Source organism: Mariniluteicoccus flavus (genome assembly GCF_054776655.1).
The window spans coordinates 1-54,393 of the sequence record NZ_BAAHBN010000006.1 but is presented as its reverse complement, the minus strand read 5'-3'; the positions used below and the strand labels follow the sequence as shown (position 1 = coordinate 54,393).

Genomic DNA, 54,393 nt, shown 5'->3' with positions numbered 1-54,393 from the left:
TTCGCGACGCTGCCGACACTGGGCTGGAGGCGTACGCGGGCGCGCGCGGCGCAGTGCGAGCCGCGGACGACGTAGGGCGACTCAGTCCGTCGGCCGGAAGTCCGGCGTACCGTCCTCCATCTTCAGCGGCACCGACGTGTGTTCCTGCGCGATCAGCCAGCCGTCGCCCTCGCGGCGCAACACCCACGTGAGCCGGTTCCAGAGGCTCTCGTCCTTGCCCTCGGTGCTGACGCCCGTGAACAGGACGTCCATCGAGAGGCCGGCGACGTCGCTGCCCTCGGTCACCATGACGTTCTCGGTCCGGGTGCCCTTCGACGCGGTCATGGTGCCGAACCACTGACGGACGTGGTCGGCCCACGCGTCGCGGCCGTCGACCTGCCAGAAGAACGAGTCGAGCAGGCGGAGGTCGTCCGCATACAGCGCGACCAGCGCGTCGGCGTCCAGGGCGTCGATCGCGGCTGCGTACGCGGTCACGACGTCGTGCGGGGTGCTGGGCGTGTGTGGTGTCTGTGTCATGACTCCACCCTGCGCCCAGGACGCGTACGCCGGCTTCTCCGATCGTGCGCTACATCTCCTCGGAGCGGAGATCCTCGCCGTTGCCCTTGATGTGGAGGAACTCGAGGTAGGCCTCGCACACCTCGTCGGGGTGGCCGCGCATCATCAGCTTCCCGTGGTCGAGCCAGATGCAGTCGTTGCAGAGCTCCTTCACCGACGACAGCCCGTGGGAGACGAAGAACATCGCGCGCGACTTCTCCCGCAGCTCCTCGAGCTTCGCCGCCGCCCGCTCGCGGAATCCCGCGTCGCCGGTGGACAGGGCCTCGTCGACCATCAGGATGTCGGGGTCCATGTGGACGCCCACCGAGAACCCGACGCGGGCGTTCTGGCCCGACGAATACGTACGCATGGGCCGGTCGATGAACGAGTCGGTGTCGCCCTCGGCCCAGCGGCCGATCTGCTCGGTGCGGTCGCGTACCTGCTGTTTGGTGAAGCCCGCCGCCAGCCCGCCCAGCATGATGTTCTCGCGGCCCGTCAGCGCGCTGTTGAACCCGACGCCGAGCGCGAGCATCGTCGAGGCCTTTCCCCAGGTCTCCACGTGTCCGGAGGTGGGCGGCAGGATGCCGGCCAGCGCGCGCAGCAGCGTCGACTTGCCGGCCCCGTTGGCGCCGATGACGCCCATGGTGGTGCCGAGCTTCACGTCGAACGACACGTCCTTGAGCGCCTCGACGGTGTGGACCTGGCGCGTGCCGCGGCCGAACCGGATCACCGTCTGCTTCAGCGTCGGCTTCTTCTCGAACGTCGTCTTGTAGGTGATCGACAGGTTCTGCACCCGCACCGCCAGGTCGGTGTGGTCGGGCTCGAGGGTGAAGCCGTCGCGCGTGGTGCGGGTGCGGCCCGCGTACGGCTCGGGGGTGAGCGGGTTCATCGGCTCAGAAGATGCGGACAGCGAACTCACGCTCCCTCGACATGAAGAACAGCGACCCGAGCACGAACGTGCCGACGGCCCAGGCGGTCGCGATCCCGAACGTGGCCAGCGACGGGAAGACGCCCTCGATGAGCAGCGACGAATAGCCGCCCAACAGCGAGTACGCGGGGTTCACCTGCGCCGCCGTGTGCAGCCAGCCCGTGTCCTTGACCTGCGGGACGGTCCAGAGGATCGGCGACAGGTAGGTCCAGATGCGCACGAAGAACGGCAGGAAGTTGTTGGTGTCGCGGAAATAGACCTGCATCGTCGCGAAGAACGCCGCCAGCCCGGCGCCGAACAGGACCATCAACACCAAGAAGTACGCGGCCGCCAGCATCTTGGGCGACCAGGCGAGGGTCGGGGTGAAGATCAGGATCACCAGGGTGACGAGCACGGTCGGCAGGAACCGCATGAAGGCCGTGTGGACCGCCCCGAGCGGGATGAGCAGGCGGGGGAACGCGGTGTTGAGGATCAGCTTGCCGGCCGTCGTCACCGAGGTGGCTCCCGCGTTGGCGCAGGTCGTGATGAGGGTGAAGGCGAACAGGTTCGTGGTGAGGTGGGCGAAATATTTCGGGTTCTCCACCGTGCGACCCGACAGGATCGCCACGAGGAGGAAATAGACGCCGGCCATCAGCAGTGGGTTGAGCACCAGCCACAGCTGGCCGAAGAACGTGTCCGAGCTCGTCGCCCGCATGTTCGACTTCGACAGCTCGACCGCGAACTCGCGGCGCTGCCACAGCTCGGTGAAGTATTTCCGCAGCGGCGGCAGCCCGTTGTGATGGGGCCCGAAGTGGTAGTAGACGGCGGGCCGGTCGGCCGCATCGTCGGCCTCGGGGGCCTGCGTCGGGGTCGAGCTCACGTCACCGTCCTGGGCCGCGGGTGGTCGGGCGGCGGGCCGGGCGGCCCGCAGATCGCCTGCCAGTCTGCCACGGTGTCGGGCGCGAGCCCTGCAGAAAGCCCGGCGGGTGGCGGTTTGTCAGTCGCCGTCGGCGGCGGAGAAGGGGCGGAGGCGGGGGGTGGGGCGTCCGACACCGTAGGCCTCCGGTGCCGGACGCAGTCCCCCCAGGGTGCAGGGCGCCCCCGCCCTGCACCGTGGAATCGCCTGAGCGATGGGTTCGACACTAGGGCAGTTCGTTGACCGATCAAGACTTCTGGGGACCGGAAGGATCCGGTGAATGGCGGTCAGGATTGATCGGAGACGCGAACTGACCGGGCGGGTGGCGGAGTTGAACCGTGTAGTCACGGCTCAACTCCGCCACCCACCCGGTCAGTGGGCCCTTCGCTGTGTCAGCTGCGGCGGCGGAACAGCAGGGCGCTGCCCAGGGCGAGTCCGGCGAGGCCGCCAAGCGCGGGGAAGGTCAGGTCGTCGTCCGCCCCGGTGTTCGCCAGACCCCCCTCGGTCGCGGGGTCTGCCGCGTGGGGATCGGCGGCGTGGTCATGCTCGTCGTGGCCCGGGGTGGTGTCGCCGGCGGGACCGGCCGGGACCTCGGGAGCGGGATCGACGGGAGGATCGACCGGCGCGGGTGCCTCGGTCGTCGGCGCCGGGTCGACGGGCGCGGGGTCGGCGGGCACCTCGGTGGTGGGCGCCGGGTCGACGGGCACGGGGGCCTCCGTGGTGGGGGCCGGGATCGTGGGCTGCGTGGTCTCGACCGGCGTGCCGGGGGGACGCGTGGGCTCGGGGGTGACCGTCGGCTTTGGCGGCTCGACCGTGGACGGCTTCGTCGGCGCCGGCTTGGTGGTCGCGGGCTTGGTGGTGGCCGGCTTGGTGGTCGCGGGCTTGGTGGTGGCCGGCTTGGTGGTCGCGGGCTTGGTGGTGGCCGGCTTGGTGGTCGCGGGCTTGGTGGTGGCCGGCTTGGTGGTCGCGGGCTTCGTGGTCGCCGGCTTGGTGGTGGCCGGCTTCGTGGTCGCCGGCTTCGTCGTCGCGGGCTTGGTGGTGGCCGGCTTCGGGGTCGCGGGCTTGGTGGTCGCCGGCTTCGTCGTCGTCGGCGGCTTAGTCGGCTCAGGCTTGCCGATCTTCTTCGCCGAGGCGACGTAGGTGTCGATCTTGCCGCGCGGCGCGACATATTCGAAGTGCATGGTGTCGGGCCGCGACTTGTAGTGACCGCCCCAATAGAAACCGTGCTCCATCCACAGCTTCACCACCGCCGGGGGGATGTCGCTCTTGAACGATGACGACATCGGGTTGTCGTTCCAGTTCATGTCGACCGCACGGCCGTACGAGTGGTTCGAGATCGACGTCGTGGACCCCCGCACGAACCGGCAGTTGTAGCCGCCCGTCGACTCCTTCTTCAGCTGATAGCCGTACTTCTCCTCGGTGATCCGGAAGAGCTCCTTGACCAGCGGGGCCAGGTCCTCGCGTACGGTCGCCTTCACGCCGTCATGGTTCACCGTGGCGAGCTTCACGTTGCACTTCACCTGGCCGCCGACGATCCGCACCTCGGCGGCGTCGTTGAACCCCTGCGGGTGGGTCACGTACTGGTGGACCGGCTTCGGGTACGCCGACTTCGGCGCGGCGACGGCCGACCCGGCGGCGCCGCCCACGACGCCGATCGCGGTGGCGCCGGCGAGGACGATGAACTTCGAGCGGAGCTTCATGGCGGGACCTTCCGAGTGGCTGATGCCACGACGCTAGGTCGATCCGGGAGCGCGAGGCCACTCGTCAGGGGCGGAGACTTCCACCTAGCGCCGGTGCTCCTCCATGAACTGCGCCAACTGGGTTCGGAGCTCGCGTACCTCGTCGTGCAGCGCCGTGACCTTCTGGCGCGTCACGCGCTCGCGTTCCTCGTCGTCCTCGTCGTCGGTCTCGTCGACGAGCCACGACGCGAGGGACGCGGTGATCGCGCCGAACAGCGCCATACCGGTGATCATGAGGAAGACGGCGACGAGGCGGCCGGGCCAGGTGACCGTACGCAGTTCCCCGACCCCGATCAGCGTCGTGAGAGCCCACCACAGCGACTCGGGGAACGTGGTGATCGTGGCGTCAGGAGCGCCGCGCTCGAGGTCGAGCGCCGCCAGCGCGCCGATGTAGCAGATGATCGCGGCCGTCGCGATCGCCGTGATCAGGAACCGCCCGCGCAGCGCTCGTCCCGCGGCTCGCTGAAAGACCGTCACGAGGCTGATCAGCCGCAGCAGCTGCAGCGGCCGCAGCGCCGGGAGCAGCACGAACGCCAGCTCGTGGAGGTGGCGCAGGAACCAGCGCAGGCGGTGGGGGGCCAGCTTCAGGTTCACGACGTAGTCGACGGCGAACACCAGCCACGTCAGGCCCAGCACCGCCATCGTCGCCGTCCGCGCCGGGCCGGTCAGGTGGGCGACGACCTGGAGGGTGTACGCCACCACGAACGCCACGGCCGCCCCGAGGAGCGGCCACTGCGTACGCTCCCGCCACTGCTGCTGGGTCATGCGCGGCCGAGCACCGTGACCAGGAAGTCGGAGTCGGCGTCGAACGGGCGGAGGTCCCACGTGCTGAGGCCGAGCTGCACCTCGAGGCCCGCGTGGGCGCAGTCGTCGAGGTAGTCCTGGAACTCATAGCCGCGGCCGCGGCCGAAGCCGACGACCAGACGGCCAGCCGCGCGGTCCCCCTCGGCCGCCCTGAGGTGGAGCCCCAGGCGGCGCAGCACCTCGCGCCGCGTGTCGGGGTGGAGGAACGTCATCACGTTGCCGGCGCAGACGATCGCGTCGAACCCCTCGGTGATGCCCTGGGCGGGGAGGTCGAGGGCCGACAGGTCGCCGGCGAACCAGCGCGCGGTGGGGTGGCCGGCGCGCGCGACCTCGATGAGCTTGGGGTCGAGGTCGACGCCGACGACGCGGTGGCCCTGGGCGGCGAGGTGGCCGCCGAGGCGGCCCGACCCGCACCCGGCGTCGAGCACGTGGGCACCGCGGCCGACCATGGCGTCGACGAAACGGGCCTCGCCGACGATGTCCTCACCGGCGGCCGCCAGGTCGCGCCAGCGCTGGGCATACCGCTCCGAATGGTCGGGGTCGCGCTCGATCATGTCCTGCCACTGGCTGCGGTTGCTCACCGGAGGATTCTACGGCCAGATCTCGGATGCGGGGTGGTGCGGTGACCCGCGCGGACTGAGCGCCCCTTCCCCACGTTGACTGAGCGACGAAGGAGTCGAAGTCACCCACGTTGAGTGAGCGACGAAGGAGTCGAAGTCACCCACGTTGACTGAGCGACGAAGGAGTCGAAGTCACCCACGTTGACTGAGCGACGAAGGAGTCGAAGTCACCCACGTTGACTGAGCGACGAAGGAGTCGAAGTCACTCAGCCAGCGTGGCGCCTCGCTCACGCCACTTCCAGCAGTTCCAGCCGGTGGGCCGCGAGCCGGCGTACGGACACCGAGCAGCGCTTGCGGATCGCCTGGGCCGACGTGCGGTGCCGCTCGGCGGCAGCGATCCCGCTGAGCCCTTCGGCATAGACGCTCGCCAACACCGCGTGGGTGTCGGCGTCGATCAGGCCCAACTCCTCGGCCGCCCGGAGCACCCGCCGGGCGCGCAGGTCGTCGTGGTCGGCCGGCTCGACCGCGGGGGCGTCGTCGACCGCCTCGACCGCGACGGTGCGCGGGTCGCGCTCGGCCTTCACGGCCTTCAGGGTGTCCAGAGCCAGGTTGGCGGCGATGCGCTCGGGGCGCCGCTCCAGCGGATAGGCCCGGATCACGAGCCAGAGCTGGGCCGCGTACTCCTCCGCCGTCGCCCCCGCGTCGCGCGACGCCATCGCGACGACCTTGCCGAGCATGGCCTGCAGCACGACGCGGCCCGCGTACGCGCCCCCCTGCCGGTCCTCGGCCAGCAGCGCCCCGAGGGCGGCGTCGGGATCGCGGCGGATGGCCTCGAGCACGTCGTCGAGGCTGCGGCAGCCCGCGAGGGCACGGTGGGCGAGTGCCCAGCGGGCGACGGTGGCGTGGGCCGCGAGGTCGAGCTGGGACCACTCGCGGTTCAGGGCGGTGACGGACATGGGTTCCTCCGGGTTGGGCTGACGTGCGCGGGGCCGTTTGATTCGGTGTGTTCAGCCAACCCCGCGCCCGTTGCGCCAGGTGTTGTCCGAGCCGCGCGCGGTGTTGTCCGGAGACGGGGAGGTGGTGGCCCGCGAACGCCGCCGGCGGACCGACCTGACCAGAATCTGAAATGACCCCTTGTCAGGACCCCGGGCACGCGTTTAGCGTTAAACCCACGCCGGCGGACTCACCCCGGGACCCCGGTTCCCCGATGCAAGGAGGCATCATGACCACGCTGCCCACGAAGAAGGCGCTGTCGAAGACCCTCGGCGCGGCCGCCGCGACCCTGGCCCTGGGCGCGACGCTGCTCGCCCCGACCGCCCCCGCGAACGCGGCCAAGCCCCACGATCCCGGCGCCGACCCCGGCCCGAAGTCCGCCGCCAAGCGGAACAACTGGGGCACCCCGCTGCCCGAGTCCGACGAGTTCAACTACGTGGGCACGCCCGACCGCACCAAGTGGATGGTCTACGGGCAGAACGGTTCCGAGGGGGGCGCCGGCTCCGAGTGTTGGCCCGGCCACAACAAGAACGGCCGACGCTGCGTCAAGAACAACCACGTCAACGGCGAATACCTGCGCCAGACCGGCGAGGAGAGCGGCGACTCGGCCGGCGTACGGTCGAAGCTGGCCCAGAAGTACGGTCGCTGGGAGGTCCGCGCCCGCGTCAACGCCGCGAAGGGCGCGACCGGCCACGCCTACCACCCCGTCCTCATCACCTGGCCCCACAACGACAAGTTGCCGTCGGGCGCCGAATATGACCTCTTCGAGGTCAACGTCGGCAACACCTGCGCGAGCGCGTTCCTGCACTACCCGAACCACCAGCCGAAGCGCCAGGAGGAGGCGCGCCTCTGCCCGATGGACCTGTCGAAGTGGCACAACTACGGCTTCGAGTGGAGCCCCGAGGGCCTGACCGGCTACATCGACGGCGTCGAGTGGTTCCACTACGACCAGGACGGCGTGCAGAACGCGCCCACCCCAATGGCCCAGACCATCCAGCTGGACAACTTCTTCGGCAAGGGCGGCATGCAGGAGGCGTACTTCGACGTCGACTGGTCCCGCGTGTACGCCATCCCGGGCGTCTCGCAGCCGAAGGTCTGACACCTGGAACGACTGCAGGGAACTGAAGCAGGGAGGGGATCGCGGGGCGCTCAGCGTCCCGCGATCCCCGTCTCATACGCGAACAGCACCAGGCTGACCCGGTCGCGGGCCTGCAGCTTCGACAGCAGGCGCCCGATGTGGGTCTTCACCGTCCCCTCGGCCATATAGAGGCGCTGGCCGATCTCGGTGTTCGTCGCGCCGACGGCGATCTCCTTCAACACCTCGAGTTCGCGCTCGGTGAGCACCTCCAGCCGCGGGTCGGGGCCCTCGTCGGCCGGGTTGGTCGGCAGCGTCGGCACGACGTGGTCCAGCAGTCGTCGCGTCGCCGACGGGGCGACCACCGCGTCGCCGCGGGCCACGTCGCGGATCGCGGTCAGCAGCTCCTCGGGCTTCGCGTCCTTCAGCATGAACCCTGACGCGCCGGCCTTCAGCGCGGCGAACACATATTCGTCGAGGTCGAACGTCGTCAGCACCAGCACGCGCGTGCCGAGCCCGGCCTCGACCAGGCGGCGGGTCGCCTCGACGCCGTCCATCACCGGCATGCGGATGTCCATCAGCACCACGTCGACGGGCTTCGCCAGCAGCGCCTTGACGCCCGCGGCGCCGTCGGAGGCCTCGCCCACGACCTCCATGTCGTCCTCTGACTCGATGAGCATGCGGAAGCCGCTGCGTACGAGCGACTGGTCGTCCACGAGGAACACCCTGATCATGGAAAGGTCCTTTCGGGGGTGGTGCCGGGTTTCGGCAGCCGCGGGTGGCTGCCGGTCGGGTGGAGTGGGAGGGTCGCGCGTACGCCGAAGCCGCCGCCGCGTCGGGGGCCGGTCTCGAGCACGCCGCCCATGGCGGCGACCCGTTCGGCCATGCCCTTGAGGCCGTTGCCGCGGCCGTCGAACGTGTCGGGTACGCTGACGCCGTCGTCGGTCACGGCCACGCGTACCTCGTCGTGGTCATAGTCGAGCGTCACGTCCGCGGTCGCCAGCGGACCCGCGTGCTTGAGCACGTTGGTGATGGCCTCCTGGACGATGCGATAGACCGTAAGCTGCACGGCCTGGCTGCCGGAGGTGGGGGAGCCGTGCACGGTCAGGCGTACGCGGTCGCCCGTCCGCGCGACCATCTCGGGGATGTCGGCGAACGAGGGCGTGGGGGCGTACGCGGTGTCGTCGCGGTCGGAGCGCAGGACGCCGACGATGCGGCGCATCTCCTCGAGCGACTCGCGGCCGGTCTCGGCGATCGTCGCGAGGGCCTCCTGGGCGCGCTCGGGCTTCTTGACCGCCAGCGCGCGGGCACCCTCGGCCTGCACGACCATGACCGACAGGGAGTGGGCGACGATGTCGTGGAGCTCGCGGGCGATCTCCTGGCGCACGTTGACCTCGACCATGCGGGCGGCCTGCTCGCGTTCGGCGAGCTCGATGCGGTGGCGCTCGGCCTCGGCGCGGCGCTCCTTGATCTTGGTGATCTCGGCCTCGCGAAGGCGGCGGCCGACGACGTAGGGGGTCACGACCATGCCGAGGCAGACGAGCATGGCGAGGACGATCGAGTTGAACTCCCAGCCCAGGCCGCCGCGGGCCCAGCTGAGGGGTCCGGCGACCGAGGCGACGATGCCGACGACGACCGCGGCGCGGGACGGGCGCGCGTCGACGAAGCGGGCGACCGAGAAGACGACCAACGGGACGACGCCCAGGCACGGCTGGGGCGAGTCGGACCACGCGACGTGGAGCATGCCGCCGAAGGTGACGATGGCGAGCATCGCCATGGGATAGCGCCGGCGCAGCGCCAGCGGCACGACCATGAAGACCGTCACGATGACGCGGAGCAGGTTGTTCTGCTGGTAGACGAGGTTGGTCATCGCGAGCGTCGTCACGAGTGCCAGGGCGGCGAGGATCAGGTCGCCGCGCCAGCCGATGCCCTCGCTGGTCACGTCGGGGCGGCCGGGGCGCGGCGGCGCGGCCCGGCGTACGGCGGTGGCATGGGGGTCGGACATCACGACCACCCTAGGGCGCGGACGTGCCGAGGCCCATAGGCCGAGGGTCTGCAGCGCGGGGACCGGAGTCTGACGTTCGCTGAGCGAGCGCGCGTTTCATGTTGGCTGAGCGAGTGCCAGCGAGTCGAAGCCACTCACGCGCGTTGGCTGAGCGAGCGCGCGTTTCACGTTGGCTGAGCGAGCGCCAGCGAGTCGAAGCCCCCATCCCATCCCCCGGACCCCAATTTGGGTGCCATTGCATACCCCTATAACCTCATTGAGGAAACGTATTTACCACCCGCTCAGTCGCTAGGAGTCCCCATGACCTCGCTGTTCCTCGTCGAGATCGTCCCCGCCGAGACCACCCCCGAGGGCGTCCGCGCCACCATCGACGCCGTCGCCGCCCAGGCCCCCGCCACCGGTGCCGAGCTCATCGAGTCTCAGGTCACTGCCGACCACGGCCGCGTCTTCGCCATCGTCGAGGCCGCCGACGCCGCCGCGCTCGCCGACCTCGACCCCGCCGGCACCGTGGCCTCCGAGCCCGCACAGGTCCGCCTCGTCGGCGCCGACCTCGCCGACATCAAGGCCAAGCGCCCCGAGGCGACCCACCTCGTCGAGTGGGACATCCCGGCCCACATCGACATGGACACCTACCTGGCGCGCAAGAAGGAGAAGTCGCCGCTGTATGCGAACGTCCCGGAGGTCGACTTCCTGCGCACCTACGTCCGCGAGGACATGCAGAAGTGCCTCTGCTTCTATGACGGCCCCGACACCGACGCCGTCGTCCGCGCCCGCGACGCCGTGAGCACGCCGATCGACCGCCTCCACGTGCTCGGCTCCATCGACGACCTCGTCGCGCGATGACCACGACGGCCACCGCCCTGCCGCTGGAGGCCGCGCACGTCCTGCGTACGGTCGCGGCGGCCGCCGACGACGTCGACGCGAACCGTACGCCGGCCTCGTCCCACCTCGCGTCGCTCGCCGAGGCCGGCCTGCTCGACGTCGGCATCGACGAGTTGCTCGATGGCGACGCCTCCGACGTGCGTCCGGCCGCCGAGGTCATCGCCGCCCTGGCGGAGGAGTGCATGCCGACCGCGTTTGGCCTCTGGGCCCACCGCATGGCGACCGACTATGTCGCCCGCGGCACCCGCTCCGAGCGCGGCGAGCAGCTCCTCGCCGACCTCCGCGCGGGCCGCGCCGTCGGCGTGACGGCGATGGCCTCGGGCCTGAAGGCGCTGGCCGGCGTCGGCGAGCTCGGCACGACCGCGCGCCGGGTCGACGGCGGCTGGGAGATCGACGGCTTCATCCCGTGGGCGTCGAACCTCGTGGACGACGCGGTGCTGGTCGTCCCGGCGCGCGCGGAGACCGGCGAGACGATCGTCGCGTGGGTCCCGCTGGCGTCGCCGGGTCTCGAGCACCGCCACCTCACCGGGCTGCTCGCGCTCGACGCCACGGCGTCGGGCACGCTGAAGTTCGCCGGGGTACGCGTGGCCGACGACCAGATCCTGTCCACCGACCTGACGGGGTTCGCGCGGGCCTTCCGCCCGACGTTCCTCGTGCTGCAGACCGCGTTCTGCGCCGGCCTGATCCGGCGCTCGCTCGCCGAGGCCGAGGCGGCGCTCGACCGCGGCGACAACGCCGTGTTCGGCGGCGAGGTCGCGGCCCTGCGTACCGAGGTCGACGCCTTCCTCGCCACCTGGCAGCGGCTGGCGGCCGACACCGCGAGCGCGGGCGTACGCGAGCTCCTGCAGCTCCGCCTCGACGCCAGCGGCCTGGCGGGACGGGCGACGCGACTGGAGGCGACGCTGGCGGGTGGCCGCGGCTACCAGGTGCGCAACGGCGCGTCGCGCCGCTTCCGCGAGGCGGCGTTCCTGCCGGTGCAGTCCCCGTCGGAGGGGCAGCTGCGCTGGGAGTTGGCACAGCTGTCATGACGGCTCAGGTCTCCCGTTCGACGGTGGGGCGACATCGCGGTGGCGAGCGCCGGCCGGTTGACGCGACGCAGCCCGTCGTCCGCCTCGACGGCGTCAGCGTCGCCCTGGGCGGTCGGCGGGTGCTCAACCGCATCGACCTCGAGGTCGCCCGCGGGTCGGTCGTCGCCGTTCTCGGGCCCTCGGGCGTCGGCAAGTCGACGCTGCTGAAGTTGCTCACCCGCGAGCTGGCCGCGTCGGAGGGCGCGGTCGAGCTCGCCGGCGGCACGAGCGCGCGCGAGGGCGTCGTCCACCAGGACGCCCACCTGTTCGGCTGGCTGACGATCGGCGAGAACATCGCGTTGGGCCAGAAGCTGCGCGCGAACGGGCACGACCCCGAGCGCGTACGCGAGCTCGTCGACCTGCTCGGCCTCGGCGAGGTCGTCGACCGGTGGCCCGACCAGGTCTCCGGCGGTCAGGCCCAGCGCGCGTCGCTGGCCCGGGCGCTGGCGATCTCGCCCGACCTGCTGCTGCTCGACGAGCCGTTTTCGGCGCTCGACCCGGCGTCGCGGGCCGAGCTGCAGGCGTGGCTGCGGACGGCCGTGGAGCGCGACGGCCTCACCGCCGTCATCGTCACCCACGACATCGACGAGGCGCTGATCCTCGCCGACGAGATCGTGCTGTTCGGCGCGGGCGGCACCATCGTGCGGCGGTGGGCGTCGGAGCCCGCGGTTGACCACGCGGCCGCCTCGGTGCACCCGCTGCGCGGGGCGATCCGGGCCGGGTACGCCGACCTCGGCGCCCCCGCGCGCGAGCACGACGACGAGGAGTGGTCGGGGTTCGCGGACGCGGCGCCGAACGTCACGCGAGGAGCGAGCCGTGTCTGATCGGATCTCCCGCCGCCAGGCCCTCCGCCTGGGCGGCCGCGTCACCGCCGCCGTCGGCCTCGGCGGGCTCGCCGCCCGCGGCGGCTGGCTCGCGCTCGGTGGCGACTCCGCGCTCGCGACCGACGCCCCGCCGGTGCTCGACCGCGAGGTCCGCATCGGCTATCTCCCCATCACCGACGCGTCGGCCCTGCTGACCGCCCACGAGCAGGGATTCCTTGCCGCGCAGGGATTGCGCTCGGCCAAGCCCGTGCTGTTCCGCTCGTGGGAGTCGCTCGCGCAGGCCTTCGCCGTCGGCGAGGTCGACGTCGTCCACCTGCTGATGCCGTTCGCGCTGCAGATGCGGCTGGCCGCGCGCACGCCGCTGAAGGTCGTCGCCTGGGGCCACACCAACGGATCGGCGCTCACAGTCGCCCCCGCGATCACCGACCTCGCCCAGCTCGCCGGCAAGCGGGTCGCCGTGCCGTCGTGGTGGTCGGTGCATTCCCTGCTGACGCAGCGATTGCTGGCGTCGGCCGGGCTCACCCCTGTCGTCCGCCGCACCGCCTCGACCGCCGACCGCACCGTCGAGCTCGCCGTCATGGCGCCCGCCGACATGGTGTCGGCCCTCGCATCGGGGGCCATCTCCGCGTACGCCGTCGCCGACCCGTTCAACGCGGTCGCCGAGGTGCGCGGCATCGGCCGCGTGCATCGCTTCCTCGGCGACGTCTGGCGCGATCATCCGTGCTGCGCCGTCGTCGTCCGCGAGGACCTCGTCGGCGGCCAGCCCCGCGCCGTCCAGGCGATCGTCGACGGTGTCGTCGCCGCGCAACGCTGGCTGGGCGAGCATCGCGCCGAGGCCGCCCCCGTGCTGACCTCGCGTACGCAGTTCCTGCCCCAGCCCGAGCCCGCCGTCGCGAAGGTGTTCACCCGCGACCCCGCGGCGTACGCGGGGATCACCCGCAACGCCGACTGGCACGGCGAGCGCCTCGGCTTCTCGGCCTTCCCGCAGGCGAGCGCGACCGCCCAGCTCGTCGGGCTGCTGCAGAACAACCTCGTCGACGGCGACACGCGCTTCCTCGCCGGGCTCGACCCGGCCGCGGCCCATCGCGAGCTCGTCGATGACCGCTTCGTCCGCGCGTCCCTGGAGCGCGCCGGCCTCCCCATTCCCCAACCCCGACAGGAAGTGGTGGTCCCGTGACCTCCCTGACCCTGCCCCGCAACCTCGGCGCGGCGCGCGGCCCGGCCGAGCCAGGCGTACGCCGCCGCCCGGCCCCCGCGTGGCTGCCCGCCGCCGGCATTCTGGCCGCCGTCGGCATCTGGTGGCTGCTCACGCGCGTGCTGTTCGTGCACCGCCCGCTCGTCGCGCAGTTCGCCCCCGACCGCGCCGTCACCGGAATGGTGGAACTGTGGCGCTCCGGGCTGCTCGTCGACGGGGCCGCGACCAGCGTGTTCCGCCTGCTGGCGGGGCTCGCGATCGCCTTCGTGCTCGGGGCCGTCGGCGGCGTGCTGGTCGGCCAACTCGCCTGGCTCGACGCCGCCACCCGGCCGGTCCAGCTGTTCCTCCGGATGGTCTCGCCCCTGTCGTGGGCGCCCGTCGCCATCATCGCGGTCGGCGTGGGCGACGCGCCGGTGGTCGCGCTGGTCGCGGCGGCGGCGGTCTGGCCGATCCTCGTCGCGACCGCCGACGGCGTACGCGCCGTCGATCCGGCCCACCGCGAGACCCTGCGTACGCTCGGGGCGACGCGCTGGGAGGTGCTCCGATTCGTCGTGCTGCCGAGCATCCAGCCGCGCGTGCTCGCCGGCGTGCGGCAGGCGATCGGACTCGCGTGGGTGGTGATCGTGCCGGCCGAGATGTTGGGCGTGACCTCCGGGCTGGGCTATCAGATCCTCAACGCCAAGGACCAGCTGGCCTATCATCACATCACCGCGCTGATCCTCGTCATCGGAACCGTCGGCTTCGCGATCGACGCGCTGGCGCGCTGGGTGCTGGCGACGCGGCGCGAGCGACTGGAGGAGGCGCGATGACGTTCGCTTCGGAGTCCTTCTCTGCTTCGGTTCCCTTGTCCAGCGCGGAACCCGGTCCCACGGTCGCCGTCGTCACGGCCGGCCACGGCCCCGCGTCCAGCACGGCGCGGCTCGGCATCGCGCTCGGCGATGCCACCGCGCGGGCCATGGGCGCGGGGACCCGCGTACGCCACCTCGAGCTGCGGACGTTCGCGGGCGACGTCACCGAGGCCGTCGTGACCGGCGTGGCCGGGCCGTCGGTGGCCGACGCGATCGCTGTCCTGCAAGGGGCTGACGCGCTCGTCGTCGTGACGCCGACGATCAACGCGTCGTTCTCGGGGCTCCTGAAATCGTTCCTGGACACGCTTCCGCTGGACACGCTGCGCGGGTTGCCGACGGCGATCGCGGCGACGGGAGGTACGCAGCGGCACACGCTGGTGCTCGACCAGTCGGTGAGGCCGATGCTGGCGTTCCTGCGCGCGGTGGTGCTGCCGACGTGCCTCTATGCGACGGCCGACGAGTGGGACGGACCCCACCCCGGCGACGAGCTCGCCTCACGCATCGGCCAGGTCGGCGACGAACTGGCGGTGTTCACGGGGCTGGCGCTGACGCGGGCGCGCTCGGCGTAGGGCGCGCCCCGGAACGTTCTCCGAGCGAGCGCCAGCGAGTCGAGGAGCGCTCGCCCCATCACGTTCTCCGAGCGAGCGCCAGCGAGTCGAGGAGCGCTCGCCCCAACGTTCTCCGAGCGAGCGCCAGCGAGACGAGGAGCGCTCGCCCTACCGCCCCCTGTGGTCGCTCGAGATCACGGTGATGCCGGGCTCGCCCTCGTGGACAACCTTGCCGGGGTTGAGGTTCCCGCCGCGGTCGACGCCCTCGAACAGCGTGCGGATCATGCCCTCGCCCGCGGGCGACACGTCCTGCGCCATCCACGGCGCGTGCTCGAGGCCGACGCCGTGGTGGTGCGACAGCGTGCCGTGGTTGTCGATGAACGACTGCTGGATCGCGCGCTTCACGTGGTCATACTTGTCGAGCACCTCGTCGGTCATGTCGGCGATCGCGAAGGTGAAATAGAGGCAGGCGCCCGAGTGATAGTTGTGCGACAGGTGGCACATGATGTAGCCCTTGACGCCCAGCTCCGCCATCGCGTTCTCGGCGGCCTCGATCGTGTTGTTGTACAGGGGAACCAGGCGCGAATAGGGCACCGCGGTCTCCGACACGTCGGCCGCCGCGCCCCGGTCGAGCAGGAAGTCGCGCAGGTAGGGCGTGTCGAACTTCTTCTGGTCATAGAGCGCGCCGGGGCCCTTGCCGACGACCATGCCGCCGTGGTGGGTGACGATCTCCTTGACCGTGGCCTTCTGGCGCGCGACGTGGGCCTTCGTGCCCTCGAAGCCGATGAACGACATGCAGAGCTTGTCGAGGTCCCAGCCGCGGCGCTCGAGCAGCTTGAAGATGCCGTCGGTCGCGATCTTCTTGAACCCCTTCTGCTCCTTCTGGGTCGCGAACGAGAACGCGGTCTCGCGGTGGTCGGAGATGCGGGCGACGAGCACCTGCGCGTCCGACTGCGAGATGTCGCGCATCGCGCGGACGCCGGATTCCCAATCAGGGAAGAAGTACGCGAGGACGACGCGCTCGTCGGCGAGGCGGTGGACGTTGACGGTGACTTCGGTGATGACGCCGAGGCGGCCCTCCGAACCGAGCACCATCTCGCGCACCGACGGGCCGGTCGAGGTCGACGGGAGCGGGTTGAGCACCAGCGTCTCGCCCGGCATCACCATGCGCAGCCCGCGGGTGATGTCGGCGATGTCACCGTACTTGTCCGACTGCATGCCGGAACTGCGCGTCGCCACCCAGCCGCCGAGCGTCGAGTGGGTGAACGAGTCGGGGAAGTGGCCGATGGTCCAGCCGCGGCGGTTGAGCTGCTCCTCGAGCGCGGGGCCGAGGGCGCCGGCCTCGACGCGGGCCAGCTGGGCCTCGTCGTCGATCTCGATGACGCGGTTCATGCGGCCCAGGTCGAGCGACACGATCTGGCGGGTCTCGCCCGCCAGGGGCTCGAGTGAGCCGACGATGTTCGACCCGCCGCCGAAGGGGATCAGCACGGCGTCGGCGGCGACGACGAGGTCGACGACCTTGCGTACCTCTTCTTCGTCGGCCGGATAGACCACCACGTCGGGGATGCGTTTGAGCGCGCCGCGACGCATGCGGATGAGGTCGCGTACAGACTTGCCGAACGTGTGGACCACGCGGTCGAGGTCGTCGGTCACGACGTGCTTGTCACCGAGGGCGGCGGCCAACTCGGACGCGAGGGTGTCCGTCAACTGCGACGCCGGCACCGGGATCTCGTCGAAGTGGGGCGGCTTGCCGGCCGGCGCCCACAGGTCGAGGCCGACCTTGTCGAGCACGAACGGGGCGAAGCCGGGCTTGTCTTCGTGATGGAAGCCGATGCCCTCGACTCCCCAGCCCCACCACTTCATGTGCTTGACGCCGTTCATCGGTCACCTTCCTGGTCGCTGGCCGTCTGCGAGTCTGCCGTACGCGTGGTCCCCGCGTCACCCGTGGGGGCACCGGGGTCCGGCTCGGCCGAAGCTGTGGGCCCCTCCCGCGTCTCGCGCTCGAGCGCCTTCTGGGCGTGCTCGCTCATCAGCGGCAGCGACTTCTGAGCCGCCGTCTCGTCGTGGAGCTCGGCGATGCGGGCCGCGATGCGGTCGGAGAACTGGTGGGCCGTCTCGCCCTGGCGCGCCCACATGGGCTCGCCCAACACGACGTGGATCTTCGGCCGGCCGTTCTTCGGCCAGTTCGTGCCGCGCGGCATGGCGTCGCCCGCACCCACGAGGGCGATGGGCAGGCACGGCACGTTGCGGCTGATGCACAGCGAGGCGGCGCCCGGCTTGAACCGGCCCATGGCCTTGGTCCTCGAGCGGGTGCCCTCGGGATAGATGAGCAGCGGTACGCCGTCGCTGAGCAGGTGGCCGGCCAGGCCGCGCGTCTTGGCGCCGCGCCCGCGCAGGCCCTTCCCACGCTCGATGGGGAAGGCGTTGAGGAACAGCGCGGTGGGAACCGCGCGCCACCAGGTGTCGAAGAAATAGTCCGCGGCGGCACCCACCGCGAGGTTGCGCGACAGGCGCTGGGGGAGGCTGCCGATGATCAGCGGGGTGTCGAGGTGGCTCGAGTGGTTCGACACGACGATGAAGGGCCCGTCGAAGCCGGCGAGCCGCTCCTTGCCGTGGACCTTCACGTTGCACACCGACCAGACCAGCGGCTTCAACATGAGCTGCTGGGCCACGAAGCGCGCACTCGCGTGGGTGCGCGAGGTGTAGCGCTTCCGTTCATTCACCGGCCCAGACTATGGCCCCGGCGGTCGATCGGCCCACCCCGGCGTGGCGGCTGTGGGAACCCCATCACGGGGTGGGGGTGGGGTTGTGGGAACCGGCCAAGCACAACGTTGGCTGAGCGACTGCCGGGATCGTACGTTGGCTGAGCGAGCGCCAGCGAGTCGAAGCCACCGCCCGCACCGGCGTGCGAGGCGATCCCTCAGGGCATCGCGCCCAGATCGGCCCGCTCGCCGAGGTTGGCCGCCACGACCGCAAGCAGGCGCCGCAGTTCGGCCTCGTCGGCCGGCGTCAGGCCCGCGCGTACGCGGTCGTCGAAGGCGAGCGACGTCGCCACCAGCCCACGGAAGGCCGCCCGGCCCTCGTCGGTGGCCTCGATGAACCGCGCGCGCCGGTCGTCGGGCCGGATGGAGCGCGTGACCCAGCCCCGCTCCACGAGTTGGTCGATCAGGGCCACGAGGCGACTGCCGGGGATCGACAGGGACGACGACAGCTCCGTCTGCGCGAGCGGTCCGACCCCGACCACGCGGCTCAGGACGGCGACCTCCCGGGGCGCGACATCGTCCGGGAGAGCGGCGCTGTAGCCGCGCATGGCGAGCTGACCGGTTGCCGCCAGCACGAGGCCGAGCGGGTCCGGGGTGTTGGTGAAGTCCCCCATGGCGCAACCATAACGCATGAGATACATTCCAAATGGAATAATTCCATCCGTAAACAACTCGAACGGATCTTCATGGACCCCCTGACCGTCGCCCGCCTCTGCTTCGCCCTCACCGCCGGCATCCATTTCCTGTTCGTCGTCACCACCCTCGGCCTAGCGCCGGTGATCGCCGTCCTGAACACCGCGTACGCGGGGTCCCGCGACCCCGCTCGCCGGTCCCGTCTCCGGCGCGCGATGAACCACGTGGCACTGCTCTATCTCCTGAACTACGGGATCGGGATCGTCAGCGGTCTGGTCATGGAGCTGCAGATGGGCCTCAACTGGTCGGGCGCGCCGGCGGGGGCGTACGACGCGGTGGTGGGCGGGCTGGCGCTCGAGACCGTGGCGGCGTTCCTCGTCGAGTCGACGCTGCTGGGGCTCTGGATCGTGAGCGAGGGGCGGCTGCGCGAGGGCGTACGCGTGGTCCTGGCGTGGGGTGTGGCGGCGACGGCCTGGCTGTCGGCGGTGCTCGTGCTGGCCGTGAACGCGTACCTCCACCGCCCGGTGGGCACGGTGACGGTGGTCGGGGGCGTACGCCTGGTCGACCCCGTGGCACTCGTGACGTCACCGGGAGCGCTCGCGGTCGACGTGCACGTGGCCGGGGCAGCTGGGATCGTCGGGGGCTTCTGGCTGGCGGCGGCCGGGGCGCACCTGGCGCGGCGACGGTTGGACGGTGCGGTGGCGCTGCTGCTGATCCGCTGCGGCATCGTGCTCGTCGCCGTCGCCGCGCCGGTCTCTGTGGTCTCGGGGGTCGTGCAGTTCGCGGTCGTGCGACCGGGGCTCCGGAGCGTCGGGGTGGGCGCCGTCGGGGTCGCGCTGCCCTGGATGATGCTGGTCGGCCTGCTCATCTGGGGGTTCACGTGGGTGGTCGTGCTGCCGCTGGGGCTGCGTAGCCGGGTCCTGGAGCGGGGATGGCTGCTGCGGATGCTCGGGGGTGGGGTCTGGATCCCCCTGGCGACCACCGTCGCCGGGTGGGTCTATCGCGAGGTGTCGCGCCAGCCCTGGTTCATCGTGGGTCAGGTGACGGTCGATGAGGCGTTGTCCGCGCCGTCGGTGACCGGCCTCGTGGCGACGACGTTCGTGTTCGTGGCGATCGGGCTGACGGCCGCCCTGACGTGCTGGGTGCTGATGGGACGGGCGATGCGCCGGGCGCCGCGGGATGCGCTGTGGGAGTCGGAGGCCGGGCCGGAGCCGGCCGCCGCGGTGGTGTTCGCGTGATGACCGTGGGCGCATGGGGCATGGTGCTGGCCGTCACCGCGCTGGCGTACGCAGTGGTCGCTCTCGTTCTGGAGGGCCGCACGATCGGGACCTGCGTCGCGGCGGGTCTCGCGGGGAGTGGGCGCCGGCTCACCCGGTTGGGTGGGGGCTTCCTGTTCTCGGAGGCCTGGGTGGTGGCGCTGCTCGGGCTGGTGCACGCGGCGATGCCGCGGGCGAGTCATGCGGTGTTCGCCGTGGTCTGGGCGCCGCTGATGGCCTACGTCGCGGGGTGGATGGCGCGCGACGCAGCCCTGTGGCTGGGGCCGCGGGTGGGTCGGGGGCGGGCTCTGGTGGCGGTCGCCGCGACGGCGCAGGTGGCCGCGGCGGCGTGGGCGATGGGTCTCGTCGTCGTGGCGTGGGCGGGCGGGGGAGGGTTCCGCGGGGTGGCGGGAGTCGAACCCGCCACGGCGGCGACGCTGCCGGTCGCCGTGGTCGCCCCGGTCCTGCTGGTGGTCGTGGGGGCGGTGCAACTGGTGGCGTGGCGCCGGGTCGGCGTACGCCACGGGTGGTTCGAGTGGGGGTGAGTGCTGTTCCCGAGGGGCTCAGTGCCGCTTCGACGTCAGCTTGCGCGACACCCACCGGATGATCGGCCGCGGCGCGACCCGCGCCAGCCCGATCGCGGTGCTCCACTGCGGCGTCGGCACCGATACGACCTTGCCGCGTGCCACGTCCTGCAGGCACTCGCGGACCAGCGCGTCCGGGTCGATCCAGGCCGCGTCGGGGATCGAGCTCGCGTTGATGCCGGCGCGGTCGTGGAACTCGGTGCGCACCCAGCCCGGGCACAGCGCCGTCGTCGTCACGCCGGTGCCGGCGAGCTGCACCGCCATCGACTCCGTGTAGGCCGTCACCCACGCCTTCACCGCCGAATAGTGGCCCATCGCGACGAAGCCCGCGGCCGAGGCGGTGTTGATGATCTGGCCGTGGCCGCGCGCGGTCATCGCGCGCGCCGCCGCGTTGGCGAGCACGAGCACGCCGCGGCACATCACGTCGAGCGCCCGCTCGTCCTCGCTGGTGTCCTCGCCCAGCATCGTGGTCCGCAGCCCGAAGCCCGCGTTGTTCACCAGCAGGTCGATGGGGTCGTCGTCCGACAGCAGGCGGTCGGCGACGCGCTGGGTGTCCCCGCGGTCCGCCAGGTCGGCGCGCAGGGTCTGGACGTCGACGCCGTAGGTGCGCGACAGCTCCGCCGCCGCCTCCGCCAGCCGGGTCTCGTCGCGGGCGACGAGCACGAGGTCGTCGCCGCGGGAGGCGAGGTGGCGGGCGAACGTGGCTCCGATGCCGGCGGTGCCGCCGGTGATGAGTGCGCGCATGGCGAGAAGTCTAGGGGTGTACGCGGGGGCGCGCGGCGGCGTACTTCCGTCCGTTCAGCCAGGCGCCCAGCCACGTCGGGCGCACGAGCAGGTGATAGCTGGCGAGGAGCACCGCGACCGGGACGCCGATGATCAGCGCGGCCTTGAGGGGCCACCACCAGGCCAGGTCGGCCAGCAGCACCTGCATGACAAGGACCAGGGGGAGGTGGATCAGGTACATCCAATAGGACGCGTCGGCCAGATAGCGGATCGCGGCGTTCTCGCGGGTGAACACCGCGACGCACAGGCCCAGCAACCCGTAGCACCACAGCCAGACGCCCGCCGCGCCCACCAGGCGCAGCCACACCGGAGCGATGTGGGCCTCCATGTCGGTGGTCGTTCCCAGAGCGGCGACCATGATCACCAACGTGACCGCGGCGCCGGCGAGGTGGTGCGGCCACTGCCGGGCCAGGCGCGGCATCGCCTCTGGCCTGCCCCAGCAGAACCAGCCGGCCAGGAACGCGCCGAGGAAGGCGAGGCTGGGACCGGGTTCCGGCAGGAGCGTGACCGGACCGCCGATGATCTTGCCGGTCACCTCCATGGCGAGCCAGTAGGGGATCGCCGCCAACAGCACCCCACCCGGGCGGGTGAGGGCGTCGCCTAGGCGTACGCCCAGATTCCGCGCCCACGCGCGGTCGCCCACCGCGGCGCGCGCGAGCAGGGCCACGGCGTACAGCTGCAGCAGGGTCCACAGGAACCAGAGGTGGCCGGGATTGAGGATGACGAGGACCAGGGGTACGCCGGGCGGCGGCGCGGGGGGCTCGGTGATGCCCTGCCGGGCCATCGCCCACGTGCCGACGGCGGCGACGGTCACCAGCATGAGCGGGGCGAACACGAGGAACGGCAGGCCGATGCGCTTCAGCCGGTCGCGGGCGAAGTCGGCGGCGCCGCGACGACCGACCGACATGCGGGCGAAGAAGCCCGCGAGGAACATGAACAGCGGCATGCGGAACAGGTGGATCCACATGCTCACCACGCCCGCGACGGGCGATTTCTGGGAATCGCTAACGATCCAGGGGAAGCCGGGGACGAAGCCCAGCAGGCCGTGGAGCACGATGCCGAGCAGCAGCGCACCGCCGCGCAGGGCGTCGAGGCCGTGGAGGCGCTGACGTGCGGTGGCTTTTTCGGCGGTGGGTGGTGCCGCTGGGGTGGTCATCGCGGGCCGGGGTCCTCGTCGTCGGCCGACGGTACGCCGGGGATGACGTTGTTGATGAAGTGCTCGAACTGGGCGGGGTTGACGATCGCGATGCCCTGCTGCTGGTCGGCGAGCACGAGCAGGGTGTCGCCCGGCTTGATGCCGTAGAGGTCGCGGGCGGCCTTGGGGATGACGATCTGGCCCTTCTCGCCGACGGTGACGGTGGCCGCGTACTTGCCGGGTGGGTTGACCACGGTTTCTCCCTTGGTTATACAAGTAGGAAAAGTATAACTCGGGGAACCTGGGGTCCGGGGTCTGGGGCCTACGATGAGCCGGTGTCCGACGAACTGACCCTGGTGTTCCGCGCCCTCGACCTGCTCGGCGTCGTGCTGAACGGGATCATCGGCGGAACGCTCGCGCGGCAGCGGCGCTTCGACGCGGTCGGCTTCGCGGTGCTGGCGATCGTGTCGGCGCTCGGCGGCGGCATGTTGCGCGACACCCTGTTGCAGGCCGGCCGCCCGGTCGCTCTGGTCGACCCCTGGTATCTCATCTGCGCCCTCGCCGGTGCTGCGATCGCCTTCGTCATGAACGTCCGCCGCCGCCCGTGGGAGGTCGCGTACCCCATCGCGGACGCGGTCGTCCTGGGTGCGTGGGCCGCGGCGGGCACGACCAAGTCACTGGCGGCGGGGCTGGACTGGCTGCCGGCGATGTTGCTCGGCATCATCACGGCCGTCGGCGGCGGCATGATCCGCGACATCGCGGTGGGCGAGGTGCCGGAGGTGTTCGGCGGCAACACCCTGTACGCAGTCCCGGCCCTCATCGCGGCCGGCGTCATCGTGGTGGGCGACGCGGTCGGCGGGAACCCGGGTGCGGTGATGTTGGGGGCGACGGTCGCGGGCGCGAGCCTGGCGCTCATCGCGCGGCGCCGGGGATGGCAGCTCCCGGTGCACGGGGACGGCACGGTCACGATGACGCGCGACCAGCTGGCGCGGTTGATCCGGCGGGTGGAGCGGCGTACGCAGCGGAGCCGCGACCGGGGCGGGGACGCGGGTCAGGCGGGCTGAGCGCGCCGCGCTCAGCCGTCGTGAGGGGTTCGGGGCGTCAGACCCGGCTCGTCAGCCACTCCATGTCGGCGCGGTGGCCGTCGGCCCCGCCCGGGGTCTCGAGGACGACAGGCGTGTGGGCGTTGCGGACGACGTCCACGATGCCCTCCGGGTCGCACTGGCCCTGGCCGAGGCTCGTGTGGCGGTCGGCGCCGGAGTCGAACGCGTCGCGCGAGTCGTTGACGTGGAGGAGGTCGATGCGTCCGGTGAGGGCGCGTACGCGGTCCACCAGGCCGGTGAGGTCCTCGCCGCCGGCATGGGCGTGGCACGTGTCGAGGCAGAAGCCGACGGTGTCGCCGCCCTCGGCGGAGGTGACGGCCTCCCACAGGCGAGCGATGCGGTCGAGGCGGCGGGCCATGGCGTTGGCGCCGCCGGCGGTGTTCTCGATCAGCACCGGCACCGGCATGTCGAGGCCGTCGATGCACTTGCGCCAGTTGTCGAAGCCCTTCTCGGGGTCGTCGTCGGCGGTGACGTGGCCGCCGTGCACGATGACGCCCGCCGCGCCGATCTCGGCGGCGGCGTTGACGGTCTGCTGGAGGAGCTTGCGGCTCGGGATGCGGATGCGGTTGTTCAGCGTCGCCACGTTCAGCACGTAGGGGGCGTGGACATAGAGCGCGACTCCGGCCTGCTCGGCGGCCTCCTTCAACGCTGTTGCTCCACCCTCGTACGCGACCTTCGGCCCCTTCCATCCCTGGGGGTCGCCCAGGAAGAACTGGGAGAGGTTCGCGCCGCGGGCGATCGCCTCGGCAACGGGGTCGGTCTGGTCGACGTGGGCACCGATCTGCATGGAGCGAGCCTATCCGCCGGGACCGACGTTCTCCGAGCGGCGAGAGCCTCAGGACCCGTTCTCGGAGCGAGCACTTCGTCTTGACCGCGGGCGGCCTCGCTCAGCACAGGCTTCCGCGAGTCGAGGAGCCTGGGACCACGTTCTCCGAGCGAGCGCCAGCGAGTCGAGGAGCCTGGGACCCACGATTCCTGAGCGAGCGCTTCGGCTTGGCCGCGGGCGGCCTCGCTCAGCACAGGCTTCCGCGGGACGAGGAGTCCAGGACCACGTTCTCCGAGCGAGCGCCAGCGAGTCGAGGAGCCTGGGACCCACGTTTCCTGAGCGAGCGCCAGCGAGTCGAAGGGATCCTGGCTCGGTGGTTATCCAGGGGGGTCTCCGTCCTGGTCCCCGCGGTGTTGTCGGATGCGGTGGCGGATGTGGCGTCGTGGCCGTCGGTGTGCGTCGAGGGTGATCGGGGGCAGGAATTCGGGGAGTCCGTCGGTCGGGTTGATGCGGACTTCCCACCGGTGCGGATCAGGTCCCTTCCTTGAAGGTTCGCAGAGGGCGTGGTGGTGGCAGCAGAGCAGGACGCCGTTGGTGATCGCGGTCCACGGTCTCAGGTGCCAGGGGATGATGTGGTGGCATTCGCACTGTCGGGGTGGTCGGTCGCAGCCGGGGAAGATGCAGCCGCCGTCTCGGGCGATGAGGGCGGCGCGTTGTCCGGGGGTGAAGAACCGCTTCGCCGCACCGACGTCGAGGGGGACGCCGAGGCTGTTGAGGACCATGGGGATGATCTCGGAGTCACAGGCGAGTCGGCGGAGTTCTTGGGCGGACAGGCGCTGCCCGGCGACATCGACGGTGCCGAGTCCGGTGGTGAGTTGGTCGAGGGTGACGGTGAGGTTTAGTCGGGGGCGGTCTGCTCCGAGGGCGGGGGCGTGGTCGGCGTCGGCGAAGGCGTGGGCCAACTCCATCAGGGCGTCAGCCCGTGCCATGGCTCTGGAGGGTCGTCCGCCGCAGAGTCCGCAGTCGGGTCCGGGACAGGCGGGCCCGCAGACCGGGTCGGTCAGGTCGTCGAGGGAGGTGTCGGTGAGGTCGGGCAGACCGGTCGTCGACGCCGCGTCTGTGTCCTTGCGGGGAAGGCGGCCCCGGACCGGTCCGGTCGCGCCGTCACCCTCGTTGTGGTGGTGGGCGCAGTCGGCGGTGTGGTCGCGGGTCGCTTCGACTCCTTCGTCGCTCAGCGAGCGTGGGGTGCGCTCCTCGTCTCGCTGGCGCTCGCTCGGAGAACGTTCCGACTCAGCCGCGAAGCCAGCCGGCTGCTCGTCTCGCGGAGCCTGTGCTGAGCGAGGCCGCTCTGGGGCTGGGTCGAAGTGCTCGCTCGGAGAACGGTCCGGGGTCGCTTCGACTCCTGCGTCGCTCAGCGAGCGTGCGTTCCGCTCCTCCTTGCTCGTGTGGGTGGGGCGGTCGACGGTGGGGAGGCCTCGGGCCCGGCGGCGCGCGCGATCCGCAATCGCGTCGATCAAGGCCGCCAGTTGTTCGCCTTCGGCCAGCGGGAGTTTCCCGCGGAGGTTCATCGAGCCGTGGCCGTCGGGCCAGAAGTGCAGTTCGCGGGTCTGCCAGGCGCGGGCTTCCTGCCGCTCCAACTGCGCGGCCAGGAGCTCGTCGGCGTGGTCGGGGTCGACGACCTCGACCAGCCGGTGCGCGAGCTGCCGCAGCTCTTTGGGGTCGAACTCGGACGCATAGGTGACCATCACCTTCTGTGCCTCGACCTGTTTGTCGGCTGCGAGGTCCTCGGGCAAGAGTGCGAGGGCGTCGCAGATCGCGTCGGCCTGCCGCGGCAACACCACACCGTCGGCCATGCCGTCCCAGACATGCTCCTGTTCGATGACCCGGCCGGCGCGGCGGACCAGGCCGTGGGCTTCCCTGCTGCCGTAGCCGTGGGTTTCCCGCAGCCACGCCCCGGTGGAGATTCCGAGCTCGTGCTGCGCGGCGTCGCGGCGTTCGACCTCGGCGACGAGCAGCAGGTGCGCGGCCTCGACCCGGGCCGCGAGCTGCTGTGCCCGCCCCGCCAACGCCAACAGATCACCATCGGCCATGAGTCGCAGGTCTGCCGATTCCATGGCCCCGTCCAGCGCAGCACCCAGTGCACGGTCGGCGGTGCCGATCGCGTCGGGGAGCGTGGACGGGGACATCTCCTGCATACGAACAAGTGTTCCCGCAGGGTCCGACAAGAATCCAGTTATCCACAGACCGACCCCTCCCTGCTTCGGGGTCACTCAGAACTGTGGATAAGTCGCGCGCGCACTCCTCGTCTCGCTGGCGCTCGCTCGGAGAACGTGGGGCGTCGCTTCCACTCGTTCGTCGCTCAGCGAGCGTGGAACCTGCTCCCTCCTCGTCTCGCTGGCGCTCGCTCGGAGAACGTGGGGCGTCGCTTCGACTCCTTCGTCGCAGCGAGCGCCGGCTCCTCGTCTCGCTGGCGCTCGCTCGGAGAACGTGGCGGGGTTGCTTCGACTCCTTCGTCGCTCAGCGAGCGTGGGACCTGCTCCTCGTCTCCCCAGCGCTCGCACGCGGAACCAGGGGCGTCCTACCCTTCTTCCACGACCGACATCGCCGTCACCGGAATCGCCCACACCCGCTTCGGCAAGCTGTCCGACGACACCGTCGAGACCCTCGTCGTCCAGGTCGTCCGCGACGCCCTCGCCGACGCCGGCCTCGAACCCGGCCGGGTCGACGAGGTCGATCTCAGCCAGTTCAACGCCGGCCTCACGCCCCTCGCCTTTCCTTCCTCACTGGCGATGCAGGCCGACGACGCCCTCTTCGGTGCCCCCATGACCCGCGTCGAGAACGCCTGCGCATCCGGCTCCGCGGCCGTCCACCAAGGCATCCGCGCGATGCGCTCCGGCTGCGCCAAGACCGTCCTCGTGATCGGCGTCGAGAAGATGACCCACGCGGGTGCCGATGTCGTCGGCGCCGCCCTGCTCGGCGCCGACTTCGAGCTCGCCGGCACCGAGTCCACCACCGGGTTCGCCGGCCTGTTCGCCCGCGTCGCCGAGGCGTACGCCGACCGCCACGGCGACGTCACCGAAGCCCTCGCCATGATCGCCGCCAAGAACCACGCGAACGGCATGAAGAACCCGAACGCCCAACTCCACAAGGAATTCTCCGTCGAGTTCTGCCGCACCGAGTCCGACAAGAACCCGCGCGTCGCCGGTCCCCTGAAGCGTACGGACTGTTCGCCCGTCTCCGACGGCGCCGCCGCCCTGATCCTCCAGGACACAACGGAAGGACTCGCCCGCATCACCGGCTTCGGCCACGCCAACGACTTCCTTCCCGCAGCCAAGAAGGACCCCAGCGCCTTCGCCGGCACCCGCATCGCCATCGAGCGCGCCCTCGCCATGGCGAACACCGACCTCGATGCGCTCTCTCTCGCAGAGGTCCATGACTGCTTCACCATCGCCGAGCTCGTCGTCTATGAGGCCATGGGCCTCACCGAGCCCGGTCAGGGTCGCCGCGCCCTCGACGAGGGTTGGGTCTTCCCCGACGGCAAGCTGCCCGTCAACGTCTCCGGCGGCCTCAAGTCGAAGGGTCACCCCGTCGGCGCCACCGGCGTCTCGCAACACGTCCTCGCCGCGCTCCAGCTCTCCGGCCGCGCCGACGCCATGCAGGTCGCGGGTGCCAGCAAAGCCCTTGTGCACAACATGGGCGGCCTTGCCGTGGCGAACTAGGCGACCGTGCTGGAGGCCTGACCCGCGTACGCCCGGCCTAGCCCGTACGCCCCCGTCCGCGCCGAACCACGACCGCGCCCGCCGCCAGTCCCGCGAGGACGGCCAAGCCCGACAGCGTGATCGCCCACCCCAGCGCGCGGCCGGGGGAGTGGTCGACCGACCACTCCACCTCGCGGTACGCGTCGTCGCGCGCCGCCGGCCCGAACGCGAAGTCCTGCGTGATCGCCCGGGGTGACAACTGACCCACGTACGCCGTCAGGAAGGCCTCGGTCGTTCCCGGCACCAGGCCTGCCGGCTGGCCCACGCGTACGCCCGGCACCCGTCCCGCGAACTCGAGCCTCATGGGATCGCCCGGCGCCGCCTCCGCGGTGATGTCCATGCGCCGTGGCGCGACCACATACAGGGCGACGTCCTGGCTCTGGGCGGCATGTTTCGACAGCCTGATGGGATAGATCACCCGATCGGTCGGGAACCGCAGCCGCAGCGGGTCGAGGTCTCCCTGCAGCGCCGAGCCCGCGGCGGCCGGCGTCAGGCGCACGGCCTGGATGCGCCAGCCCTGGTCGAGATAGCCCTGAAAGGTCGGCAGCAGCTCGTCCTTCGCCGGGAATCCGTTCTCCCGCAGCCAATCGTTCACGGCCGCGGCCGAGTCACCTGCGAGCGTGGTCACCCGGAACGGACCGATCTCCGCGACCCCCTCGACCCGCACTCCCGAACCCGGGGCAGACCCGCCCACCCCGCGATCGTCGTCCAGAAAGGGAAACCGCGGCGTCCAGTCCTTGCGCGTGCGCTGCTCGGCCCGAGTGAGGTCGCGCAGGTCGTCCCAGACTTCCTTGTCCCCCAGCGAAAGCTCGGTCCCCGCCGGCGTCGGCATGATCCACGCCGCCTCGGCCGCCCGCCCGTTCAGCCGCATGATCATGTCGATCGTCTCGGTGCGCCCGCCCCACGTGATCATGGCCATCTCGCCGCGTACGCGGGCTCCCTCGCGGGTCGGCATCGCCCCGCACGCGCAGGCAGCAGCGCCGGGCGCGGCAACGACGGAGAACCCGACCAGGAACAGCAGGGCCAGCAGGACGCGAACGGCACGGAAAGTACGCATGACTCACGGTAGGCAGCCGCAGTGGCATGTTCGCCACGTCCACGGTCACGATCTGGGCATCACTCGGTTCCGCGCACCGTCGCGGCCACCGCCGCGCCTCCCAGTGCGACGGCCGCGAGCGCGCACACGGCCCGCACGGTGTTCGCGCCCGTCCACTCCCGCAGATAGACCGGCCAGTACGCCCCCGCCTCCGCCGAGCCGGGAGACAGCCGGGCCAGATGTTCGTTGCGCGGCACGTTGTAGGCGAGCGTCAGCCGGAACGCCGCCAGGTGGGCCAACCCGGCGCCGGCCGCCAGGGTGTCGACCAGTCCACGCTCACCCCGCACGAACCGCGCGACCTGGAAGGCCCCGAGCGCGGCACCGCCGAAGAACGCGATCATGAACGGCGCCTGCACGGCGGTCCGGTTGAACCCCTGCATGGTCGCCACTCCCTCGGTGGTGGCGAGCGTGGCCAGCCTCGGCATGACCCGCGCCGAGAAGTTGGCATAGACCCCCGCGACCACGGCGGACGCCGCCAGGGCGAAGAGATTGGTGAGCATGGTTCCTCTTGTGGCTGGATGATCCGTCGGGTGTGACGATGCCTCCAGTCAACGACCGATGCCGCCGCGCGACCATGCTGTCGCGGACGGCGCCCATACGACTTCGGCCGGATCGTGGTTAGGGTGCACCCATGGACCCGGTCGCGCTCCTGCTCGACGCACCCCGCTCGCGACGCACCGCCGCGTTGCGCGTCCTGATGTCGGGGGACTGGGCCATCTCCGTCGAGGACGACGCCCCCCTCACCGTCTGCGCGCTGCTGCGCGGCGACTGCCACCTCGTACGCGGCCCCGCGACGCACGCCCTCACCGCCGGCGACGTCCTGATCGTGAGCGGCACCGAGCCCTACGTCCTCGCCGTAGACCCCGCTCGCGCGCCCACGGTCACCATCGGCCCCGGTGGCGCCTGCCGCGGCGGCGACGGGCGCGATCTCGCCGAACCCATGGCGCTCGGCGTCCGCGCCTGGGGCAACGATCCCGAAGGCCACCACGACCTGCTGATCGCCACCTACGCCTCCGAGTCGGAGGTGGGGCGCCAACTCCTGGCGTCGCTGCCCCGAGAGATCATCGAGCGCCCGGAGGTCGGCGCGCTGGCTGAGCTCATCGTCGATCAGCTCGCGGTGACGGCGCCGGGCCAGGCGACTGTGGTGAACCGTCTGCTCGACGTGTTGCTGATCGCGACCGTGCGCCAGTGGACGGCCCGCGACGACACCGGGCCGTCGTGGTGGTCGGTGGGCCGCGATCCCGAGATCGCGGCGGCGCTGGGCCGCATGGACGCCGATGACACCGGGGCGCTGACGCCTGAGCGGCTGGCGGCCGACGTGGGCCTGTCGCGGGCCACCTTCACCAAGCGATTCCGTGAGGTGGTGGGGGTCCCGCCGGGGGAGTACGCGCGGCGTACGCGGCTGGCCAGGGCCGCCGACGCGCTCCGTGACGAGCACCTGACCGTGGAGGCGGTGGGCCGCCGGTTCGGCTATGCGACCCCCTTCAGCTTCAGCGCGGCGTTCAAGGCCCACTTCGGGACGAGCCCGAGCGCTCACCGGCGCGGCATCACCGACGCACCTGCCACACCGGAAGGACAGGGCGCCGACTCAGAGGGCCACTAGGCCGTCGATGTCGACGTGCTCCTCCAGCGCGTCCGCCACGCGGTCGATCATCGCCTCGCGTCGCTCCGCGAACCCGGGCGCACCACTCACCGGCCGCCACGCCAGGCCCTGGGCCTCCGCCACGGCCGTCAGCCAGGCCCGGCGGAACCCGTCCACCTCGAACGCCCCGTGCCACAACGTGCCCCACGTCGAGCCCACGCGACACCCGTCGAGGAAGGGTTCGAACGGAGCATCCCCCGACTCGCCCAGGTCCTCAGGCCCACGCGCCTCCACCGTCACCCGCCCGTGGTGGATCGCATAGCCCATCACCGACTCGCCCCGCCACGAGCCCGACGGCAGCGCCAGCACCTTCTCGCCGTCGAAGTCGACCCGCGCCGGCAGGATTCCCAACCCCGCAACCGATCCCGCGCCCGACTCCACATCGTCGTCGATCGTCCGCGCCAACATCTGATAGCCCCCGCAGATGCCCAGCGTCGCCCGCCCCGTGTGCGCCCGATGCTCCACCACGCGGTCGATCCCCCGCGCCCGCAGCCAGGCCAGATCGCTCACCGTCGCCCGCGACCCCGGAAACACCAGCACGTCGGCGGTCGCACATGTCGTCGGGTCGGCCGTGACCACGACCTCCACCCCCGGCTCCGCCGCGAGCGCGTCGACGTCGGTCGCGTTCGAGACCCGCGGGAACCGCACGACCGCCACGGTCAGCGTCGCCGCCCCGGGGTCGTTCGGTCGGTGGTGCCAGCCGCCGATCGCCAGCGCGTCCTCGCCGTCGAGCCACACGTCGTCGAGCCAGGGAACCACGCCCAGGCAGGGAACCCCGGTGCGGCGCGTGATCTCGTCGAGCCCCGGCGCCAGCACGGCGGCGTCGCCGCGGAACTTGTTGATGACGTACGCCCGGAACAGCCGCCGGTCGTCCTCGTCGAGCAGCGCCCACGTGCCATAGAGCGACGCCAGCGTCCCGCCGCGGTCGATGTCGCCGACCACCACGACCGGCAGCTCGAACCGGCGCGCCAGCCCCATGTTCACATAGTCGCCCGCGCGCAGGTTGACCTCCGCCGGTGACCCCGCCCCCTCGCTCACCACGACGTCGAAACGCGAGGAAAGGTCTGCGTACGCGGAGAAAGCCGCCTCCGCGAGCGCGCGGCGACCCGTGGCGTACTGCCCCGACTCCAGCGTGCCGAACGGCCGCCCCCGCAGCACGATGTGGGAGCGCCGATCGGTGCCAGGCTTGAGGAGCACGGGGTTCATCGCCGACTCCGGCTCGGCGCGGGCGGCGACCGCCTGCAGCCACTGGGCCCGCCCGATCTCCGACCCGTCGGCGCACACCATCGAGTTGTTCGACATGTTCTGGGCCTTGAACGGTGCGACCCGCATTCCCTTGCGGGACAGCGATCGACACAACCCGGCGACGATCAGGGACTTGCCGGCATCGGACGACGTGCCGGCCACCAGCAGGCCGCGGTTCGGGGTCACCGGGTCATCCTGCCACGGGACGCCTACGCTGGCCGCATGACCCAGTCAGCCCCCCAGCGCGTCTCGCAGCAGCGCGTCATCAACGCCCCGGCCGATCGCATCTTCGCCATCCTCGCCGACATCCGGAACCACGCCGCCCTCGACGGTTCCGGCACCATCACCGGCACCCCCGACGGCCCCATCCCGCTCGTCCTGGGCGCCCACTTCTCCATGGGCATGAAGCGCAGCGGGTTCGGCTATCGCTCCGGCAGCGAGGTCGTCGAGTTCGTCCCCGACCGCGTCCTCGCCTGGCGGACGGCGACGGTGAAGGGCTCGCGTACCCTCTTCGGTGGCCACGTCTGGCGCTGGGAACTCGAGCCGCGCGACGACGGCACCACGCTGGTCCGCGCCACCTTCGACTGGTCGCCCGCGGTCGCCAAGCCCGTCCTCATCGGCCTGATGCGTGCCGACCGCGATGCCCTCGCGAGCCTCGGGCGCAGCCTGCAGTGCCTGGCCTCCCTCGTCGAGGCCTGATCGCACTGAGCCCACTGGGCGCCAGATAAGGCAACCCTTTCCCGGCGTGGCAGGATGGAACGACACACACGACGGGAGGGCGATGAGCCTCGATGCGCTGCGGGAGCTGCCCATCGGCTGGGCCGTCCTCGCGCTCTTCTGCATCGTGATGGTGCGCGCCAACCTCACCTACTGGGTCGGCCGCGGAGCGGCCGCCGGCGGCCGCGCGACCCGGCTCAAACGGTTCATGCAGGGCCCCACCATGGCCCGCGCCGAGGCCTTCTCCGCGCGGTGGGGCGCGTACGCCGTCCCGCTCAGCTTCCTGACGATCGGCATCCAGACCGCCATCAACCTCAGTGCCGGCGCCACCCGCATGCCCCTGAAGCGCTATCTGCCCGCCGTCACCCTCGGCTGCGTGATGTGGGCCGTCATCTACGCCACCATCGGCCTCGCCGCGTTCGAGGCCGCCATGCTCGCGGCCGCGCGATCGCCGTGGGCCCTGCTGGCGTTGGGGATCGCCGCGCTCGCCGTGGTCGTGCTCGTCGTCGCACGGCGGCGTACGCGGGCCCGCGAAGCGGGATCAGATCAGCCCGCGCCTCCGCGCCAATCAGATCAGCCCGCGCCTCCGCGCGATGGTCGCGGCCTGGGTGCGTGACGACGCCCCCAGCTTCGCGAGGATGTTCGACACGTGCACGCTGGCGGTCTTGGTCGAGATCACCAGCCTCCCGGCGATCTCACCGTTCGACAGCCCCTCGGTCACCAGCCCGATCACCTCACGCTCGCGCGGCGTGAGCACCGTCGCCGCCGATGTCGGGGCGATGCCGGCGCGGGTCGCCACCGCGTCGTACGCGCCCACCAGCGGGCGGTGCGCGATCCGCACCGCCTCGGCGCGGCCCGCCGTCCAGACCGACCGCGCCTCCGCCCGGTCGCCCGCCGCCAGCGTCCGCGCCAGCTGCAGGCGCGCGTACGCCGACACCGACGCCCCCAGCGACTCCGCCATCGGGTGGTCGACCACCGCACGCCAGCCGGCGGCGGTGTCGTCGGCCTCGGCGTCGAACAGGGCGTGCCAGACGGGCGCGGCCCGCATCACGTCGAGCCGGCCTGGGTCCTTCATCCCGGCCCGCACGTCAAGCCCCCGCTCGCGCAGGGAGCGGGCCCCGGCGGCGTGGACCAGCCAGGCCGCGGTGCCGCGGCCGGCGCCCCCGAGCCGGGCGACCAGGTCGACCTGCCGGTCCACGGTGTCGTGGTCGCCCCGCTCGATCGCCAGAAGGGCTTCGGCCTGGGCGTGGTCGACCGCATACTGCGGATAGAACAACACCTGGTCGCGCCGGCGCTCGCGGAAGGCCAGCAGCGCCCGCTCCGCCCCGTCGAGGTCGCCGTCGGCCAGCCGCAGGGACGAGTCAAGCGTGTCGAGCTGGAGCAGATATTTCTCCGGCGGCCTGAGGGCGAGGGCACGGGTGACGAGGGCGTGCGCCGCCGCCGTGTCGCCCAGCGTGAGCAGGGGCAGGGCCGCGTTGCCGGCGAGCATGGCGCCGACCGACCGCTCGAGCCCGAGGTCGGCGGCCTTCTGCATGCCGGTCAGCGCGACGTCGGCCGCGCGGCGGAAGTGGCCGGCGACATAGAGCCCGTCCGACATGTTCACGTCATACCAGCGCCAGCTGCTCGGCCGTTCGAACTCGAGGGAGCGGGCCAGGTCGGCCTCGAAGGCTTCCTCCTCGCCCAGGTGGTTGGCGACACAGCCGCGCACGTTGAGCAGGCGTGCCATCGCCGCGTTGCGCTCGAGCGAGGGGCCGACGTCGTCGGCCAGCGCGAGGGCGTCGTCGATCTGGGCACGCGCGGCGTCCAGGTCACAGCGCAGCATGAGATAGCCGGCGAGCTCGGCGGACGCGGTCAGCCGCAGCTGGGGCGTGCCGTCGGCGGCGGCCAGCACCTCCGTGTAGGCCTCGGCCGCGCGCGCATCCATCAGGTTCGCCAGCCCGCGGCCCCGGATCAGCGTTGTCGCGGCCCGCTCGCCGGGGTCGACGTCGGCGGGCATGGCGGCCAGCGCCGCGTCGGCATATTTCAGCGAGCGCGGGGCAAGCCCGGCGGTGATGGCGGCGCGGGCCGTCTCGTCGAGCACGCGGTGGCGCGGGCCCGCGTACGCCGCGGCGTCTGGCACGCGGTCCCAGATGTCGAGCACGCGCTCGAACAGGGCCAGGGATTCCAGCACAGGAAGGGATTCGTCGCGGGCGAGGTCGATGGCGGCGCGCAGCGCCCGGTCCAGCCTGCCGCCCGCGAACAGGTGGTGGACGAGTTCGCCGCGGCTGCCCAACGAGGGGTCGGCCTCCAGCGCGTCGGCGAACCGGTCGTGCAGACGCGTGTGCTCGCCGGGCAGCACGTCGTCGTGGATGGCCTCGCGCAGAAGCGCGTGGTGGAAGCAATAGCCGGTCTCGTCCGGGTTGAGGATGTGGGCGTCGAGCGCTGCCCGCAGGTCGGCGTCCAGGGTCGTGTCCGGGAGGCCGGCCACAGTGGCGAGCAGCGCGTGCGAGACGCGGTTTCCGGCCGCCGATGCCAACCGGAGCAGCGATTGCGTCGACTCCGGGAGCGTGGTGACGCGCACCAGCAGCGCTTCGCGGAGCGACCAGGTCATGTCGCACCCCTCGCTCGCACAGCGGGAGAGTTCCTCCAGGAAATAAGGGATTCCCTCGCCGCGCTCGATGATGGTGTCGACGCGCGCGGGGTCGGGATCGCCGCCCAGCAGAGCATCGATCAGGTCCCGCGAGTCGGCGTCGTCAAGGGGTTCAAGCTCGACGCGCTCGGTGTGGGGCGTCCGAAGGATGTCGGACAGCCACGGGCGCAGCGGATGGCGGCGGGTCACCTCGTCGGTTCGGAACGTGGCGACGACCATGATCGGCACCCCGGTCACGGCGACGCGGAGGAACCTGAGCAGCTCGCGCGTGGTCGCGTCCGACCAGTGCAGGTCCTCGATCACGACGAGCAGGGGACGCCGCCGCGCTGCGCCCTCGAGCACGCGCGCGAACGCCTCGAACATCCGCAGGCGCTCCTGCCCGTCACGGGTGGGCTCGCCGAGCTCGGGGACGAGCCCGCCGAGCGCCGCGCGGCCGGCGCCGGCCCACTCGAGCACGGCCTCGCGTCCGCAGGCGTCGATCAGGTGGCGCAGCACCTGCGTGGCCGGCACCAGGGGGAGCCCCTCGTCGGCCATCGGCACGCACTGCCCGATGACGACCAGCCCGTCGTCGCCGACGGCCGCGACGAGGGCGTTCACCAGCGTCGTCTTGCCCATGCCGGCGTCGCCGCCGATGAACCACCACGGCGTGGTCGCCGCGTCACCCCACGCGGTGCGGAGCCGCTCGAGCTCGGGCGCGCGCCCGATCATCGGCGGACGGGATCTGCTCACGCTGGATATCGTGCCACGCGCGCGCGGCGGTGCCTCGGGCGCACAGGACGCGTACGCCGCGGCGTGGCCGGTGCCCGCAGGCCCAGCAGGCGGCGCCACCAGGAGCGCGGCCCCAGCACGGAGTCGGCGAGGCGTTCGTTGGCGGCCTCGGCGTGGAGGTGCGCTATGCGGTCACGGGCCACCAGGAGGAGTGTTGTCATGTCGCTCATGGATCCCACGGTGCGCGTAAGGCGCGGGGCCCACCATGGGCCGTTCGCCGTATCTCCGCGGGAGGGCCGCCGTCTGAGGTACCTCAGGGCTCCCGCCGGGAACCGGTTCCGGACATGAGGGGAGCCGGGCACCGCCACTCGGGGGATATGGCGTGCCCGGCTCCGCGAAACAGTCTAGAGCAAAGGTCGACGCCATGAAAACCGTTCGGTCAGACGAGTTTTGCCGCAGATTTCACCACGGAGGGCAATCCGAGGCCGTCGAATGCGCAGCCGACGAGGTCGACGGGCAGGTCGGCGAGGCGCGCGCGTACCTTCTCCAGGCGCTCGGCGTGCCCCACTTCGAGTTGGGGGTACGCGTTGTCCCACCGCGTCACGAGCGCGTCTGCGGGGCGTGTGTCGAGGCCGACGAGGTCGGCATACTCGCGGTGGATGCGGCGGATGACCTCGGCGTCCTCGAGCAGCGCGAGCGCGCCGGAGCCGACGCGACCCGCAGACGCGCGGACGAGGTAGAAGTCGTCGTGCTGCAGGTGGGTCCACTTGCGCGACAGGTGGGTCGCGGCCTTCAGCAGGCGGCCCGACCCGCTCGGGAGCAGGACGCCGTTGGCCTCGGCCAACGCGGGCACCTTGGCGGCGGCAGCCCTCGGATAGGCCAGCACCACCGTCGCGACGTCGGCCACGCGCCCCGCAGCGAGCTCGTCGGCGACGCCGGGCGCGTGGGCGTCCAAGAGCAGTCCCGCGACCGAGGCAGGCACGGCGAGCACGACGCGGTCGGCCGCGTACGCGGTGTCGCCCGCGACGACCCGCCAGCCCGCGCCCTCGCGCTCGAGCGCGGTCACGGGGGAGTCGGTGTGGACGGTCAGGCCCGCGGCCGCGGCGTCGGTGAGCGTACGCAGCCCCGTGGCGAACGACGCGAACATCGGCATCGCGGGACCGGGGGGAGCGGGCGGGCGCTTCCGCAGCACGATCGACTCGCCGCCCTCGGCGGCCGGCAGCAGCTGGGCCGCGGTCGAGCGCAGGGACAGGCGGTCGACGTCGCCGGCGTGGAGGTTGCCGAGCAGGGGGTCGACGAAGATCTCGGTGACGGCGCGGCCGAAGCGGCGCGTGGTGAAGTCGCCGACGGACATGTCGCCGGACATCTTGCGGCGGGCCATCACGGGCTCCAGGCCGGCGCGGGCGAGCTGGGCGACGGTGAGGATGCCGGACCTGAGCACGGGTGCGATCTGGGTCGGCCCGGTGGGGCCGACGCCGGCGGGCAGGGGGGTCAGTCCCCTGCGCGTGAGGAGCCAGGAGCTGCCGGCGTTGGCGCCCATGACGTCGTCGAGCAGGCCGAGGTCGTCGACGAGTGCCTTGAGCGGGGGCGCCCCGAGGTGCATGGCCTCGGCGCCCACGTCGACGGGAAGCCCGTGCCAGTCGACGGTGCGGACCTGGCCGCCGACGAGGCCGGACGCCTCGAGCACGGTGACGTCGTGCCCTGCCGCGGCGAGGCGGCGGGCCGCGGCGAGCCCGGCGAGGCCGGCGCCCACGACCACGACGCGCAGCGGTGCGGTTCCCGCGGGAACTGGACTGGTCGTCTCGACCGGCTGGGAGGTCACAGGGTGACGATACTCCTGGGTCACGGGATCAACGGGCCGGTCCAGGCCCCCGCAGAGTAGGCTCGATGCGTCGTACGCCGTGCCCGACGCAGGAGGTTGTCATGAACGCCACCCGGTTCACCGCAGGCGCCGCCGTTTTCGCGGCCGCGAGCCTCGCGCTGGCGGGGTTCTTGACCGGATTCGGCGCCGAGCAGCCGACCGGGGACCGCCTCGCCCGGGCCGGCTCGCCGGTGAGCCCGGCGATGATCGCGCTGGTCGTGGCCCTGGTGCTCGGCGGCATCGTGTTCCTCATCGTGGGCGCGAAGCGCCGCAAGGGCCAGTAGCTCACGCCTTCTTTCGCCCAACTTGTGCACACCGCTGCACGAGTTGGGTCGACACGCCGGGCGAATTACGCAACTCACGCACACGCGACAGGTCGCTGGGTGAGCCCGCGGGGCGACCACCCCCCCGACTCCGGGGCGACCTGTCCGCGTCACGCCACCTTCAGCGTCGTCACGCAGGTCGCGCCGCCCTCCAAGCTGTCGAACGACGTCTCGCCCGTCATCCCCTCCGCGGTCACCTTCACCGTGCCCCGCGTGTGCTTCGGGATCCAGAATCCGACGAACCCGTTCGCGTACGTCGTCGCGTCCGTGTCGACCAGCGTCTTCCCGTCGCTCGAGGTGACGGTCACGTGGACCTGCTTGCGCGCGAGTTCGCCCCGGCACGTGCCGACGTTGTGGAAGTGGCACTCGTGGGTGAACGTCTTCCAGGGCGCGATCGACAGATAGAACTTGTCGGTCGTCAGCGGCAGGCGGGCCTCGCCGGCCCCGTCGTTGAGGATCACCTCGGCCGAGCGCACCGACGCCTTCATCGGCAGCGGCCTCGGCCGCGGGTCCTGGTCGAGCGCCTCGACGACCTGCTCGGGCGTCTTGCCGGCCAGGTTGTGCTTGGCGAGCATCGCCGCCGCGTCGACGGCGGCCGGCTTGGAGGCGGCGGCCGGGGGAGCGGCCGGCGCCGCGGAGGGGGCCGACGAGCAGCCGGCCAGCAGGGTCGGGAGCACCACGGCCGCGAGGGTGAGGCTCAGGATTCGCTGGGTCATGGGACAACTCTGCTCTTGCGAGACCGGCGTACGCAACCTCCAGGAGCCGGAAGTGACCAAGAACACGGAGTTTCGGGACATAATGACCACCTACCCGTGGTCACATCCTGTTCATCGACTGTTCACGCCCGACACGCCGATGGTGGGCTTGCTGCGCCCCTAGGTTGTCCAACGCGGGTGATTCACACGGCCCGCAGGTCCGGCGCACCCCCGTGCCGCGGCCTCGCCCCCGCTGACCCCCCGGCTCGAGGACGACAATGACGACCGTCGATTCGGCGCGCTCCGAGCACGCCCAGGACGCCACCACCGGCTTCACCGCCGTGCGTCCCACCGCGCGACCGCGCCGGCAACCCCGCTGGATCGCCGCCGGCGTCCTCGCGGTCTGCCTCGGCGGCCTCGGATCCGCGCTGTTGTACGCAGAAGCCAGCGGCACCCGCGAGGTCCTGCAGGTCACGCGACCGCTCCATCGCGGCGAGGTCGTCACGGCCGGCCACCTGCGCCCCGTCCGCGTCGGCAGCCTCCCCGGCATCTCGACCGTCGACGTCGACCGCACCGCCGAACTCGTCGGACGCCGCGCCCTCATCGATCTGGGCGGGGGCGCCCTCCTGCCCGACAACTCCATCGGCGACAGCGCGCTCGAGAAGGGGTTCACCCAGGTCGGCCTCAAACTCGCCCCCGGTCGGCTCCCCGTGGGCGACCTGCCGCCGGGGGCGGCGGTGCAACTGATCCCCGTGGACGACCCGCGTACGCCCGCCAACCAGGGGGGCCAGACCCCGCCGAGCCAGACCTCCCAGAACAACCAGGCCCAGCTCATCTCCGCCGTGGTCCTCACCGCCCCCCGAGTCGGCCCCGACGGCGTCGCCACCCTGCTCGACGTCCGCGTGCCCCAAGACCGCGCCCGCGCCGTCGCCGAGCTCGCCGCCGTCGATCGGCTCGTGCTGGTCAAGGAGGCGCAGGGCTGATGATGCTGGTGCTGACGTCCGCGGCGGGCTCGCCCGGCGTCACGACCGCCGCGCTCGCCCTCACGCTGGCGTGGGGCCGCGACGTGCTCCTCGTCGACGCCGACCGCCAGCCCGCCCAGGCCATCCAGGCCGGCTGGCTCGGCGGTGCCGACCTCGCCGGGCGCGGACTGTCCGGCCTCGCCCGCGTCCATCGCGAGCGCCGCTTCATGGGCGACGAACTCACCCTCCATTGCGTGGCCCTCACCGAGTCCGGCCCGGGCCGCCTGTTCCTGCCGGGCTTCAACCACCCCGGCGCGCCCGCCCTGTTCCAGCCGCTGTGGCCCGACCTCGTCGAGGCGCTCGGTCGTGTCGAGGGCGCCGGTCTCGACGTGATCGTCGATGCCGGGCGCGTGTCCGAGGGTCTCCCGTCACCGCTCGTCGCGGCGGCCCACACCACCCTGCTGGTCACCCGCACCGACCTCCGCGCCCTCGCTGCCGCGCGCCTCCACCTCGGTCAGCTGGTCCAGCGCCGCACCCAGCTCCACCCCTCCGGCCGCGTGGGGCTGCTCCTGATCGGCGAGGGCCAGCCCTACACCGGCAAGGAGATCGAGGCCCAGTTCGGCGTACCCGTCCTCGGCGTCATCGCCGACGACCCCGCCGCCGCGCGCGTCCATTCCCACGGGGCGACGCGGCCGTCGCGGTTCGACCACCGCGCGTACGCCCGGTCCTTCCGTGCCCTCGCGTCCACCCTGGCCGTCGCCGAGGCCGCGCGATGACCGCCGAACGCGCCGGACTGCGGTCCGTCGCGCTGTTCCAGACGCCCGTCGCCAGCGACCCGGTCGGTCCCATGTTGGTCACCGGCGTGCCGACCACCTTCACCCGGGAGGAGATGCGCCAGCGCGACGAGCGCCCTTCCCGTCCCCGCCCGACCGCCATCGACTGGGCCACGGTCACCGTCCTGCGCCGCGAGGCCGGCACGCGCATCGCCGAGCGCACGTCGGCCGACCTGCCCGTCGCCGATCGCCGCATGCTCGCCGGATCGGTGATCCGCCAGGTCGTCCGCGCCCACGCCGAGCGCCTCAGCGACGAGGGTCGCGAGCTGTGGCCGATCGACCTCGAGGAGGCGTACGCCCAGTCGGTCGAGAGCGCGATCTTCGGCTACGGCCGACTCCAACCGCTGTTCGAGCTCGCCGACGCCGAGAACATCGAGATCCACGGCCACGATTCCGTGATGGTGCAGCGATCGGACGGCACGCGCTACGCCCACCCGCCCGTCGCCGACAGCGACGACGAGCTCGTCGAAGCCATCCGCTTCCTCGGCGAGAGCGCGAACCCGCCGCGTCCGTTCGACGACGCCCACCCGTCGATGACGCTCGCGCTCGGTGACCGCTTTCGCCTGCATGCCATCGGGTTCGGGCTGTCGTGGCGGCCGTCGGTCACCATCCGCCAGCACACGCTGGTCGACGTCACGCTGCCCGATCTCGTCGCCGGCGGCATGTTGCCCGAGGCCCTCGCGCGTTTCCTCCACGCCGCCGTGCAGGCGCGGCGCTCCATCGTCATCTCGGGCGACCAGGGTGCCGGCAAGACGACGCTGCTGCGGGCGCTGATCGCGGCGATCCCTGCCACGGAACGGTTCGGGACGATCGAGACCGACTACGAGCTGCTCACCCACCTGCAGCCCCATCGCCGCAACATCCTTGCCCTGCAGGCGCGGATCGGCCTCGGCGAGCGCCAGGACGGCCGCGCCCTCGGCGAGCACACGGTCGCCGACCTCATCCCCGAGGCCCTGCGCCAGAACCTTGCCCGGATCATCGTCGGCGAGGTCCGCGGCAACGAGGCTGCGGCCATGTTCGAGGCCATGGCCGCCGGCGCAGGAACCCTCAGCACCACCCACTCCCACTCGGCGTCCGCCACCATGGACCGCCTCGCCGCCCGCGTCGCGCGCGGCGGCGGCATGGGCATGGACGAGGCCTACCGCCAGATCGCCCACAACGTGTCGCTCCTGGTCCACTGCCAGTTGGTCGACGACACCTGGCGGGGCGGCGTACGCCGGCGCCACGTCGCGGAGGTGCGCGAGCTCACCGGCGCGATCGAGGGCGGCCGACCGACCACCCACCTCACCTACCGCGCCGAGCCCAGCGCGTCCGAGCCGGCCGGGTTCTTCCCCGCGGCCGCGGCGATCCACGAGCTGCGCCAGTACGCCGACTCCTGGCGGACGCCGTGACCACCGTGTGGGCGGCGGCCTGCGGAATCCTCGTGTGCGCAGGGATCGTGGCCTGCGTACGCGGGTTCCTGGGTGCTGTCGAAGAGCCGCGCCGTCCCGGGCGGGGGTGGGCCGGCCTCACCCGCCGACCGGCGGGCGTGGCCGGGCGTCGGAGGGACCGGCGCCTGGCGCTCGGCCTCGCCGTCGGGGTCCTGCTGTGGGCTCTGTCAGGCTGGGCCGTGGCGGCGATCATCGTCCCCCTGCTCGTCGTGGGGATCCCTTATCTGCTGGGCAATCCCGAGAACCGCGAGGTCGAACTGCTCGCGGCGCTGGACCGGTGGGTGCGGTCGCTCGCGGCCATGCTGCCGACCGGCCGCTCCGTGGCCGACGCGGTGCGGGCGTCGGTACGCACGGCCCCGCCCCTGCTCGCCGCGCCGCTCTCGCTCGCCGTCTCGCGCCTCGACGACCGCTGGTCGACGCGGGACGCTCTGTCGGCGATGGCCGACGAACTCGACAGCGCGGACGCCGACGCGGTCCTCGCGGCCCTGATGCTGGCCGCCCACCGCGGTGGCACCGGCGCGACCGCCTCGCTGGACGCCCTGTCCGCCTCGATCGCCGACCGGCTGCGGGCCCTGCGTGACATCGAGGCGGAGCGCGCCAAGCCCCGCGTCGTCGTCCGCCAGGTCACCCTCGTCAGCGGGGTGATGCTCGCCGCCTGCCTGCTGATGGGCCGCGACTTCTTCGCTCCGTACGCAACCCCGCTCGGCCAGGTCGTCCTCGCCGGGCTCGCGGTCGCGTACGTCGGCGCGCTCGCGATGATGCGCCACATCACCGCGCCGCCGAAGCGCGAGCGGATCCTGCAGGGTGTGGTCGACGAACGACCCGCGGGGGAGGTGGTGGCCCGTGCCTGACCTCACCTGGCTGATCCCCGACTGGCTCGTCGGCGGGCTGCCGGGGCGTACGCTGACCGGGCTCGCCATGGCGATCGGCATGCTCGCCGGCTTCGGCCTCGTGGCGATCGCGCTCGGCCTCCGTCGCACCCACCCCCGCCTCGCCGATGCCCTCGCCGCCCTCGACCCCGATCCGCTGCCGGCCGGTGGTCTCGACCTCACCGCCCGCACCACCAGCGAGCGCCTCGGCCTGTGGGCGTATCGCCACTCGCCGGTGCCGCTCCTGCCGGGTCAGGTGCAACTGCTCGAACTGCAGCGCAAGCCGATCGCCGAGTTCTATGCGGACAAGCTCGTCCTGACGCTGCTCGGAGCCGCCCTCCCGGCCGTCGCCGGCGCCCTTTTCGCCTCGCTCCTGCCCGGCCCGGTGCCGTTCGTCGCGGCGCTCGCCGGTGCCGTCGGTGGCTGGTTCCTGCCCGACCTCCTGCTGCGGCGCGAGGCCGGGCGCGTCCGCAGCGACGCCCACGAGGCCCTGTTCACGTTCTTCGACCTCATCATCCTCGAGCGACTCGCCAACCGCTCGGCCACCCAGTCGCTCGAGGCCGCGTCGCGGGTCTCCGCAAGCCCCTTGTTCTGCAGCATTCGCGGCGCCCTCGACCGCGCGCGCCTGGAGCAGCGACCCCCGTACGCCGAGCTCCGCCGCCTCGCCGACCGCCTGCGGCTCCCGGAGCTCGCCGACATCGCCGACGTGATGCAGCTCGACGAGTCGGGCGCGGCGGTGTCGGACACCCTGCGCGCCCGCGTACGCGAGCTCCGCGACGCCCACCTCACCGACCAGCGCACGCGCGCCCACGAGGTGTCGGAGCGCATGACGCTCTGGATGGCCCTGCCCGCGATGGTGTTCGGCCTGGTGTTCCTGATTCCGCCGCTGATGCGGCTGCTGGCCTGAGAGCGAGGACACCAGCCATGCGGAATTGCCCTGTGGATAACCAGTTCAGCCCCTCCCAGAACCGCAAGGATTGATCGTGAAGCACCACCCCGATGTATGCACCCCGAAGGAGAACCTCATGACCGCTCGACTCCACTCCCTGGTCGGCCTCGTCCTGGCCGTCGTGATGCCGCGCCGCGACGAGCGCGGACTCAGCCAGAGCACCGAGAACGCCATCTTGCTGGCCGGCGCAGTCGCGATCGCGATGGCCGTGATCGCCGCCATCAAGATCTACGTCGAGGGCAAGCTGCCGCGATGACCCGGTCGCGCAACGAGCGGGGCGCCAGCGAATCGGTCCAGTGGGCGCTGCTCGCCCCGGTGATGCTCGCGGTCCTGTTCGGTGCGATCCAGGTCGGGCTGATGTGGCACGGGCGCAACGTGGCCGTGAACGCCGCGGCGGCCGCCGTCGAGGCCGAGTCGGCGTACGGGTCGCGGCCCGGCGACGCCCAGCGGGCCGCGGCGACCATCGCCCACGCGGGCGGGCTCCTCGACCACCGTGTCGAGGTGTCCGGTGACGCGACCGCGGTGCGCGCCCGGGTGGTCGGACGCATCCCCGTGCTCGTCGACCTCGGCCTGGGCCAGGTCGACGAGATCGCTTCGGCGCCGAGGGAGAGACTGCGATGAGGCGTGACGAACGCGGCGCGGCCAGCGTCGAGGCGCTGGTGCTCGTGCCGGTGCTGCTGCTGGTCGTCGCCTGCCTGGTGGCGGGGGCGCGCGTGTGGTTCGCGCGCTCGGTCGTCGCCGACGCCGCCCACGCGGGTGCGCGGGCGGCGACGCTGGAGCGATCGGCTCCGGCCGCTGGTGTCCGCGCGCGGGCGGTGGTCGCGGAATCCCTGCGTACGCAGGGGATGCGCTGCGCCGACCAGCACGTGCAGGTCGATGTCGGCGGGTTCGCGGCCGCCGTGGGCCAGCCGGCGCGCGTCCGCGTCGACGTCTCCTGCCGCGTGCCGCTCGGTGACCTCGTCGGCCTCGCGGTGCCCGGCAAGATCGACGCCCGCGGCAGCGGCGTGTCGGCGCTCGACAGCTTCCGGGAGCGCCGGTGAGGTTCGCGCGCGGGTTCGCCGCGCTCGTCTTCCTCGTCGGCGTCGTCGGTGGAACGCCGTTCGCGCTCTTCCATGTCGGGCGTCTCCCCGACCTGTCCGGCGGCCTCGCCGAAGCCCTGCTGCGGCCCGACAACGGGTCGCTGCTCCTCGGCCTGATGACCCTCGTCGGCTGGGCCGCGTGGGCCGCGTTCGCCCTGTCGGTCGCGGTGGAGGCGTACGCGGCGGTCCGCGGGCGACGGGGCCGCGTACGCCTGCCGGGGCTCGGATTGCCGCAGTCTCTGGCATCGGGGCTCGTGCTGACCGTGGTGGCGATGGTGGCGGCGCCCACCGTCAGTCCGGCGCCCGCGCGGGCCCAGGAACTGACGCTGACCCAGACCGAGACGACCGACGAGTCCGCCCGGCCCGCCGCGCCGATCCGGTCCCGACCGGCCGACGTCACCCACGTGGTGCGGACCGGCGACGACCTGTGGTCGATCGCGGAGCGCCACTACGGCGATGGTTCCCAGTGGTCGCGCATTCACGCGGCCAACGCCGACCTCATCGACAATCCCCACCAGATCGAGGCGGGCTGGCGGCTGCGCATCCCCGGCGCGGCCCCCACCCCCCAGTCCGTGCCCCAATCCCAGCCCCAGTCCGAGCCGGCGTCCGCCCGTCCCGCCCACCTGTCCATCGCCGCTGGGGAGGCCGACGCGGTCGACCCGGCCCGCGAGGCGGATCGACCGGTCGACCCCGCCGAGACCGCCGCGGAGCCGACCGCTCGGCCCGTCCAGCCGGAGGCGTCCGCGCCTGCCCCCGCTGCTGTCGCGTCCGACGCCACCCTCGGCTCCCTCGGCCTGCTCGCCGGAGGACTCCTCTCTGCCACCATCGCCGCCTCGCTCAGCCACCGCCGCGCCGCCCAACAGGCGTCGCGTCCGCTCGGGCGTCGCTTTCCGACCCCGGAGCCGGCCGCCTCCGAGCTCGCGGCTGCGGCCGCGTACGCCGCCGACGGTGCCGGGGCCCGGGCCCTCGGCCCCGCGCTCCGTGCGATCGCGGGGGCCGTCAACGGCCCACTGCCGGCCCTCGTCGCCGCGAGCCTCGGCCCCGACCATCTGTCCCTCGAGTTCGACCGTCCCCTCCCCACACCCCCCGGATTCACCGCCCGCGGCCACGCCCTCGAACTCGCCGGTCCCACCCTCCACTCGCTTCTCGCCGCCCCGCCCGCGCCCCTCGCGAACCCCTGGGGCGCCGTCGTCACTGCCGGCGTCGACGCCGACGGAACCATGGCCCTGCTCGACCTCGAGCGCACCCCGCTGCTCTCGCTCCAGGGCGACCGCGAGACCATCGCCGGCCTCCTCAACGCGCTGGTCGTCGAGCTCACCTCCGGCGCGTGGGCCGACGGCGTACGCGTCACCCTCGTCGGCGGCGACGGCGAGTTCGCCGAGGCGCTCGACGCGCCGTCGCTCGTGCACTGCCTCGACGCCGAGGCCGGCCTGCGCATGGTCGAGGGCGCGTACGCCGACCGTCCCGCCCGCCTCACCGGCCACGAGCGCGACCATCGCCGCGACCCCGCCCAGGTGGAGGCGTGGGGGCCGCAGGTGCTGGTCCTCGACGCCCCCGTGAACACCGCCGAGGCCCAGCGCGTGCTGGCGCTGGTCGAGCGCGGCCTCACTGTCGTCACGACCAATGCGGTCGGCGAGGTCTGGCAGGTCCGCCCCGGACCCGAGGCGTCGATCCTCCCCGACGGACGCAGCGTCGTTGCCCAGAGCGTCCCCGCCCCCACCCGCGACGCCCTCGTCGCGGCCCTGCGCGCCACGCGCGCCACCCACACCGAGCCGGCCCCCTGGTGGACCGGCAATCCCCGCATCACGCCGCTCGCCCGCGCGGCCGACCGCAAGGAGTCCGCGACCGTGGACGATCTCCATCCCACCGTCCTCCTGCTGGGCCCGACCGACCTCGTCGGTGCCCGCGGCGAGCGGCCCAGCCGGGCGGTGCGCCAGTGCATCGAATATGCCGCCTGGCTGCTCGAACACCCCGGCGCGACCTCGCCCCAGATGGCCGCCGCGCTGTTCGTCGCCGAGGGCACCCGCCGCTCCAACATGTCGCGCCTCCGTACGTGGCTCGGTGTCGACGATGACGGCCAGCCCTACCTCCCCGACGCCTATTCCGGCCGCATCTCCCTCCACCCCGCCGTCACCTCCGACTGGGACCGCCTGCGGGTCAGCGTCATCGGCGGGGTGGGGCGTACACCGGAGGCCGGCCTCGTCGCCGCCCTCGACCTCGTACGCGGCGCCCCGCTCGCCGACGCCGCGCCCGGCCAGTGGCACTGGGCCGAGGAGCTGCGGCTCGACATCGCCGGCTGCGTGCGCGACATCGGCGTACGCCTGGCCGGCCTCGCCCTCGACCGCGGCGACCTCGACCTGGCCCGGTGGGCCACCGCCCGGGCGCTGACCGCGGCGCCGGAGGACGAGTTGCTGCTCTGCGCGCGCGTCCGCACCGAGGCGCTGGCCGGCAACCCCAGCGAGGTACGCCGGCTCGCGATGCGCCTCGCGGCCCACGCCCGGCGGCTCGACGTGGAGCTCTCCGACGAGACCGTGGTCCTGCTCCAGGAGGCGCTCGAGGGCCGCGTACGCGCCCGCAGCGTGGTGGGTGCCTGATCAGTTGACCATGCGCGACCTATGGTGATGAGAGTTCTCTCATCTCCAAGGAGTGCCTTATGACAGAAACCACCACCACGGACACCCGAGACAAGGAACTGCGGCGCGGCCAGATCGAGTTGCGCAAGAGCGGCATCCGCCACCCCGGCGAGATCCCCTGGCTGATCGTCGGCGGCGTCCTGTGCCTGCTCTCGTATGCCTCGATGATCGGCATCCTCGTCGCCGCCTCCCTCAGCGCCGACCAGGGCCTCAGCAACAACGAGATGATCATCCAGGGCATTGTCGTCCTGATGGTGTCGCCGCTGCTGATCCTGTTCGCCCGCGGCCTGCTGTACGCCCAGCTCCGCGTCAACGCCGTCCGCATGTCGCCGACCCAGTTCCCCGAGGGCTATCGCATGGTCGTCGAGGCCGCGCGGGCCGCCGGGCTCCCGCGCGTGCCGGACGCGTACGTGAAGTCGGGGTCCGGCGTGATCAACGCCTTCGCGTCGGGCCACGGGTTCCGGCGCTTCGTCGTCGTCCACAGCGACCTGTTCGAGGTCGGCGGCGCGGCGCGCGACCCCGACGCGCTGCGGTTCGTCATCGGCCACGAGGTCGGCCACCTCGCGGCGGGCCACGTCTCCTATTGGCGGCTCGTGACCATGCAGGTGCTGCGGCAGATCCCGATCCTCGGGCTGTTCCTGTCGCGGGCGCAGGAATACACGGCCGACAACTACGGCTACCGGTTCTGCCCCCAGGGCTCGGGCGGGGCGATCCAGGTGTTGTCGGGCGGCAAATACCTGAACAAGAACGTCGACCTCCATGAGTTCGCCGACCGCGCCCACTTCGAGAAGGGGCTGTTCGTCTGGTGTGCGAACCTCGCGTCGACCCACCCCGTGCTGACCTGGCGCGCCCACGCGCTGCGCGACCGGTCGCGGCCCGGCCACCTGTTCACGTCGCCGAGCTTCCAGCCGTACGGGGCTGCGGCGCTGCCTGCCGGCGGCGAGCCCACGAAGCGCTATCCCCACCCGGACGAGGCCCTCGCCTATCTCGACACCTTCCCGCCGCAGGGCCCGCCCCAGTTCGGGGCGAACTTCCCGGTTCCCCTGCCGGGGCAGGAGATCGCGGCCCCGCCGTCGGCGTACGGGCAGCGGACGCTGCAGACGGGATGGAACGGACAGAACCAACCCCAGCTCGACATGAACCGCCGTGAGTGAGGGTTGAGGACCCAACCCGTGTGACCAGGAACGCTGAACCATGAGCCCCGGCGAGAGTCCGCTGGCCCGTGTCACGAAACGTCCACTCGACGGCGCAGAACCACTCAGAGGGCCTCGCTGAGGGATCGAGTGGACGATTCGTGACACTCGTGCCGGGTGTCGAAGCCAGTGGGAGCTCTCGATGTGGCCAGTCGTCCTCTTTCGGCGGCTCGATCCACTGTGACCAGTCCGCCGCCTGAACCGCGTCGTCGCCCGTGACGCCACGCTTGAGCGCGCTCGCGTGAACTTCATGCAGCGAGGCTGGCGAGCGCTCGGCGGATCGCCTCCGAACGCGAGACGTGGTCGCGCTCGGCCACTGCGTCGAGGGCCGCGATCTCGTAAGACGGAATGAGGGGGATCGGGATAGAGCCGACGACTCAGGCCGTTTCCGACACCGTCGCCCCGAACGCCGCGTCCGCGATCTCCTGCGTCGCCTCCGAGATCAGGCTCGGCGCCACCCGCGCGTGGCGGACCCGGTGGGCGTACGTCGCCCCCACCCACACCAGGCAGTCGGGCGCCACCCGCTTCACCATCGTCGTCACGTCGGTCGTCGCCGCCGCGGCCCCCGGCGTACGCGCGGCCAGGACCGCCGCCACCGCGTCGCTGTCGACCACGGCCCTCTCCCAGCGCTGCACCGACACGTTCGCGCCGAGGTAGTCCACGTTCAGGCCGCGCTCGCGCAGCACCAGCGCCGTCGCGAGCAGGGGGATCTCGTGGAGTTCGCCCGGCGCGAGGCCGATCACGACCGTCGGCGCGCCCGCCGGCGCGTCGGGCATCTCGCGATAGCGCGCGTACAGGGCCGCCAGCACGCCCGACGACGCGAAGTCCTCCTGGGCCGGCGTCAGGTCGCCGCGCACCCAGGCCTCGCCGACGCGCCGGAGCTCCGGCATCAGCCACTCGTCGACCTGCGTCGCCAGCGTGCCAGCAGGAGGCCGCGTGTTCAGCACGGTGTCGAGGTGGGCGACGTCCATCGACTTCGCGGACCGCACGAGGTCGCTGGTGAAGTGGGGCAGCACGTTGGTCGGATCGGCGAACGTCATCGCGCGGGCCTGTTCGGCCGCCTCGGCCTCCGGCACGCCGCGCGCGATCAGCTCGCTGAGCTTCAGCAGGCGGGCGACGTCGGTGTCGGACATCGTCATGCCGAACCCGCCGCGGTTCTCGGTGACCTGGTGGCGATGGTTCCACCGCACGAGCTGCAGCGCGGGGACTCCCGCCATGGCCGCGGCCTGCCTGATGGATGGCACCTGATCTCCTCGTTCGCCTCCCCCGAACGGAGGACGCCGAATCGTAACACCGAGTGACCTGCCACACTGTGCGCCATGAACGAGCCCGTACGCCCCGCCCGCGACGTCAATCCCGACGCCGGCAACCACCGGGTCACCACCGACCCCGCGGCCATTGCGGCGTGCGAGGCGGCGACGGCGACGCCTTCAGCGCCAGCGACTCCGGTTGGATGGTGACGGTGGCGGCGGCTGACGCCGAGCATGCGCAGGCCCAGCTGGCGTGGCTGTCGAACGTGCTCACCGCCCGCGGCATGCCGCGCATCCTCACCGAGGACCACCTCTTTGTCCTCGCCGACGCGCTCGAGGCCGAGCGTCCGGGCGATGAGGTCCCGGCGGTGCTGCGACAGGCCGGCGCGATGCTGCGTACGCGGCGGACCGAACAGATCGACGAGGAGACGTACGCAGCCCTGGTCGCCGGCTTCGAGTCCGCGGTGGCGGGCGACCCGACGGCGGTGGCGAACTGCGGCCCGCTGATCGTGTCGGCGGTGTGCGACGAGGACGACATCGCGACCTCGGTGGGCGCGCTGGCGGACTGGCTGGGGGACCCGGAGCGGTTCTCGAAGACGTGGGTCGCGGCGGTGGAGGAGACGCTGGAGGGGGCGTACGCGGCGAAGGGGCAAACTTGCTAGGTGTTGCTGGCCATGAGGTTGTTGACGGCGTCGCACCGACTACGGATCCCTCCGATCCGCTGCCTTGGAGGTGGCGTCTTAGGCGAACGCTTGCCGAAGGGGGGCCGCGTCTCCGCGGAGTTCTCCTGCATAGAGCGCTTGGTCGATGGTGAGAGCGCCGGCGACGAAGCCGACAACGGTATCGGCCTCGGCCGCTAGGACGGTGTTCGGTCGATTTTTGTCACCGATCCGCGCGCTCGGACCACCCTCGTCGATGCGGAGAACGATGAGCAGACCCTCGACCTCAAAGCCGATCTCGACGGGCGGCGCTGCCGTCCTCCCGTGGAGAATGGCGGGCAGGGCGAGCGTCAGCCACCGGGGCCGGAACTCGTCATCACCGCGCCCGGCGGCCAGCAGAGGCACGCCCCACCGGCCCAGGGCCTCCATCGGCTCCTTGAGCTCCGTGCCCCATCGTGTCAGTCCGTAGACGACGCCTGTGTCTCCCAGCGCTCGCTCCACAACGCCGGTCTCCTCCATCGTCCGCAACCGCTCGGCGAGGAGGTTGCTCGCCACGCCCGGCAGGGATGCTTTGAGCTCGCCGTATCGCAGGGGTCCGGGCAGCAGCTCGCGCACGATCAGGAGGTTCCAGCGGTCTCCGACGACGTCGAGCGCGCGCGCCAGCCCGCAGAACTGACCGTAGGATCGACGTGATGATGAACGATTGACATTTTCAACCATGCTTGATGGTATCAATGTACCGTCGTCGTTGCCAGGGCAGTCCGTGCTCCGGCCGTCAAGGAGGTATGAGCATGGAGATCAGCTGGATTGGTGTGCTCCTCGCGTTCGTCGCGGGGATGGTCGTCGCGATGGCCTGGTACTCAAAGGGAGCCATCGCGGACGCCTGGGAAGGACTCACGGGCATCACACCGGAGAAGAACAGACCCGTCCGAACACGGAACCTCGTCCTGCTCGCCGTGTCCAACGCGGCGACCACTTTCGGACTGGCGTTCGCCGTCGGGCTCACGTCGGCGGCCACCGGCAACGACTCCGTGTGGCTGGCGGTGGTGGTTGGGTTCGTCGCCTGGCTGACGCTGTCCGCATCGACTCTTCTCCAGCACAACTCGTTCGAGCAGAAGCCTCTGAAGCTGACGATCATCAACACCGGCTATCAGCTCGCGCTATTCCTGGCGATCACGCTTGTGCTGGGTCTGTTCTAGGCAGGTCGATCCATGACGGGACCATCACGTCCTTGCGCTAGGCGGCAGAGTATGACCTCGAGCATAAGCTCGTCGATGGGCACGCGCAGCCACAAGAATGCGCCACTCACGCCCGAGGGTCGCCGACGTCTCGTGGAGCGATGCCGCACCCGGCCGATCGCGCACGTGGCGGCCGAGATGGGCATCTCGCGGGCGACCGCATCGAAGTGGGTGAACCGCTACCGGAAGTTCGGCGAACTCGGGCTGTTTGATCGCTCGTCTGCTCCGGTCCGACAGTCAACCGCGACACCCGGCCAGACGGTGGCGAGGATCGAGCAGCTACGGCGCGAGAAGAAATGGTCGGCGTCCCGCATCGCATTCGAGCTTCACGCGGACGGCACCACCGTCAGTCGGCGCACGATCACCCGCCACCTGGCTCAGCTCGGCTTGAACCGCCGTCGGTTCATCGACCCCAACGGCGAGAACAACCGAGAGATCAAGACCATCACCGCCAAGCATCCCGGGCACATGGTGCACCTGGACGTGAAGAAGGTCGGGCGCATCCCCGACGGCGGCGGCTGGCGAGTGCACGGGAAGAACAGCCCCGAGGCCAGGGCCGCCGCCCGCGCGAAGTCCCGCGGCGCGCGAGCGGGATACGCATACCTACACTCTGCGATCGACGGACACACGCGCCTGGCGTACACCGAATCGCTCGAGAACGAGCAGGCCACCACCGCGGTCGCGTTCCTGAACCGCGCCCGGGAATGGTTCGCCAAGCATGGCATCGTGAAGATCGAGCGGATCATCACCGACAACGGTGCCTGCTATCGCTCCAATGCCTTCGCCGCCGCCCCGAACGGTGCCGAGCACCAGCGGACCCGGCCTTACACGCCCAAGCACAACGGAAAAGTCGAACGCTACAACCGCATCCTCGCCGAAGAGTTCCTCTACGTCAGAACCTGGACCTCAGAACACCAGCGCGAAAAAGCGCTCGAGACCTGGAACCTGCACTACAACTACCACCGGCCCCACGGCGCGCACGGCGGCAAGCCGCCCGCTTCCGGGACGCCATCACGCGTCAACAACGTCCTGGCCTCATACAGCTGGGAGCCCCGTGGATACCGCCGCGGGGTCTGCACACGGGCATCAAATGGTTTTCGCCCGAGTCTGGGACTGATGCTCCTATCTGGTGTCAAGCTGCTGTGAGCCATTCTCGGTAGCGGTGGGCGAGGTCGTCGCTGCGTCTCTTGCCGAGTTCGATCTCGGAGATTCGTGCGGGCCAGGTGCCGCAGGCTTCGGCGGCGTTGGTGAGGGTGATGTTCTTGGCTTGGCGGGCGGGTCGTAGGTCGGTGTAGTTCGGGATCTCGCAGTGGCCGGTCAGGGCGCGGTAGACCTCTCGGGCGAGTGCTCGTTTGAGGGAACGGTAGACGGCTGCGAGGGTCCAGCCGGCGTCGAGGTGCTTGTCGCGGTAGTCGCGGGTGCGTTGGTCATGGCTCATGCGGACCTTGATGGCTTGGTGGAGGGCCCAGTTGGCCTGCCGATCGCCGCCGCGGGAGAGGCGGTGGCGTTGGGTCTTGCCGGATGAGACGGGGATGGGGCTGGTTCCGCAGAGCGCGGCGAAGGAAGCGGGGCTGCGCAGCCGGTCGGGGTTGTCTCCGGCAGTGATGAGCAGGACTGCTGCCAGGGCTGGGCCGATGCCATGGATGGCGCGCAGCCCGGGATTCCTTGCCGTGGTGTGGGTGTCGAGTTGCGCGTCGAGGTCGTCGAGTTCGGCGCGCAGGAACTGGTGGCGTCGGGCCAGGCTGCGCAGGGCTCGCAAGGTGGTGGCGTCGGCCAGGTCGTTGATCTGGTCCGGGCGAGTGGCGGCAAGCAGGTCAACGAGCTTGTCACGGCCCAGATCACGGTACTTGTCACGCAGCCGGGGGCTGGCGTTGATCAAGATGGAGCCGATCTGGCGCCAGCAGGCCTGGAGGGATTTGTTGGCGCTTCGGCGGGTCACCACCAGAGCGCGCAGAGATTCGATCGTGTCGCGCTTGGGGTGGGTGGTGGCCTCGCCGGAGATCACGGAGCGGGCGGCGCGGTAGGCGTCGAGACGGTCGGTCTTGCCTTGTTTGCGGCGCTCCGCGGGCCGGGTGCGGTTGACCTCGACCACCTGGATGCCGTTGCGGCGCAAGGCCGCGGTGATCCCGACGCCGTAGCTGGAGGTGCCCTCGATGCCGACCGCGGCGACAGGTCCGTGCTTGGCTAGCCAGGCCACGGCTTTGCGGTAGCCGACGGTGGTGGTGGCGAACTCGTGATCGGTGACCTCCAAACCAGTAGCAGTGATCACCGCGATGTGGATGGTGTCCTTGCGGGAGTCGATCCCGGCGACGCGGTCGCCGGGGTTTGTCATGATGGTCATGGCCTGTTCCTGATCGTCGGGATGGGTCAGGTGGCGGCCGCTTCGGTCAGACAGGACATACACCGGACTCGCGATCAGGCTCGTATTAGGTCATGGCCGGGCGGTCGTCACCCAGGCCTTGGAGAGCCGGACTGATCAGATTGTCGGTAGCCCAGCAGGACACCAGTCAGAGGCAGGGTCACGACTCCCCAAGACGCTTTCCATCATGTATGTCCGATTAGCGGTGTAAGTGGCGGCTTCTACTGGGTGGTGCTGGCCGCGGGCATGCGGTCAGCGAAGGTGGTGGCGAACGCGTTCAACGCTGGCTTCCAGCGCATGCCCCACCTAGTTTGGCCGGTGCCCTTGGGGTCCAACGATCTCACGA

Annotated in this window: 57 protein-coding genes and 1 pseudogene (1 of these 58 only partly in view); 30 read left to right on the top strand and 28 right to left on the bottom strand. The window is 71.7% G+C overall.

Annotated features, from left to right (window positions below; all coding sequences use genetic code 11):
- Positions 1 to 75 carry the end of an EamA family transporter gene (locus ACYVAG_RS11230; RefSeq protein ID WP_460769716.1) on the top strand. The gene continues 843 nt to the left of window position 1, outside the view, so only the last 75 of its 918 coding nucleotides appear in the window; its start codon lies beyond the left edge, outside the window; its stop codon occupies positions 73 to 75.
- A 6-nt stretch (positions 76 to 81) separates the two neighbouring features.
- On the opposite strand, the gene ACYVAG_RS11225 is transcribed toward ACYVAG_RS11230, so the two are convergent.
- The 7 genes from ACYVAG_RS11225 to ACYVAG_RS11195 form a co-directional block, all read right to left on the bottom strand.
- A complete protein-coding gene (locus tag ACYVAG_RS11225; RefSeq protein ID WP_460769714.1) occupies positions 82 to 516 on the bottom strand; it encodes a YybH family protein in 435 nt (144 codons plus the stop codon).
- 49 nt (positions 517 to 565) lie between these two features.
- Positions 566 to 1,423 carry an ABC transporter ATP-binding protein gene (locus ACYVAG_RS11220; protein ID WP_460769712.1) on the bottom strand — a complete coding sequence of 286 codons (858 nt, stop codon included), beginning with the start codon at positions 1,421 to 1,423 and terminating at the stop codon, positions 566 to 568.
- Positions 1,424 to 1,427: 4 nt separating this feature from the next.
- Positions 1,428 to 2,321: an ABC transporter permease gene (locus ACYVAG_RS11215; protein ID WP_460769711.1), complete on the bottom strand. Its 894-nt coding sequence runs from the start codon at positions 2,319 to 2,321 to the stop codon at positions 1,428 to 1,430.
- Positions 2,322 to 2,749: 428 nt separating this feature from the next.
- Positions 2,750 to 4,057, bottom strand: coding sequence for a M15 family metallopeptidase (locus ACYVAG_RS11210; RefSeq protein ID WP_460769709.1), 1,308 nt, complete (start codon positions 4,055 to 4,057; stop codon positions 2,750 to 2,752).
- 84 nt (positions 4,058 to 4,141) lie between these two features.
- Positions 4,142 to 4,861 carry an ion channel gene (locus tag ACYVAG_RS11205; protein WP_460769708.1) on the bottom strand — a complete coding sequence of 240 codons (720 nt, stop codon included), beginning with the start codon at positions 4,859 to 4,861 and terminating at the stop codon, positions 4,142 to 4,144.
- Positions 4,858 to 5,481, bottom strand: coding sequence for a class I SAM-dependent methyltransferase (locus tag ACYVAG_RS11200; protein WP_460769707.1), 624 nt, complete (start codon positions 5,479 to 5,481; stop codon positions 4,858 to 4,860). The genes ACYVAG_RS11205 and ACYVAG_RS11200 overlap by 4 nt, the downstream gene beginning before the upstream one ends.
- Before the next feature lie 266 nt (positions 5,482 to 5,747).
- The gene (locus tag ACYVAG_RS11195; RefSeq protein ID WP_460769705.1) at positions 5,748 to 6,416 is read right to left on the bottom strand and encodes an RNA polymerase sigma factor; all 669 of its coding nucleotides are present in this window, start codon (positions 6,414 to 6,416) and stop codon (positions 5,748 to 5,750) included.
- Between the two features lie 266 nt (positions 6,417 to 6,682).
- Between ACYVAG_RS11195 and ACYVAG_RS11190 the strand changes: the two genes are divergently transcribed.
- Positions 6,683 to 7,552: a glycoside hydrolase family 16 protein gene (locus ACYVAG_RS11190; protein WP_460769704.1), complete on the top strand. Its 870-nt coding sequence runs from the start codon at positions 6,683 to 6,685 to the stop codon at positions 7,550 to 7,552.
- Between the two features lie 50 nt (positions 7,553 to 7,602).
- On the opposite strand, the gene ACYVAG_RS11185 is transcribed toward ACYVAG_RS11190, so the two are convergent.
- Together ACYVAG_RS11185 and ACYVAG_RS11180 are read right to left on the bottom strand one after the other, a co-directional pair.
- Positions 7,603 to 8,262 carry a response regulator gene (locus ACYVAG_RS11185; protein ID WP_460769703.1) on the bottom strand — a complete coding sequence of 220 codons (660 nt, stop codon included), beginning with the start codon at positions 8,260 to 8,262 and terminating at the stop codon, positions 7,603 to 7,605.
- Positions 8,259 to 9,533, bottom strand: a complete 1,275-nt coding sequence (locus ACYVAG_RS11180) for a sensor histidine kinase (protein WP_460769701.1) — start codon at positions 9,531 to 9,533, stop codon at positions 8,259 to 8,261. The genes ACYVAG_RS11185 and ACYVAG_RS11180 overlap by 4 nt, the downstream gene beginning before the upstream one ends.
- 300 nt (positions 9,534 to 9,833) lie before the next feature.
- On the opposite strand from ACYVAG_RS11180, the gene ACYVAG_RS11175 reads away from it, so the two are divergent.
- The 6 genes from ACYVAG_RS11175 to ACYVAG_RS11150 are packed head-to-tail and all read left to right on the top strand — an operon-like array spanning position 9,834 to position 14,918.
- Entirely contained in the window at positions 9,834 to 10,376 is a 543-nt protein-coding gene (locus ACYVAG_RS11175; RefSeq protein WP_460769699.1) for a DUF4242 domain-containing protein, read from the top strand.
- Positions 10,373 to 11,443, top strand: a complete 1,071-nt coding sequence (locus ACYVAG_RS11170; protein ID WP_460769698.1) for a hypothetical protein — start codon at positions 10,373 to 10,375, stop codon at positions 11,441 to 11,443. The genes ACYVAG_RS11175 and ACYVAG_RS11170 overlap by 4 nt, the downstream gene beginning before the upstream one ends.
- 23 nt (positions 11,444 to 11,466) lie before the next feature.
- The gene (locus ACYVAG_RS11165; protein WP_460769696.1) at positions 11,467 to 12,306 is read left to right on the top strand and encodes an ABC transporter ATP-binding protein; all 840 of its coding nucleotides are present in this window, start codon (positions 11,467 to 11,469) and stop codon (positions 12,304 to 12,306) included.
- Positions 12,299 to 13,483 carry an ABC transporter substrate-binding protein gene (locus ACYVAG_RS11160; protein WP_460769694.1) on the top strand — a complete coding sequence of 395 codons (1,185 nt, stop codon included), beginning with the start codon at positions 12,299 to 12,301 and terminating at the stop codon, positions 13,481 to 13,483. Before ACYVAG_RS11165 ends, ACYVAG_RS11160 begins: the two co-directional genes overlap by 8 nt.
- Positions 13,480 to 14,310, top strand: coding sequence for an ABC transporter permease (locus tag ACYVAG_RS11155; RefSeq protein WP_460769693.1), 831 nt, complete (start codon positions 13,480 to 13,482; stop codon positions 14,308 to 14,310). The genes ACYVAG_RS11160 and ACYVAG_RS11155 overlap by 4 nt, the downstream gene beginning before the upstream one ends.
- The gene (locus ACYVAG_RS11150) at positions 14,307 to 14,918 is read left to right on the top strand and encodes an NAD(P)H-dependent oxidoreductase (RefSeq protein WP_460769691.1); all 612 of its coding nucleotides are present in this window, start codon (positions 14,307 to 14,309) and stop codon (positions 14,916 to 14,918) included. The genes ACYVAG_RS11155 and ACYVAG_RS11150 overlap by 4 nt, the downstream gene beginning before the upstream one ends.
- 147 nt (positions 14,919 to 15,065) lie before the next feature.
- Here the strand turns inward: ACYVAG_RS11150 and ACYVAG_RS11145 are convergent, their stop codons facing one another.
- The 3 genes from ACYVAG_RS11145 to ACYVAG_RS11135 all read right to left on the bottom strand — a co-directional run bounded on the left by ACYVAG_RS11145 (position 15,066) and on the right by ACYVAG_RS11135 (position 18,273).
- Positions 15,066 to 16,778: an FAD-binding oxidoreductase gene (locus tag ACYVAG_RS11145; RefSeq protein ID WP_460769689.1), complete on the bottom strand. Its 1,713-nt coding sequence runs from the start codon at positions 16,776 to 16,778 to the stop codon at positions 15,066 to 15,068.
- Positions 16,775 to 17,620, bottom strand: coding sequence for a lysophospholipid acyltransferase family protein (locus ACYVAG_RS11140; protein WP_460769688.1), 846 nt, complete (start codon positions 17,618 to 17,620; stop codon positions 16,775 to 16,777). Before ACYVAG_RS11140 ends, ACYVAG_RS11145 begins: the two co-directional genes overlap by 4 nt.
- A gap of 197 nt (positions 17,621 to 17,817) precedes the next feature.
- The gene (locus ACYVAG_RS11135; protein ID WP_460769687.1) at positions 17,818 to 18,273 is read right to left on the bottom strand and encodes a MarR family winged helix-turn-helix transcriptional regulator; all 456 of its coding nucleotides are present in this window, start codon (positions 18,271 to 18,273) and stop codon (positions 17,818 to 17,820) included.
- 72 nt (positions 18,274 to 18,345) lie between these two features.
- Between ACYVAG_RS11135 and ACYVAG_RS11130 the strand changes: the two genes are divergently transcribed.
- A complete protein-coding gene (locus tag ACYVAG_RS11130) occupies positions 18,346 to 19,530 on the top strand; it encodes a cytochrome ubiquinol oxidase subunit I (protein WP_460769685.1) in 1,185 nt (394 codons plus the stop codon).
- Positions 19,530 to 20,093 carry a hypothetical protein gene (locus ACYVAG_RS11125; RefSeq protein WP_460769683.1) on the top strand — a complete coding sequence of 188 codons (564 nt, stop codon included), beginning with the start codon at positions 19,530 to 19,532 and terminating at the stop codon, positions 20,091 to 20,093. The genes ACYVAG_RS11130 and ACYVAG_RS11125 overlap by 1 nt, the downstream gene beginning before the upstream one ends.
- Positions 20,094 to 20,111: 18 nt before the next feature.
- On the opposite strand, the gene ACYVAG_RS11120 is transcribed toward ACYVAG_RS11125, so the two are convergent.
- Genes ACYVAG_RS11120 through ACYVAG_RS11110 form a run of 3 tightly spaced genes read right to left on the bottom strand, consistent with a single transcriptional unit; the run spans position 20,112 to position 22,304 of the window.
- Positions 20,112 to 20,876: an SDR family NAD(P)-dependent oxidoreductase gene (locus tag ACYVAG_RS11120; protein WP_460769681.1), complete on the bottom strand. Its 765-nt coding sequence runs from the start codon at positions 20,874 to 20,876 to the stop codon at positions 20,112 to 20,114.
- A gap of 10 nt (positions 20,877 to 20,886) precedes the next feature.
- Positions 20,887 to 22,071 (bottom strand): acyltransferase family protein, encoded by a 1,185-nt coding sequence (locus ACYVAG_RS11115; protein WP_460769680.1) that lies wholly within the window; start codon positions 22,069 to 22,071, stop codon positions 20,887 to 20,889.
- Positions 22,068 to 22,304, bottom strand: a complete 237-nt coding sequence (locus tag ACYVAG_RS11110) for an AbrB/MazE/SpoVT family DNA-binding domain-containing protein (protein WP_460769678.1) — start codon at positions 22,302 to 22,304, stop codon at positions 22,068 to 22,070. The genes ACYVAG_RS11115 and ACYVAG_RS11110 overlap by 4 nt, the downstream gene beginning before the upstream one ends.
- A gap of 81 nt (positions 22,305 to 22,385) precedes the next feature.
- Here ACYVAG_RS11110 and ACYVAG_RS11105 point away from each other — a divergent pair, with 81 nt between their 5' ends.
- A complete protein-coding gene (locus ACYVAG_RS11105; protein ID WP_460769676.1) occupies positions 22,386 to 23,114 on the top strand; it encodes a trimeric intracellular cation channel family protein in 729 nt (242 codons plus the stop codon).
- Between the two features lie 37 nt (positions 23,115 to 23,151).
- Here ACYVAG_RS11105 and ACYVAG_RS11100 read toward each other — a convergent pair whose 3' ends face one another.
- Complete coding sequence (locus tag ACYVAG_RS11100) at positions 23,152 to 23,940, bottom strand: deoxyribonuclease IV (RefSeq protein WP_460769675.1); 789 nt, start codon at positions 23,938 to 23,940, stop codon at positions 23,152 to 23,154.
- A gap of 356 nt (positions 23,941 to 24,296) precedes the next feature.
- Positions 24,297 to 26,114 carry an HNH endonuclease signature motif containing protein gene (locus ACYVAG_RS11095; RefSeq protein ID WP_460769674.1) on the bottom strand — a complete coding sequence of 606 codons (1,818 nt, stop codon included), beginning with the start codon at positions 26,112 to 26,114 and terminating at the stop codon, positions 24,297 to 24,299.
- Between the two features lie 219 nt (positions 26,115 to 26,333).
- Between ACYVAG_RS11095 and ACYVAG_RS11090 the strand changes: the two genes are divergently transcribed.
- On the top strand, positions 26,334 to 27,638 hold the full coding sequence (locus ACYVAG_RS11090) for a thiolase domain-containing protein (protein WP_460769672.1): 1,305 nt from the start codon (positions 26,334 to 26,336) through the stop codon (positions 27,636 to 27,638).
- Between the two features lie 37 nt (positions 27,639 to 27,675).
- Here ACYVAG_RS11090 and ACYVAG_RS11085 read toward each other — a convergent pair whose 3' ends face one another.
- Positions 27,676 to 28,734: a DUF2330 domain-containing protein gene (locus ACYVAG_RS11085; protein WP_460769671.1), complete on the bottom strand. Its 1,059-nt coding sequence runs from the start codon at positions 28,732 to 28,734 to the stop codon at positions 27,676 to 27,678.
- A gap of 59 nt (positions 28,735 to 28,793) precedes the next feature.
- On the bottom strand, positions 28,794 to 29,273 hold the full coding sequence (locus ACYVAG_RS11080; RefSeq protein ID WP_460769670.1) for an anthrone oxygenase family protein: 480 nt from the start codon (positions 29,271 to 29,273) through the stop codon (positions 28,794 to 28,796).
- Between the two features lie 131 nt (positions 29,274 to 29,404).
- Between ACYVAG_RS11080 and ACYVAG_RS11075 the strand changes: the two genes are divergently transcribed.
- On the top strand, positions 29,405 to 30,376 hold the full coding sequence (locus ACYVAG_RS11075) for an AraC family transcriptional regulator (protein ID WP_460769668.1): 972 nt from the start codon (positions 29,405 to 29,407) through the stop codon (positions 30,374 to 30,376).
- On the opposite strand, the gene ACYVAG_RS11070 is transcribed toward ACYVAG_RS11075, so the two are convergent.
- Positions 30,362 to 31,846, bottom strand: coding sequence for a cobyric acid synthase (locus ACYVAG_RS11070; RefSeq protein WP_460769666.1), 1,485 nt, complete (start codon positions 31,844 to 31,846; stop codon positions 30,362 to 30,364). The genes ACYVAG_RS11075 and ACYVAG_RS11070 overlap by 15 nt on opposite strands.
- Before the next feature lie 36 nt (positions 31,847 to 31,882).
- Here ACYVAG_RS11070 and ACYVAG_RS11065 point away from each other — a divergent pair, with 36 nt between their 5' ends.
- Both ACYVAG_RS11065 and ACYVAG_RS11060 read left to right on the top strand, forming a co-directional pair.
- Entirely contained in the window at positions 31,883 to 32,359 is a 477-nt protein-coding gene (locus tag ACYVAG_RS11065; RefSeq protein ID WP_460769664.1) for an SRPBCC family protein, read from the top strand.
- An 82-nt stretch (positions 32,360 to 32,441) separates the two neighbouring features.
- Entirely contained in the window at positions 32,442 to 32,993 is a 552-nt protein-coding gene (locus ACYVAG_RS11060) for a DedA family protein (RefSeq protein WP_460769662.1), read from the top strand.
- Here ACYVAG_RS11060 and ACYVAG_RS11055 read toward each other — a convergent pair.
- The 3 genes from ACYVAG_RS11055 to hemG all read right to left on the bottom strand — a co-directional run bounded on the left by ACYVAG_RS11055 (position 32,946) and on the right by hemG (position 37,536).
- Entirely contained in the window at positions 32,946 to 35,735 is a 2,790-nt protein-coding gene (locus ACYVAG_RS11055; RefSeq protein WP_460769660.1) for a helix-turn-helix transcriptional regulator, read from the bottom strand. The two genes, ACYVAG_RS11060 and ACYVAG_RS11055, sit on opposite strands and share 48 nt — an antisense overlap.
- The gene (locus tag ACYVAG_RS11050) at positions 35,732 to 35,944 is read right to left on the bottom strand and encodes a hypothetical protein (protein ID WP_460769658.1); all 213 of its coding nucleotides are present in this window, start codon (positions 35,942 to 35,944) and stop codon (positions 35,732 to 35,734) included. The genes ACYVAG_RS11055 and ACYVAG_RS11050 overlap by 4 nt, the downstream gene beginning before the upstream one ends.
- A 209-nt stretch (positions 35,945 to 36,153) precedes the next feature.
- A complete protein-coding gene (gene hemG / locus ACYVAG_RS11045) occupies positions 36,154 to 37,536 on the bottom strand; it encodes a protoporphyrinogen oxidase (protein WP_460769656.1) in 1,383 nt (460 codons plus the stop codon).
- Between the two features lie 101 nt (positions 37,537 to 37,637).
- Here hemG and ACYVAG_RS11040 point away from each other — a divergent pair, with 101 nt between their 5' ends.
- On the top strand, positions 37,638 to 37,859 hold the full coding sequence (locus tag ACYVAG_RS11040) for a hypothetical protein (RefSeq protein ID WP_460769655.1): 222 nt from the start codon (positions 37,638 to 37,640) through the stop codon (positions 37,857 to 37,859).
- A gap of 149 nt (positions 37,860 to 38,008) precedes the next feature.
- Here ACYVAG_RS11040 and ACYVAG_RS11035 read toward each other — a convergent pair whose 3' ends face one another.
- Positions 38,009 to 38,614: a CueP family metal-binding protein gene (locus ACYVAG_RS11035; protein ID WP_460769653.1), complete on the bottom strand. Its 606-nt coding sequence runs from the start codon at positions 38,612 to 38,614 to the stop codon at positions 38,009 to 38,011.
- A gap of 257 nt (positions 38,615 to 38,871) precedes the next feature.
- Between ACYVAG_RS11035 and ACYVAG_RS11030 the strand changes: the two genes are divergently transcribed.
- From ACYVAG_RS11030 to ACYVAG_RS10985, 10 genes are all read left to right on the top strand, one after another.
- Entirely contained in the window at positions 38,872 to 39,576 is a 705-nt protein-coding gene (locus ACYVAG_RS11030; RefSeq protein WP_460769652.1) for an SAF domain-containing protein, read from the top strand.
- Positions 39,576 to 40,331 (top strand): hypothetical protein, encoded by a 756-nt coding sequence (locus tag ACYVAG_RS11025; RefSeq protein WP_460769650.1) that lies wholly within the window; start codon positions 39,576 to 39,578, stop codon positions 40,329 to 40,331. The genes ACYVAG_RS11030 and ACYVAG_RS11025 overlap by 1 nt, the downstream gene beginning before the upstream one ends.
- Positions 40,328 to 41,779 carry a CpaF family protein gene (locus ACYVAG_RS11020; RefSeq protein WP_460769649.1) on the top strand — a complete coding sequence of 484 codons (1,452 nt, stop codon included), beginning with the start codon at positions 40,328 to 40,330 and terminating at the stop codon, positions 41,777 to 41,779. Before ACYVAG_RS11025 ends, ACYVAG_RS11020 begins: the two co-directional genes overlap by 4 nt.
- Positions 41,776 to 42,669 carry a type II secretion system F family protein gene (locus tag ACYVAG_RS11015; RefSeq protein ID WP_460769647.1) on the top strand — a complete coding sequence of 298 codons (894 nt, stop codon included), beginning with the start codon at positions 41,776 to 41,778 and terminating at the stop codon, positions 42,667 to 42,669. The genes ACYVAG_RS11020 and ACYVAG_RS11015 overlap by 4 nt, the downstream gene beginning before the upstream one ends.
- Positions 42,662 to 43,594, top strand: a complete 933-nt coding sequence (locus tag ACYVAG_RS11010) for a type II secretion system F family protein (RefSeq protein ID WP_460769645.1) — start codon at positions 42,662 to 42,664, stop codon at positions 43,592 to 43,594. Before ACYVAG_RS11015 ends, ACYVAG_RS11010 begins: the two co-directional genes overlap by 8 nt.
- Positions 43,595 to 43,712: 118 nt before the next feature.
- Entirely contained in the window at positions 43,713 to 43,892 is a 180-nt protein-coding gene (locus ACYVAG_RS11005) for a hypothetical protein (RefSeq protein WP_460770031.1), read from the top strand.
- Positions 43,889 to 44,257, top strand: a complete 369-nt coding sequence (locus ACYVAG_RS11000; RefSeq protein ID WP_460769644.1) for a TadE family protein — start codon at positions 43,889 to 43,891, stop codon at positions 44,255 to 44,257. Before ACYVAG_RS11005 ends, ACYVAG_RS11000 begins: the two co-directional genes overlap by 4 nt.
- Positions 44,254 to 44,676, top strand: coding sequence for a TadE/TadG family type IV pilus assembly protein (locus ACYVAG_RS10995; RefSeq protein WP_460769642.1), 423 nt, complete (start codon positions 44,254 to 44,256; stop codon positions 44,674 to 44,676). The genes ACYVAG_RS11000 and ACYVAG_RS10995 overlap by 4 nt, the downstream gene beginning before the upstream one ends.
- The gene (locus ACYVAG_RS10990) at positions 44,673 to 47,309 is read left to right on the top strand and encodes a LysM peptidoglycan-binding domain-containing protein (protein ID WP_460769640.1); all 2,637 of its coding nucleotides are present in this window, start codon (positions 44,673 to 44,675) and stop codon (positions 47,307 to 47,309) included. The genes ACYVAG_RS10995 and ACYVAG_RS10990 overlap by 4 nt, the downstream gene beginning before the upstream one ends.
- 59 nt (positions 47,310 to 47,368) lie before the next feature.
- The gene (locus ACYVAG_RS10985) at positions 47,369 to 48,502 is read left to right on the top strand and encodes a M48 family metallopeptidase (RefSeq protein WP_460769638.1); all 1,134 of its coding nucleotides are present in this window, start codon (positions 47,369 to 47,371) and stop codon (positions 48,500 to 48,502) included.
- Between the two features lie 287 nt (positions 48,503 to 48,789).
- Here the strand turns inward: ACYVAG_RS10985 and ACYVAG_RS10980 are convergent, their stop codons facing one another.
- Both ACYVAG_RS10980 and ACYVAG_RS10975 read right to left on the bottom strand, forming a co-directional pair.
- Positions 48,790 to 48,876, bottom strand: coding sequence for a ribbon-helix-helix protein, CopG family (locus ACYVAG_RS10980; protein WP_460770030.1), 87 nt, complete (start codon positions 48,874 to 48,876; stop codon positions 48,790 to 48,792).
- A gap of 42 nt (positions 48,877 to 48,918) precedes the next feature.
- Positions 48,919 to 49,785 carry a hypothetical protein gene (locus tag ACYVAG_RS10975; RefSeq protein ID WP_460769636.1) on the bottom strand — a complete coding sequence of 289 codons (867 nt, stop codon included), beginning with the start codon at positions 49,783 to 49,785 and terminating at the stop codon, positions 48,919 to 48,921.
- A gap of 75 nt (positions 49,786 to 49,860) precedes the next feature.
- Here ACYVAG_RS10975 and ACYVAG_RS10970 point away from each other — a divergent pair, with 75 nt between their 5' ends.
- Both ACYVAG_RS10970 and ACYVAG_RS10965 read left to right on the top strand, forming a co-directional pair.
- Complete coding sequence (locus ACYVAG_RS10970; RefSeq protein ID WP_460769635.1) at positions 49,861 to 50,001, top strand: hypothetical protein; 141 nt, start codon at positions 49,861 to 49,863, stop codon at positions 49,999 to 50,001.
- A gap of 2 nt (positions 50,002 to 50,003) precedes the next feature.
- Positions 50,004 to 50,453 carry a hypothetical protein gene (locus tag ACYVAG_RS10965; RefSeq protein ID WP_460769633.1) on the top strand — a complete coding sequence of 150 codons (450 nt, stop codon included), beginning with the start codon at positions 50,004 to 50,006 and terminating at the stop codon, positions 50,451 to 50,453.
- Between the two features lie 78 nt (positions 50,454 to 50,531).
- Here the strand turns inward: ACYVAG_RS10965 and ACYVAG_RS10960 are convergent, their stop codons facing one another.
- Positions 50,532 to 51,170 (bottom strand): winged helix-turn-helix transcriptional regulator, encoded by a 639-nt coding sequence (locus tag ACYVAG_RS10960; RefSeq protein ID WP_460769631.1) that lies wholly within the window; start codon positions 51,168 to 51,170, stop codon positions 50,532 to 50,534.
- Between the two features lie 71 nt (positions 51,171 to 51,241).
- Here ACYVAG_RS10960 and ACYVAG_RS10955 point away from each other — a divergent pair, with 71 nt between their 5' ends.
- Positions 51,242 to 51,649, top strand: a complete 408-nt coding sequence (locus tag ACYVAG_RS10955; protein ID WP_012832542.1) for a DUF1761 domain-containing protein — start codon at positions 51,242 to 51,244, stop codon at positions 51,647 to 51,649.
- Between the two features lie 75 nt (positions 51,650 to 51,724).
- Positions 51,725 to 52,732, top strand: a pseudogene (locus tag ACYVAG_RS10950) (IS481 family transposase); the annotation flags it as partial.
- A gap of 88 nt (positions 52,733 to 52,820) precedes the next feature.
- Here the strand turns inward: ACYVAG_RS10950 and ACYVAG_RS10945 are convergent.
- The gene (locus ACYVAG_RS10945) at positions 52,821 to 54,092 is read right to left on the bottom strand and encodes an IS110 family RNA-guided transposase (RefSeq protein WP_460769628.1); all 1,272 of its coding nucleotides are present in this window, start codon (positions 54,090 to 54,092) and stop codon (positions 52,821 to 52,823) included.
- Positions 54,093 to 54,393: the final 301 nt, after the last annotated feature.

Bases quoted from the DNA above. Each gene is read 5' to 3' on its own strand.
- ACYVAG_RS11145 (WP_460769689.1), bottom strand. From the start codon at position 16,778: ATGAACGGCGTCAAGCACATGAAGTGGTGGGGCTGGGGAGTCGAGGGC.
- ACYVAG_RS10985 (WP_460769638.1), top strand. From the start codon at position 47,369: ATGACAGAAACCACCACCACGGACACCCGAGACAAGGAACTGCGGCGC.
- ACYVAG_RS11115 (WP_460769680.1), bottom strand. From the start codon at position 22,071: ATGACCACCCCAGCGGCACCACCCACCGCCGAAAAAGCCACCGCACGT.
- ACYVAG_RS11020 (WP_460769649.1), top strand. From the start codon at position 40,328: ATGACCGCCGAACGCGCCGGACTGCGGTCCGTCGCGCTGTTCCAGACG.
- ACYVAG_RS11210 (WP_460769709.1), bottom strand. From the start codon at position 4,057: ATGAAGCTCCGCTCGAAGTTCATCGTCCTCGCCGGCGCCACCGCGATC.
- ACYVAG_RS11005 (WP_460770031.1), top strand. From the start codon at position 43,713: ATGACCGCTCGACTCCACTCCCTGGTCGGCCTCGTCCTGGCCGTCGTG.
- ACYVAG_RS11185 (WP_460769703.1), bottom strand. From the start codon at position 8,262: ATGATCAGGGTGTTCCTCGTGGACGACCAGTCGCTCGTACGCAGCGGC.
- ACYVAG_RS11075 (WP_460769668.1), top strand. From the start codon at position 29,405: ATGGACCCGGTCGCGCTCCTGCTCGACGCACCCCGCTCGCGACGCACC.
- ACYVAG_RS11120 (WP_460769681.1), bottom strand. From the start codon at position 20,876: ATGCGCGCACTCATCACCGGCGGCACCGCCGGCATCGGAGCCACGTTC.
- ACYVAG_RS11085 (WP_460769671.1), bottom strand. From the start codon at position 28,734: ATGCGTACTTTCCGTGCCGTTCGCGTCCTGCTGGCCCTGCTGTTCCTG.
- ACYVAG_RS11135 (WP_460769687.1), bottom strand. From the start codon at position 18,273: ATGGGGGACTTCACCAACACCCCGGACCCGCTCGGCCTCGTGCTGGCG.
- ACYVAG_RS11080 (WP_460769670.1), bottom strand. From the start codon at position 29,273: ATGCTCACCAATCTCTTCGCCCTGGCGGCGTCCGCCGTGGTCGCGGGG.
- ACYVAG_RS11050 (WP_460769658.1), bottom strand. From the start codon at position 35,944: ATGAGCGACATGACAACACTCCTCCTGGTGGCCCGTGACCGCATAGCG.
- ACYVAG_RS10955 (WP_012832542.1), top strand. From the start codon at position 51,242: ATGGAGATCAGCTGGATTGGTGTGCTCCTCGCGTTCGTCGCGGGGATG.
- ACYVAG_RS11060 (WP_460769662.1), top strand. From the start codon at position 32,442: ATGAGCCTCGATGCGCTGCGGGAGCTGCCCATCGGCTGGGCCGTCCTC.
- ACYVAG_RS11190 (WP_460769704.1), top strand. From the start codon at position 6,683: ATGACCACGCTGCCCACGAAGAAGGCGCTGTCGAAGACCCTCGGCGCG.
- ACYVAG_RS11130 (WP_460769685.1), top strand. From the start codon at position 18,346: ATGGACCCCCTGACCGTCGCCCGCCTCTGCTTCGCCCTCACCGCCGGC.
- ACYVAG_RS11180 (WP_460769701.1), bottom strand. From the start codon at position 9,533: ATGTCCGACCCCCATGCCACCGCCGTACGCCGGGCCGCGCCGCCGCGC.
- ACYVAG_RS11150 (WP_460769691.1), top strand. From the start codon at position 14,307: ATGACGTTCGCTTCGGAGTCCTTCTCTGCTTCGGTTCCCTTGTCCAGC.
- ACYVAG_RS11025 (WP_460769650.1), top strand. From the start codon at position 39,576: ATGATGCTGGTGCTGACGTCCGCGGCGGGCTCGCCCGGCGTCACGACC.
- ACYVAG_RS11040 (WP_460769655.1), top strand. From the start codon at position 37,638: ATGAACGCCACCCGGTTCACCGCAGGCGCCGCCGTTTTCGCGGCCGCG.
- ACYVAG_RS11000 (WP_460769644.1), top strand. From the start codon at position 43,889: ATGACCCGGTCGCGCAACGAGCGGGGCGCCAGCGAATCGGTCCAGTGG.
- ACYVAG_RS10970 (WP_460769635.1), top strand. From the start codon at position 49,861: ATGAACGAGCCCGTACGCCCCGCCCGCGACGTCAATCCCGACGCCGGC.
- ACYVAG_RS11220 (WP_460769712.1), bottom strand. From the start codon at position 1,423: ATGAACCCGCTCACCCCCGAGCCGTACGCGGGCCGCACCCGCACCACG.
- ACYVAG_RS11095 (WP_460769674.1), bottom strand. From the start codon at position 26,114: ATGCAGGAGATGTCCCCGTCCACGCTCCCCGACGCGATCGGCACCGCC.
- ACYVAG_RS11175 (WP_460769699.1), top strand. From the start codon at position 9,834: ATGACCTCGCTGTTCCTCGTCGAGATCGTCCCCGCCGAGACCACCCCC.
- ACYVAG_RS10960 (WP_460769631.1), bottom strand. From the start codon at position 51,170: ATGGTTGAAAATGTCAATCGTTCATCATCACGTCGATCCTACGGTCAG.
- ACYVAG_RS11195 (WP_460769705.1), bottom strand. From the start codon at position 6,416: ATGTCCGTCACCGCCCTGAACCGCGAGTGGTCCCAGCTCGACCTCGCG.
- ACYVAG_RS11065 (WP_460769664.1), top strand. From the start codon at position 31,883: ATGACCCAGTCAGCCCCCCAGCGCGTCTCGCAGCAGCGCGTCATCAAC.
- ACYVAG_RS11205 (WP_460769708.1), bottom strand. From the start codon at position 4,861: ATGACCCAGCAGCAGTGGCGGGAGCGTACGCAGTGGCCGCTCCTCGGG.
- ACYVAG_RS10995 (WP_460769642.1), top strand. From the start codon at position 44,254: ATGAGGCGTGACGAACGCGGCGCGGCCAGCGTCGAGGCGCTGGTGCTC.
- ACYVAG_RS11225 (WP_460769714.1), bottom strand. From the start codon at position 516: ATGACACAGACACCACACACGCCCAGCACCCCGCACGACGTCGTGACC.
- ACYVAG_RS11035 (WP_460769653.1), bottom strand. From the start codon at position 38,614: ATGACCCAGCGAATCCTGAGCCTCACCCTCGCGGCCGTGGTGCTCCCG.
- ACYVAG_RS11125 (WP_460769683.1), top strand. From the start codon at position 19,530: ATGACCGTGGGCGCATGGGGCATGGTGCTGGCCGTCACCGCGCTGGCG.
- ACYVAG_RS11170 (WP_460769698.1), top strand. From the start codon at position 10,373: ATGACCACGACGGCCACCGCCCTGCCGCTGGAGGCCGCGCACGTCCTG.
- ACYVAG_RS11100 (WP_460769675.1), bottom strand. From the start codon at position 23,940: ATGCAGATCGGTGCCCACGTCGACCAGACCGACCCCGTTGCCGAGGCG.
- ACYVAG_RS11030 (WP_460769652.1), top strand. From the start codon at position 38,872: ATGACGACCGTCGATTCGGCGCGCTCCGAGCACGCCCAGGACGCCACC.